Origin of the sequence: Nodosilinea nodulosa PCC 7104 (assembly GCF_000309385.1) — a bacterium.
GTDB classification, from domain to species: Bacteria; Cyanobacteriota; Cyanobacteriia; order Phormidesmidales; family Phormidesmidaceae; genus Nodosilinea; species Nodosilinea nodulosa.
Window position 1 is genome coordinate 853843 of sequence record NZ_JH976537.1, and the last position, 55709, is coordinate 909551.

Annotated in this window: 54 protein-coding genes and 2 pseudogenes (1 of these 56 running past the window's edge); 27 read left to right on the top strand and 29 right to left on the bottom strand. The window is 61.2% G+C overall.

Annotated features, from left to right (window positions below):
* Positions 1–445: the 5' portion of a sensor histidine kinase gene (locus LEPTO7104_RS0103685; RefSeq protein WP_017297195.1), read on the bottom strand. 1133 nt of this gene lie to the left of the window's left edge; the window shows 445 of its 1578 coding nt (coding positions 1–445); its start codon is at positions 443–445; the stop codon falls past the left edge of the window.
* Positions 446–688: 243 nt separating this feature from the next.
* On the opposite strand from LEPTO7104_RS0103685, the gene LEPTO7104_RS32605 reads away from it, so the two are divergent.
* A complete protein-coding gene (locus LEPTO7104_RS32605; RefSeq protein ID WP_017297196.1) occupies positions 689–1015 on the top strand; it encodes a DUF3155 domain-containing protein in 327 nt (108 codons plus the stop codon).
* 136 nt (positions 1016–1151) lie between these two features.
* Here the strand turns inward: LEPTO7104_RS32605 and LEPTO7104_RS0103695 are convergent, their stop codons facing one another.
* From LEPTO7104_RS0103695 to ntcA, 4 genes are all read right to left on the bottom strand, one after another.
* A complete protein-coding gene (locus LEPTO7104_RS0103695; RefSeq protein WP_017297197.1) occupies positions 1152–1685 on the bottom strand; it encodes a cofactor assembly of complex C subunit B in 534 nt (177 codons plus the stop codon).
* Positions 1686–1770: 85 nt separating this feature from the next.
* Positions 1771–2160: a PadR family transcriptional regulator gene (locus LEPTO7104_RS0103700; protein WP_017297198.1), complete on the bottom strand. Its 390-nt coding sequence runs from the start codon at positions 2158–2160 to the stop codon at positions 1771–1773.
* Between the two features lie 207 nt (positions 2161–2367).
* Positions 2368–3780 (bottom strand): DUF3084 domain-containing protein, encoded by a 1413-nt coding sequence (locus LEPTO7104_RS0103705; protein ID WP_071527177.1) that lies wholly within the window; start codon positions 3778–3780, stop codon positions 2368–2370.
* 279 nt (positions 3781–4059) lie between these two features.
* On the bottom strand, positions 4060–4731 hold the full coding sequence (gene ntcA / locus LEPTO7104_RS0103710) for a global nitrogen regulator NtcA (RefSeq protein WP_017297200.1): 672 nt from the start codon (positions 4729–4731) through the stop codon (positions 4060–4062).
* Between the two features lie 619 nt (positions 4732–5350).
* Between ntcA and thrC the strand changes: the two genes are divergently transcribed.
* From thrC to cofH, 3 genes are all read left to right on the top strand, one after another.
* The gene (gene thrC, locus LEPTO7104_RS0103715) at positions 5351–6655 is read left to right on the top strand and encodes a threonine synthase (RefSeq protein WP_017297201.1); all 1305 of its coding nucleotides are present in this window, start codon (positions 5351–5353) and stop codon (positions 6653–6655) included.
* 138 nt (positions 6656–6793) lie between these two features.
* Positions 6794–7069, top strand: coding sequence for a MoaD/ThiS family protein (locus LEPTO7104_RS0103720; protein ID WP_017297202.1), 276 nt, complete (start codon positions 6794–6796; stop codon positions 7067–7069).
* A gap of 161 nt (positions 7070–7230) precedes the next feature.
* Positions 7231–8457 (top strand): 7,8-didemethyl-8-hydroxy-5-deazariboflavin synthase subunit CofH, encoded by a 1227-nt coding sequence (gene cofH, locus LEPTO7104_RS0103725; protein ID WP_155523848.1) that lies wholly within the window; start codon positions 7231–7233, stop codon positions 8455–8457.
* Here cofH and LEPTO7104_RS39280 read toward each other — a convergent pair.
* The 4 genes from LEPTO7104_RS39280 to efp all read right to left on the bottom strand — a co-directional run bounded on the left by LEPTO7104_RS39280 (position 8340) and on the right by efp (position 10867).
* Positions 8340–9008: a hypothetical protein gene (locus LEPTO7104_RS39280; RefSeq protein ID WP_196358085.1), complete on the bottom strand. Its 669-nt coding sequence runs from the start codon at positions 9006–9008 to the stop codon at positions 8340–8342. The two genes, cofH and LEPTO7104_RS39280, sit on opposite strands and share 118 nt — an antisense overlap.
* On the bottom strand, positions 8984–9709 hold the full coding sequence (gene pyrF, locus LEPTO7104_RS0103735; RefSeq protein WP_017297205.1) for an orotidine-5'-phosphate decarboxylase: 726 nt from the start codon (positions 9707–9709) through the stop codon (positions 8984–8986). Before pyrF ends, LEPTO7104_RS39280 begins: the two co-directional genes overlap by 25 nt.
* A gap of 20 nt (positions 9710–9729) precedes the next feature.
* Complete coding sequence (gene accB, locus LEPTO7104_RS0103740) at positions 9730–10212, bottom strand: acetyl-CoA carboxylase biotin carboxyl carrier protein (protein WP_017297206.1); 483 nt, start codon at positions 10210–10212, stop codon at positions 9730–9732.
* Positions 10213–10309: 97 nt separating this feature from the next.
* On the bottom strand, positions 10310–10867 hold the full coding sequence (gene efp / locus LEPTO7104_RS0103745; protein ID WP_017297207.1) for an elongation factor P: 558 nt from the start codon (positions 10865–10867) through the stop codon (positions 10310–10312).
* Positions 10868–11151: 284 nt separating this feature from the next.
* On the opposite strand from efp, the gene LEPTO7104_RS0103750 reads away from it, so the two are divergent.
* The 7 genes from LEPTO7104_RS0103750 to LEPTO7104_RS36650 all read left to right on the top strand — a co-directional run bounded on the left by LEPTO7104_RS0103750 (position 11152) and on the right by LEPTO7104_RS36650 (position 17386).
* A complete protein-coding gene (locus LEPTO7104_RS0103750; protein WP_040695988.1) occupies positions 11152–12273 on the top strand; it encodes a peptidylprolyl isomerase in 1122 nt (373 codons plus the stop codon).
* Between the two features lie 31 nt (positions 12274–12304).
* Positions 12305–13342, top strand: coding sequence for a thiamine-phosphate kinase (gene thiL / locus LEPTO7104_RS0103755; protein ID WP_017297209.1), 1038 nt, complete (start codon positions 12305–12307; stop codon positions 13340–13342).
* A gap of 108 nt (positions 13343–13450) precedes the next feature.
* Positions 13451–14725, top strand: coding sequence for a sensor histidine kinase (locus LEPTO7104_RS36645; RefSeq protein WP_017297210.1), 1275 nt, complete (start codon positions 13451–13453; stop codon positions 14723–14725).
* A gap of 130 nt (positions 14726–14855) precedes the next feature.
* Entirely contained in the window at positions 14856–15173 is a 318-nt protein-coding gene (clpS, locus tag LEPTO7104_RS0103765; RefSeq protein ID WP_017297211.1) for an ATP-dependent Clp protease adapter ClpS, read from the top strand.
* A gap of 38 nt (positions 15174–15211) precedes the next feature.
* A complete protein-coding gene (locus tag LEPTO7104_RS0103770) occupies positions 15212–15511 on the top strand; it encodes a DUF2103 domain-containing protein (RefSeq protein WP_026072345.1) in 300 nt (99 codons plus the stop codon).
* Positions 15508–16629, top strand: coding sequence for a hypothetical protein (locus tag LEPTO7104_RS0103775; RefSeq protein WP_017297213.1), 1122 nt, complete (start codon positions 15508–15510; stop codon positions 16627–16629). Before LEPTO7104_RS0103770 ends, LEPTO7104_RS0103775 begins: the two co-directional genes overlap by 4 nt.
* 142 nt (positions 16630–16771) lie before the next feature.
* A complete protein-coding gene (locus tag LEPTO7104_RS36650) occupies positions 16772–17386 on the top strand; it encodes a hypothetical protein (protein ID WP_017297214.1) in 615 nt (204 codons plus the stop codon).
* Positions 17387–17433: 47 nt separating this feature from the next.
* Here LEPTO7104_RS36650 and LEPTO7104_RS0103785 read toward each other — a convergent pair whose 3' ends face one another.
* Positions 17434–18426, bottom strand: coding sequence for a ligase-associated DNA damage response exonuclease (locus tag LEPTO7104_RS0103785; protein WP_017297215.1), 993 nt, complete (start codon positions 18424–18426; stop codon positions 17434–17436).
* A 12-nt stretch (positions 18427–18438) separates the two neighbouring features.
* Positions 18439–18723: a DUF3493 domain-containing protein gene (locus LEPTO7104_RS0103790; protein WP_017297216.1), complete on the bottom strand. Its 285-nt coding sequence runs from the start codon at positions 18721–18723 to the stop codon at positions 18439–18441.
* A gap of 338 nt (positions 18724–19061) precedes the next feature.
* Here LEPTO7104_RS0103790 and LEPTO7104_RS0103795 point away from each other — a divergent pair, with 338 nt between their 5' ends.
* A complete protein-coding gene (locus LEPTO7104_RS0103795) occupies positions 19062–19472 on the top strand; it encodes a cupin domain-containing protein (RefSeq protein WP_017297217.1) in 411 nt (136 codons plus the stop codon).
* Positions 19473–19497: 25 nt separating this feature from the next.
* Here LEPTO7104_RS0103795 and LEPTO7104_RS36655 read toward each other — a convergent pair whose 3' ends face one another.
* The gene (locus LEPTO7104_RS36655; protein ID WP_017297218.1) at positions 19498–21588 is read right to left on the bottom strand and encodes a glycoside hydrolase family 10-like protein; all 2091 of its coding nucleotides are present in this window, start codon (positions 21586–21588) and stop codon (positions 19498–19500) included.
* Complete coding sequence (locus LEPTO7104_RS0103805) at positions 21588–21956, bottom strand: translation initiation factor (RefSeq protein WP_017297219.1); 369 nt, start codon at positions 21954–21956, stop codon at positions 21588–21590. Before LEPTO7104_RS0103805 ends, LEPTO7104_RS36655 begins: the two co-directional genes overlap by 1 nt.
* Positions 21957–22189: 233 nt before the next feature.
* Here LEPTO7104_RS0103805 and LEPTO7104_RS0103810 point away from each other — a divergent pair, with 233 nt between their 5' ends.
* Entirely contained in the window at positions 22190–22933 is a 744-nt protein-coding gene (locus tag LEPTO7104_RS0103810; protein ID WP_017297220.1) for a succinate dehydrogenase/fumarate reductase iron-sulfur subunit, read from the top strand.
* 184 nt (positions 22934–23117) lie between these two features.
* On the opposite strand, the gene LEPTO7104_RS32630 is transcribed toward LEPTO7104_RS0103810, so the two are convergent.
* Complete coding sequence (locus LEPTO7104_RS32630; protein WP_083886994.1) at positions 23118–24161, bottom strand: WD40 repeat domain-containing protein; 1044 nt, start codon at positions 24159–24161, stop codon at positions 23118–23120.
* Positions 24162–24361: 200 nt separating this feature from the next.
* Positions 24362–25579 (bottom strand): DNA double-strand break repair nuclease NurA, encoded by a 1218-nt coding sequence (locus LEPTO7104_RS0103825; RefSeq protein WP_026072347.1) that lies wholly within the window; start codon positions 25577–25579, stop codon positions 24362–24364.
* A 145-nt stretch (positions 25580–25724) separates the two neighbouring features.
* Here LEPTO7104_RS0103825 and LEPTO7104_RS0103830 point away from each other — a divergent pair, with 145 nt between their 5' ends.
* The 3 genes from LEPTO7104_RS0103830 to ftsH3 all read left to right on the top strand — a co-directional run bounded on the left by LEPTO7104_RS0103830 (position 25725) and on the right by ftsH3 (position 30075).
* Entirely contained in the window at positions 25725–27260 is a 1536-nt protein-coding gene (locus LEPTO7104_RS0103830) for an N-acetylmuramoyl-L-alanine amidase (protein WP_017297224.1), read from the top strand.
* A gap of 6 nt (positions 27261–27266) precedes the next feature.
* Positions 27267–28067, top strand: coding sequence for an aminotransferase class IV (locus tag LEPTO7104_RS0103835; protein ID WP_017297225.1), 801 nt, complete (start codon positions 27267–27269; stop codon positions 28065–28067).
* Positions 28068–28233: 166 nt separating this feature from the next.
* Positions 28234–30075 (top strand): ATP-dependent zinc metalloprotease FtsH3, encoded by a 1842-nt coding sequence (gene ftsH3 / locus LEPTO7104_RS0103840; protein ID WP_017297226.1) that lies wholly within the window; start codon positions 28234–28236, stop codon positions 30073–30075.
* A gap of 204 nt (positions 30076–30279) precedes the next feature.
* On the opposite strand, the gene LEPTO7104_RS0103845 is transcribed toward ftsH3, so the two are convergent.
* Complete coding sequence (locus LEPTO7104_RS0103845) at positions 30280–31659, bottom strand: aspartate aminotransferase family protein (RefSeq protein WP_017297227.1); 1380 nt, start codon at positions 31657–31659, stop codon at positions 30280–30282.
* A gap of 146 nt (positions 31660–31805) precedes the next feature.
* On the opposite strand from LEPTO7104_RS0103845, the gene LEPTO7104_RS0103850 reads away from it, so the two are divergent.
* Entirely contained in the window at positions 31806–32009 is a 204-nt protein-coding gene (locus LEPTO7104_RS0103850) for a tellurite resistance TerB family protein (RefSeq protein WP_017297228.1), read from the top strand.
* Between the two features lie 96 nt (positions 32010–32105).
* Here the strand turns inward: LEPTO7104_RS0103850 and thiO are convergent, their stop codons facing one another.
* From thiO to LEPTO7104_RS0103865, 3 genes are all read right to left on the bottom strand, one after another.
* Positions 32106–34094: a glycine oxidase ThiO gene (gene thiO / locus LEPTO7104_RS42760; protein ID WP_017297229.1), complete on the bottom strand. Its 1989-nt coding sequence runs from the start codon at positions 34092–34094 to the stop codon at positions 32106–32108.
* Positions 34095–34185: 91 nt separating this feature from the next.
* Positions 34186–34674 (bottom strand): hypothetical protein, encoded by a 489-nt coding sequence (locus LEPTO7104_RS0103860; protein WP_017297230.1) that lies wholly within the window; start codon positions 34672–34674, stop codon positions 34186–34188.
* A gap of 136 nt (positions 34675–34810) precedes the next feature.
* Positions 34811–37153, bottom strand: a complete 2343-nt coding sequence (locus LEPTO7104_RS0103865) for an NACHT domain-containing protein (RefSeq protein WP_017297231.1) — start codon at positions 37151–37153, stop codon at positions 34811–34813.
* Positions 37154–37498: 345 nt separating this feature from the next.
* Between LEPTO7104_RS0103865 and LEPTO7104_RS0103870 the strand changes: the two genes are divergently transcribed.
* The 3 genes from LEPTO7104_RS0103870 (at position 37499) to LEPTO7104_RS0103880 (ending at position 39261) form a co-directional block, all read left to right on the top strand.
* Positions 37499–38335, top strand: coding sequence for a hypothetical protein (locus tag LEPTO7104_RS0103870; RefSeq protein ID WP_017297232.1), 837 nt, complete (start codon positions 37499–37501; stop codon positions 38333–38335).
* A gap of 192 nt (positions 38336–38527) precedes the next feature.
* Positions 38528–38791: an NfeD family protein gene (locus LEPTO7104_RS0103875; RefSeq protein WP_155523506.1), complete on the top strand. Its 264-nt coding sequence runs from the start codon at positions 38528–38530 to the stop codon at positions 38789–38791.
* Positions 38792–38886: 95 nt separating this feature from the next.
* Entirely contained in the window at positions 38887–39261 is a 375-nt protein-coding gene (locus LEPTO7104_RS0103880; protein WP_155523507.1) for a hypothetical protein, read from the top strand.
* A 128-nt stretch (positions 39262–39389) separates the two neighbouring features.
* Here LEPTO7104_RS0103880 and LEPTO7104_RS0103885 read toward each other — a convergent pair whose 3' ends face one another.
* Entirely contained in the window at positions 39390–39992 is a 603-nt protein-coding gene (locus LEPTO7104_RS0103885; RefSeq protein WP_155523508.1) for a hypothetical protein, read from the bottom strand.
* Positions 39993–40247: 255 nt separating this feature from the next.
* Between LEPTO7104_RS0103885 and LEPTO7104_RS0103890 the strand changes: the two genes are divergently transcribed.
* Together LEPTO7104_RS0103890 and LEPTO7104_RS0103895 are read left to right on the top strand one after the other, a co-directional pair.
* Entirely contained in the window at positions 40248–40766 is a 519-nt protein-coding gene (locus tag LEPTO7104_RS0103890) for a hypothetical protein (protein ID WP_155523509.1), read from the top strand.
* Positions 40763–41284, top strand: coding sequence for a hypothetical protein (locus LEPTO7104_RS0103895; protein WP_017297237.1), 522 nt, complete (start codon positions 40763–40765; stop codon positions 41282–41284). Before LEPTO7104_RS0103890 ends, LEPTO7104_RS0103895 begins: the two co-directional genes overlap by 4 nt.
* A 50-nt stretch (positions 41285–41334) precedes the next feature.
* Here the strand turns inward: LEPTO7104_RS0103895 and LEPTO7104_RS32635 are convergent.
* From LEPTO7104_RS32635 to LEPTO7104_RS0103925, 6 genes and pseudogenes are all read right to left on the bottom strand, one after another.
* Positions 41335–41718, bottom strand: a pseudogene (locus tag LEPTO7104_RS32635) (CatB-related O-acetyltransferase); the annotation flags it as partial.
* Positions 41719–41797: 79 nt separating this feature from the next.
* Complete coding sequence (locus LEPTO7104_RS0103905) at positions 41798–42394, bottom strand: 5-formyltetrahydrofolate cyclo-ligase (RefSeq protein WP_017297239.1); 597 nt, start codon at positions 42392–42394, stop codon at positions 41798–41800.
* A gap of 38 nt (positions 42395–42432) precedes the next feature.
* Positions 42433–44586, bottom strand: a complete 2154-nt coding sequence (locus tag LEPTO7104_RS0103910) for a pentapeptide repeat-containing protein (protein WP_017297240.1) — start codon at positions 44584–44586, stop codon at positions 42433–42435.
* A gap of 6 nt (positions 44587–44592) precedes the next feature.
* A complete protein-coding gene (locus LEPTO7104_RS0103915; RefSeq protein ID WP_017297241.1) occupies positions 44593–45186 on the bottom strand; it encodes a M23 family metallopeptidase in 594 nt (197 codons plus the stop codon).
* 420 nt (positions 45187–45606) lie between these two features.
* Positions 45607–45969 (bottom strand): hypothetical protein, encoded by a 363-nt coding sequence (locus LEPTO7104_RS0103920; RefSeq protein ID WP_017297242.1) that lies wholly within the window; start codon positions 45967–45969, stop codon positions 45607–45609.
* A 91-nt stretch (positions 45970–46060) separates the two neighbouring features.
* Positions 46061–46570, bottom strand: a complete 510-nt coding sequence (locus LEPTO7104_RS0103925) for an Hsp20/alpha crystallin family protein (RefSeq protein WP_083886995.1) — start codon at positions 46568–46570, stop codon at positions 46061–46063.
* Positions 46571–46746: 176 nt separating this feature from the next.
* Here LEPTO7104_RS0103925 and dinB point away from each other — a divergent pair, with 176 nt between their 5' ends.
* Entirely contained in the window at positions 46747–47814 is a 1068-nt protein-coding gene (dinB, locus tag LEPTO7104_RS0103930) for a DNA polymerase IV (protein WP_017297244.1), read from the top strand.
* Between the two features lie 133 nt (positions 47815–47947).
* Here the strand turns inward: dinB and LEPTO7104_RS41135 are convergent, their stop codons facing one another.
* Together LEPTO7104_RS41135 and LEPTO7104_RS0103940 are read right to left on the bottom strand one after the other, a co-directional pair.
* Positions 47948–48121, bottom strand: coding sequence for a hypothetical protein (locus tag LEPTO7104_RS41135; RefSeq protein WP_017297245.1), 174 nt, complete (start codon positions 48119–48121; stop codon positions 47948–47950).
* Between the two features lie 231 nt (positions 48122–48352).
* On the bottom strand, positions 48353–48556 hold the full coding sequence (locus tag LEPTO7104_RS0103940; protein ID WP_017297246.1) for a hypothetical protein: 204 nt from the start codon (positions 48554–48556) through the stop codon (positions 48353–48355).
* A 474-nt stretch (positions 48557–49030) separates the two neighbouring features.
* Between LEPTO7104_RS0103940 and LEPTO7104_RS43490 the strand changes: the two are divergent.
* The 4 genes and pseudogenes from LEPTO7104_RS43490 (at position 49031) to LEPTO7104_RS37920 (ending at position 53795) form a co-directional block, all read left to right on the top strand.
* A pseudogene (locus tag LEPTO7104_RS43490) lies at positions 49031–50522 on the top strand (NarK family nitrate/nitrite MFS transporter).
* Positions 50523–50679: 157 nt separating this feature from the next.
* Positions 50680–52359, top strand: a complete 1680-nt coding sequence (locus tag LEPTO7104_RS32645) for an alpha/beta hydrolase (RefSeq protein ID WP_017297247.1) — start codon at positions 50680–50682, stop codon at positions 52357–52359.
* 28 nt (positions 52360–52387) lie between these two features.
* On the top strand, positions 52388–53410 hold the full coding sequence (locus LEPTO7104_RS0103955) for an aldo/keto reductase (RefSeq protein WP_017297248.1): 1023 nt from the start codon (positions 52388–52390) through the stop codon (positions 53408–53410).
* A gap of 220 nt (positions 53411–53630) precedes the next feature.
* Positions 53631–53795, top strand: a complete 165-nt coding sequence (locus LEPTO7104_RS37920; RefSeq protein WP_017297249.1) for a DUF1328 domain-containing protein — start codon at positions 53631–53633, stop codon at positions 53793–53795.
* A 331-nt stretch (positions 53796–54126) separates the two neighbouring features.
* Here the strand turns inward: LEPTO7104_RS37920 and LEPTO7104_RS36660 are convergent, their stop codons facing one another.
* Positions 54127–55623: a glycosyltransferase family 2 protein gene (locus LEPTO7104_RS36660; RefSeq protein WP_017297250.1), complete on the bottom strand. Its 1497-nt coding sequence runs from the start codon at positions 55621–55623 to the stop codon at positions 54127–54129.
* Positions 55624–55709: the final 86 nt, after the last annotated feature.

Genomic DNA, 55709 nt, shown 5'->3' on the forward strand with positions numbered 1-55709 from the left:
AGGCCGCCGTTTCGGTTTCCAGCTCCTGGGCGATCGCAGCGGGCGTCATATCCGTCGGCCGCGGGGCCGACATCGGCTGCGATCGTCCCGACAGGGGAGCACCTTGCGGGTCATCGCCAAGGGTGAAATAGGCTGGCAGCTCTGGCTCTAGGTTCCCAGAGCGAAGGGGCCAATCCTCCAGCTGAGCCGCTGCATAGGGTGGCTTTTGCCTGCTATCTCGACCCCCGTCTTCCATTTCGACTACCGCCGTCAGCCCTTTGCGCAGGTCACTCCACAGGTCGGCGGTCTCTGGATAGGCCACCAAAGGCACCAGCGTTGGGTTCATGGAGTCTGCCGTAGTTTCGGCCAGATAGACCACGGTGGAGATAGCCCCCAAAGCCTGGGTCAGCAGGAGAACCTGAGATTGACACAGGGCAATAAATTCGGAGCTGGGGGAGCCAATCATGGCAAAGCAATTTAAGAGTGTGGCGGAAGAAAAATTAAAGTTTTGTCAATTTTTTAACAATTCTGTTCAGTCCCAGTTTTGCCAGACACCCGTGTAACCTATACAAGCCCTGGTTTTTGGCACCTCATGGCCAATTTTTAAGAGAAGTTGAAATTCTTATTTTGAGCCTATATACTTGGCCTGGTTAACAAATTTTGTAACCGAAACTACATCCAAATATTCACTGAGAGGGAGGTAGGCAACTTGGCAAGGAGACGCAAGCGTAAGAGTCGTCGTCGCTTAGAAGGCCGTCGCATCTTAGAGGCTGTTCCTCAGTATAGTATTGAGAGCGGCAACGAAAAACCCGTAACCGCAGCCCGGAATTTTATCCATTCCGAGGGCATCGCCCCCCCAGCCCTACTGCTGGTTAAACGGAACGAGCATACCACCGACCGATACTTTTGGGCCGAAAAGGGTTTGTTTGGGGCCCAGTACGTCGAGGAGAATCACTTTCTCTTCCCCAGTTTACGGGTACTGCTTGGCGAAGACGAAGACGAGAACGCTTCAGTTCTAGAAACGCTGACCCACTGAGCTCGATAAACCGCTAGCGAGCCAAGGCTTGCTAGCGGAGCGAACGGAGTCACTGTCTTTGTACTGAAATCTTCGTACTAAAGCAGTCCTAGTAACGAAAAGCTAGCCAATTGGCTAGCTTTTTTTTAGGCTTTTTTCAGGTTTGACGCCGTAGATCCTGCTCCAGGGCCAGCAGTTCATCGCGATGGGCCGTGACGGCAATGCTGGCCGATGGGCTGAGCGGATCGGCTGAAGATTCCTCTGGGCGAACCTGCAGGATGATGTCTTCGTCGCGGGCCGCCCCTCGCCAGTAGAACCAGCCCGCCGCCGGGGCAACTCCGACCAAAATCAAGAACTTAGCTCCGTAGGCGGGCCATAGGTTGGCCAAAACTAGCGCAAAACACAGCCCACCAATAGCGGCCAGCAGGGTTAAAAAAATCGCCAACAGAAGGCTGGGCCGCACGCGACCCCGCAGCACAACCCGCTGCGTTTCGGCTTCGGCCGCCGTCACCGCATAGGCCCGGTTTTCAAAATGGGTGGTTAGGGTTTGCAGCAGGGCCAGCGGCGCCACCGGGCGGGCCAGCGTTAGGGTTTCGATGCGGTCTTTGGTCGATGCGCGAATAAAAAAGACTAACCCCACCACCATTAGCAGGGTTAGAAATAGGGTTGAGTAGGTTATGGTGTCGGTCACGGGGTGGCCATTGGGGGTACCTCTCTAGGGTACGAAATGATGGATCATTCAGGTAGGCCTAGCCCCTCAAATTCAGCGCTATGGGTCATCCTCGCGGGGCGGAGTAGGCAGGGCTTTGGGCGGTGGTAGGACGCACCGGATCGCCCATGTAGGTTTTCCAAAATTCAGCCAGCTCCTCGGCCTGTAGCCGCCAGTCAGGGTTAAGGCGATACATGCGGCGGGGGCGGCCCCGACCTTCTACCTTCTTCCAGTAGCCATCTATGGCATTTTCATCTTCTAAAAATTTAAGGGCACCATAGAGCACCGTGTCCGACAGGCGATAGTGGGGGTACTGGTGAGTCAATCGCTGAATTAACTCGGTACCGTAGGAATCTTGCTGGAGCAACACCGACAACACATAACAGACGGCAAGCTCTTTGTTGAGGTAGATTGGCGGTGGATCCTCGAAGAACTGATAAATATCCTCAAATTTCATGGGATCGCTCCAGATATATTAAAGTTTGCCCCCCTTGGGACAGGCCAGAGTTAAAAGCAATCTGTTAGTAGCCGACAGATAGGCTAATTCTAAACACAGGTGATCCCCACAGTATCGAAGTGGGGCCAGATGGTAACTATCTGCAAATTTTTTTAGACATTATTAAATATTCGCCGCCAAAGATAATTTTCTTTGGATCCTTAAGCTTCAGCGAAGGTCAATGCTGCGGCGATCGCCGTCGTTGCCGAGAGAATTGTTCGCCCCACCGGTTTGAAACAAAACGCGCCCGTCATGGACAGCGACCAGATCAATCTGAATCGGCCCCGCCGTGAAGATATCGGTTGCCGCAATAGCCTGAAAATCCACCGCCTGATTTGACTGCTGCACCTGGTCGAGGAAGTTCAAAATGGTTTCCGGGCGGTTGTCGGCCACCTGTAGCGTGTCGCTCACAACGCCGTCCTGGCGGGCGCGAAACTGAGCCGCCGCCAGCAGCAGATTGAGGCGCTCGACCAGCTGGCGATCGCCAAAGGGCGGGGGATCGAGGGTCACCGTAGCCAGCCGCTCGCCCTTGGCATAGATTTGCTGGTTGGGGGTAGCGTCGATAAACACCTGAATACAGGGTTCGCCCCGCTGGAGGACGCAGGGTTCGCCAGTGACGTAGTTGGCCGCCGAAAGCAGGCGCACCACGTAGTCTTCGCCGGTGGCGAGGCGGTCAATCAGATCCTCCACTTCGCGGTTGCCAATCAGCAAAATTTGTTGGTCGATCGAGGCGCCGGGCGCAATGGCGCGGGACACCAGCCGATTGGCCTCCTGCAAAAATTTGGTCACAAAGTCTTCGGCCTGGGCGCGGTTTTCGGCCCGCCCCTGCCCCACCAGAATCTCCTGGTTGCGGTTGAGGGCAATGTTGCCGCGAAAAAGCCCCTGGTACTGGGTTTGTAGGGCGGTTACCTGCTGCTCTAAAAAGTCCTGTTCGGCCTCCAGATTAGTCAACAGCTGCTCGCGCTGGGCAATTTCTCGATCGCGTTGGGCAATCTTTTGGTCTAACTCGGCAATGGCGCGATCGCGTTGGGCAATCTGGCTGCCAATGGTGGCCTGCTGCTGAAGCAGGCGATCGCGCTCAACCCGCAGCGTGGCCGTCGACTGGCGCAGGGTTTCAGCTTGCTGGGACACCTTGTCGAGCTGCCCCTGGGTTTGGCTGAGCTTTCCCTGGGTCGCCTCCTGCTGCGCCACGGCCTGACTGAGCGACTTATTCACCTCCTGGAGTCGCCCCAAAGCCCGCTGGCGCTCGGCGGTGGCCGATTTCAGGTCCGTTTCAACGTTCTCCTGGGTCGCTTTGGCCTTGGCCAGATCGGCTTCGGCACTGGCCAAATTGTCCTGAATTCGGCCCAGTTCAAACACTCCGGTGCGCAGCTGACTGCTGACCCCAAACAGCAGCGCCAGCGTTGAGGCCGAAATGATGCTCCCGGTGGCAATGCTCACCACCGTTGCGGTTTGCCGGGGGCGCAGGTTAAACAGACTCAAGCGAGCTTTCCCGACCCGCATGCCAATGCGATCGCCCAGGGTAGCAATCACTCCCCCCAACATCAAGACCGCCAAAATCAGTACGTACCCAGAAACCATGCACCAGCCACAGGGGAGTTTGCATTTACTCTACTGCATGGGTCAGGCTCCTGTACGCTCAAAACGAGCCAGCAGCAAGCCGCCAACCCCAGTTCCGCTCCAGTAGACCAGACCAGCTGGGTGGCGTTCCCCAGCTCAACCCCTAGCCCAGGCTTTGCGGCTACAGAACCCATCAGAGCCGACCGGGTCGACGGGCCAGGTGCGCATGCCTACGCTAGGGCGCTTCTCTCGTGGGCAAAGGCCTGCGCCCCCTGCCTACGCAACGCGCTCAAGGCCAAGCTAGGTAAACTGCTGGCTCAGGTTGACCGGGTCGTGAACCGTGATCTTCTTTTTATAGATGGAGATCATGCCCTCCTGGCGCAGATCGCCAAGCAGGCGGGTCACCGTCACCCGAGTCGACCCGATGGCCTCAGCGATCGCCTGGTGAGACAGCTTGAGGTCGATGGTGATCCCATCCTGGCTGGGCACGCCAAAGTCGCGGCAGAGAATTAGCAAAAAGCTGACCAGCCGCGATCCCATGTCGCGGTGGGCCAGGGTCTCAATCATCATCTCGGTCTGCAAAATGCGCGATGACAGGCCCCGCAGCATCAGCAGCGCCAGCTCAGGATTTTCTTCTAGAGATTGCTCGACCTGCTCGATGGGCACCGACAGCAGCTCGACCGGCGTAAACGCCACAGAGTGATAGAAGCGATCGGAGCGGTTGCCCGTGATCAGCGATAGCACCCCAAACACGCTATTCTCTCGCAGTAGGGCGACGGTAATCTCTTCCCCAGCCTCGTACACCCGCGACAGCTTGACGGCCCCTTTCAGCAGAAAGTAGACCCGCTCGGCGGGATCTCCAGGAAAGAATATAGTCTTGCCCCGGTCGTAGGACTCGACTACCGGAGGGAATGCTCCCCCCGACAGCTGGCGGAAGACATTGGCAAGCGGCTTATCTTGGGTCACTACCATAAATGTTCTGCTAAGAGCATCACAGAAAGCGTCTGCACCGAACGTGCTGCTCTATGCCGCCAAATCACGGCTAGGCCCCCAGCACAGACCACCTTGGGGACCAAGCATAGAGCAGTTTTAGCGAGATGGCGCATAGGGTAATGCAAACGTTCCATGACTTTAAATCACTTAACCTCAACTGCACTGGGGGCGTTTGTATAGCACGCTACTTAGTCGCCTCCAGCCACAGATTTTCTGCCCGCTGGAGGTTAGCCCTGTCTCTATCAAGGGGCAGTTGACCAGACAAATGCCTTGTATTCCCTGAGCGATCGCAGCAACTCCCCTCCCCAGGGCTGCAATCGGCGGCTCAGGGCCTCAAGCCAGGGCCTCAAGCCAGGGCCTCAAGCCAGGGCATTAACCGACAAGCCCCCTAAACAATTCAGCCCATTTTTGCTTTGGGTCAGCCGAAGGAGGGCCACGGGCCGAGGCGATCCAGGGGTAGCCCTGGGAAATCAAGGCCTGCGCTATACCCGACTAAAAGAATCGGGTATGTTTGACCGGGTATTGTCAACGGTGCTACTTTTTGATCAATTGATTAATGCGCTAGCCGCTTGCCCAAAGAAACCCCAGAGAAACCGCCATGACGCAGTCCATCGAACGCTCTACCGCCACCACACCCACCTTTTCGGCTCTCAAGTGTCGCGAGTGCGGCGAAACCTACGATCTAGGGGCCAAGCACGTGTGTGAGGACGTCTGCTTTGGGCCGCTTGAGGTGGCCTACGACTACGACGCCATTCGCCAGCGCGTAACACGCAGCACGATTCAGGCTGGGCCGCTGTCGATTTGGCGCTACAAAGACTTTTTACCCGTCAGCACCGACACCCCCATCGATGTGGGCACCGGCATGACTCCCCTGGTGCGCTCTAAGCGCCTGGCCCGGCAGCTGGGGCTGAAGGAACTCTATATAAAGAACGACGCGGTCAACATGCCCACCCTTAGCTTTAAGGACAGGGTGGTGTCGGTGGCCCTGACGCGGGCGCAGGAGCTGGGGTTTACCACCGTGTCCTGCGCCAGCACGGGCAATTTGGCCAACTCTACGGCGGCGATCGCGGCCCATGCCGGGCTAGACTGCTGCGTCTTTATTCCCTCTGACCTGGAGGCCGGTAAGGTGCTGGGCACCTTGATCTACAACCCCACCGTGATGGCGGTGCAGGGCAACTACGACCAGGTCAACCGCCTCTGTTCCGAAGTGGCCAATACCCACGGCTGGGGCTTCGTCAATATCAACCTGCGCCCCTACTACTCCGAAGGCTCCAAGACCCTGGGCTACGAGGTGGCTGAGCAGCTGGGCTGGCGACTGCCTGACCACATCGTGGCTCCCCTGGCCTCCGGCTCGCTGTTCACCAAGATTTATAAGGGCTTCCAGGAGTTCGTCAAGGTGGGTCTGGTGGACGACAAGCCGGTGCGCTTCAGCGGTGCCCAGGCCGAGGGCTGCTCCCCCATCGCCCAAGCCTTCAGGGAAGGTCGGGATTTTGTCACGCCGGTGAAGCCCAACACGATCGCCAAATCCATCGCCATTGGCAACCCCGCCGACGGTATCTACGCCCTCGACATTGCCCGCAAGACCAGCGGCAATATTGAGTCGGTGACCGATGCGGAAGTCATAGAAGGTATGAAGCTGCTGGCCGAAACCGAGGGCATTTTCACCGAAACCGCTGGGGGCACCACCATTGCTGTGCTCAAGAAGCTAGTGGAAGCCGGTAAGATTGACCCCGATGAGTCTACGGTGGTCTACATCACCGGCAACGGGCTCAAAACCCAGGAGGCGGTCCAGGGCTATATCGGTGAACCCTTCACCATTGAGCCCAAGCTCGACAGCTTTGAGCGGGCGCTGGAGCGCTCTCGCACCCTCGATCGCCTGGAGTGGCAGCAGGTGCCCGTATAGGGCCGCCCAGGCTCAACCGTGCCGGGCTTTACTCGCTCGGCCCGCAGGGTTTCCCGGCGATCGCTGCGGGATGATTTTTTGACTGCGCTTTGACTGCGCCTAGGCCTTTAGATTTAACTCTCAACCGTAGACACCACCATGGCTGTAAAAGTACTGATTCCGACCCCCCTGCAAAAGTTCACCAACAACCAGGCGGCCCTCGACTGTAGCGGCGGCACCATTGTAGAACTGCTGAACGATCTAGAAGCCAGCTGCCCCGGCATCAAAGCCCGCCTCTGCGACGATGCCGGCGAACTGCGCCGCTTCGTCAACTTCTACGTCAACAGCGAAGATATTCGTTTCCTCGACGGCAAGGAGACAGCCCTCAGCGATGGCGATGAGGTCAGCATTGTGCCCGCCGTAGCCGGGGGCTGAAGATAGATCCAGGCATGTATTGATCCCCAGCTTTGGGCTTTACTGACTAGCCATAGCCTCAGCCATACAGCTGGGGCTTAATTATTGCTGGCTGAGCGGTCATGGTAGAGAGGCGTCACAATGGAGAGGTGGCGTTATGGGCGGTGGCCCACCCCAATTTTATGGATATCGAATCAATTCTTGCTGAAGCTCTGGCGGGGGCGGATATTTCTGCGGCTGACGGGGTGGTGCTCTTGCAGCAGCGCGACCCGGAGGTGCGGTTGGCCATTCGCCGCACCGCCGACCAGCTGCGCCAGCGTCAGGTGGGGGAGACCGTGACCTACGTGGTCAACCGCAACATCAACTTCACCAACATCTGCGAGCAGCACTGTAATTTTTGCGCCTTTCGCCGCGATGCCCAGACTGAAGGCGCCTACTGGCTTGACTTTGCCCCCATCCTCGAAAAAACCGCTGAGGCGGTTGCGGTGGGCGCTACCGAGATCTGCATGCAGGGAGGGTTGAACCCCGAGGCCAAGCTGGACGGCAGCTCCCTACGGTATTACCTGAAGCTGGTAGCGACGGTCAAAGATGCTTACCCGACCCTGCATCTCCACGCCTTTTCGCCCCAGGAGGTGGAGTTTATCGCCCGCCAGGACAATCTGAACTACCGCGACGTGCTAATTGCCCTGAAGGATGGGGGAGTTGGCTCGCTGCCAGGGACGGCGGCGGAGGTGCTGGACGACAGCGTGCGCCGGGTGCTGTGTCCCGAGAAAATTAGCGCGGCTACCTGGCTGGAGATCATCGGCCTGGCCCACGAGATTGGCCTGCCCACCACCAGCACCCTGCTGTCGGGCCACATCGAAACCCCGGCTCAGCAAATCCTCCACCTGGAAAAGCTGCGCCAGCTGCAGCGCCAGTCTATGGAACGGGGGCGATCGGCGGCGATTACCGAATTTATTGTGCTGCCCTTCGTGGGGCAGGAGGCCCCCAGGCCCCTGCGCCGCCGGGTGGGGCGCGACCAGCCGGTGCTGGCCGATGCCCTCGTATTGATGGCGGTGGCCCGCATTTACCTGGGCAACTGGATTGTCAACCACCAGCCCAGCTGGGTGAAGCTGGGCCTGGCCGGGGCCACCGAGGCCCTGACCTGGGGCTGCAACGACATCGGCGGCACGCTGATGGAAGAGCACATTACCACCATGGCCGGAGCCCAGGGGGGCACCTGCATGACCGTGGCAGAATTGCGGGGGGCGATCGCCAGCCTCGATCGCCCTGCCCGGCAGCGCGACACCCTCTACGGCTGGGTTGATTCTGAAGGTGATTCTGAATCGGGCGGCACGGCGTATTCCTCCGCATCTGCCGGGAATATTGCCCCGGCTCGGCAGTCGCGCAGCCAGAGCCTGACTGCCTGACCCACAATGCCGTTGCTGCTTTCCTGGGGGGGCGTGGGGGCTCGATGGTCCATGGGGTATTGCCCCAGGCTGGAGTACAGCAGGGCCATATGCCAGCCGTCATCGCTCTGCACCAGAAACAGCCAGTGGAAATTTTGCAGTGAAACGATCTGGTTGTGCCAGTACTGGCGCTCCAGGGTAGTAAAAAATATCTGCCGAAGCGGCGCCCGATCGCCTGGCTCCGCCGGGGAGGGGGCAGGGGCCAGGTCAAGGGGGGTAAAGTCGGGCTGGCCCGCCACAATCACGGTGTTGGGAGGCAGCGTGCTGAGCTGCTCCACCGATTGACTGCGGCTGGCGACCCGGTTGGCGTAGCTGGGCAGATCAGCTAAAAGCCGCGCGGTCAGCTGAGTGAGATCGCTGGGGCAAAGCGCCGGAGGCCGCAGGTAGGAGGAAGCCGGAGCAGCCGAGCTTTCCTGGGCCGCAAGGCCGCCCTCAAAGGGCATGAGAGCCGCTGCTCCCAGCCCTAGAATCAGCAGAAATCGGTGCACTAGGGGGCGATCGCGGCGGAACATTCTTCGCAGATGCGCTCAAAGGCGGCGGCGGGGTTGGCAGCGGCAGTAATGGGGCGACCAATGACCAGATAGGTGGCTCCGGCCTGGAGCGCCTGGAGCGGGGTGAGGGTGCGGCGCTGGTCCTGGCTGCTGGTCCAGGCGGGGCGCACCCCCGGACACACCAGCACAAAGTCGGCGGGCAAAAAGCGCCGCAGCTGGCCAGCCTCCTGGGGCGAGCAGACCGCGCCGCTGAGGCCGCTATCCTGGGCCAGTCGGGCCATTTGCAGAACGTAGTTGGTCGAGCCGAGGGGAATTTTCAGCTCCTCAGCCAGCACGTTGGAGGCAATGCTGGTCAACAGCGTCACCCCCAGGACCGTGGGAGGATCGACGCCCGCTGCCGCCGCTCCGGCGATCGCAGCGGCCTGGGCCGCCGCCATGGCCTCTTTGCCCGCCGCCGTGTGAACGGTCATCAGGTCGATGCCGTAGCGCCCAGCGGCAGCGCAAGCCCCCGCCATGGTGTTGGGAATATCGTGAAACTTGAGGTCGAGAAACACCCGTTTTTGGCGCGCCCTGAGCGCTTCAATCAGAGCTGGCCCGGCGCTGACAAACAGCTCCAGCCCCATCTTCCAGAAGCTCACCTGGGGCAGCGCCTCGACTAAGGCCAAAGCCGCCGAGGCGGAGGGCACGTCGAGGGGCACGATTATGCGCTGATCAACGGACATGGACACACCGGGGGCAAGGGTCAGACGGGGCGCACCAGCATCAGAGTTTGGCCGAACTCCACGGGCTGGGAGTTTTCGACTAAAATCTCCACAATCTCGCCGCTGACCTCGGCCTCCAGCTCGTTCATCAGCTTCATCGCTTCGATAATGCACACCGTCTGTCCGGCGCTAATGCGATCGCCCACCCCCACAAAGGGAGGCTCTTCGGGGGCCGGGGAGCGGTAGAAGGTGCCCACCATGGGAGACGTGATCGAGATGACATCGCTGCCCTTGCCCGGCGGCGCTACCGGTGGGACGGCGGGGGCGGTCGGCGGGGCCGGCTCCACGGCGGCGGGCGGGGCGCTGACGACCACCTCCTGCGCTGGTCCAGGCGCTGCCGCCACCACGGCGCCTGGTTTACGCAGGGTCAGCTCAAAGTCTGAGCTCTTTAGGGTCAGCTCGACGATATCGCTCTGGCTCAGGGCAGCGACTAACTCTCTCAGCTCGGTGACGCTTAGTTCCACGGCGTAGGTCTCATACGGTCTGTATAGGATTTGATTTGGGGGGCAGCGGTCCAACCAGCTGGGCTTACCGCTGGGTGCTAAGCAGCGCAGGCCAGGCCTACTCGCGGCCCAGGTAGGTATCGGTGCGGGTATCCACTTTGATTTTTTCGCCAATGGAGATAAATAGCGGCACCATAACCTGGGCGCCGGTTTCGAGGATAGCGGGCTTGGTGCCGCCCGTGGCGGTGTCGCCCTTGACGCCGGGGTCGGTTTGAGTGACTTCTAAAACGATGGAGTTGGGCAGTTCAACCTCCAAAATTTGACCGTTCCAGCTCACGACGCTGACGGCCATCTCTTCCTTTAGATACTTGACCTGGGGACCAATTTCATCGCTGGTGAGGCGAACTTCCTCGTAGGTTTCCATATCCATAAAGACCAGGTCTTCACCGTCGCGATAGGTGTGCTGCATGTCTTTCTTTTCGATTACCGCCTGGGGAACGGTTTCCCCAGCCCGAAAGGTTTTTTCAACGGTGTTGCCAGTTTTGACATTCTTGAGTTTGGTGCGCACAAAGGCGGAACCTTTGCCCGGTTTAACGTGGAGAAATTCGACCACGCGCCAGACGGAGCCGTCTAGCTCGATAGAGGTGCCGGTGCGAAAGTCGTTGCTAGAAATCATGGCGCTGGCTACGGTGGACAGTCTAAGTTTGGCATCTCATTTTACCCCCCTGCGGCCATTTCCCACAGAATTTGCCCCTAACTGAACCTTTAGCCACGCCCTTAACTATGGCTTAGGCTGGGCGCCCTGAACCGCGATTGTTATCGCAATAAGTTAACCGCCTGAGTCGAGGCGGAACTGGCCAGGGAGGTTCCAGAGTATGACAAGATTGAAGGGCGCAGTGCGCTGCAGAACAAGAGCCGCCAGGGGCGGAAAATGGAGTTATGGCCAAGGAAATGCGGGTAATGAATAGACGGCTGGGTTTGGGCTGGAGCACTCTGGTGAAGCTGGGGTGGGGGTTGATGGTGGTGGTCAGCCTATGGTTTGGCCCTGCGGCCTCGGCCTCAGCTCTACCGATGGAGCCTCTCGTGGCCTACCTGCCCCCCGGCAATGCCATTACCGATGGTCGCGCCCTGCTGCGCTACTCGCTGCCCATCGACAACGCCGATATTCGTACGATTCAGTCGACCCTAGAGGGCATGTCGGACTGGCTACGCAGCAAGCGCTGGGGCCCCATCGGCAAAGATTTGACCAAGGTGGAGCGCATTTTGATGCGGAGCCGGGAGACCATGCTGGCCGCCGTGCCGGACGGCAAGCGGGCGGCGGCGATTTCCTACCTCGACGACATGGAGTCCCAGCTGCTGCCCCTGCGCGAGGCGATTGACCTGCGCGATCGCGAGATTGTCTACCTCAAGCGAGAGGCCCTGCTGGAGGATGTCAGCCGGATCGAAGAGCTGATGGTGCAGGGCTTTCCCTACGAAGTGCCGGCGGAGTACGACGCACTGCCCCAGCTCAAAGGCCGCGCCACTGTGGAGGTAAAGACGAGCAAGGGCACCATGCGGGCGGTGATCGACGGCTACAGCGCTCCGGTGACCGGCGGCAACTTTATCGACCTGGTGCAGCGGGGCTTTTACGACAACATGGAGTTTAACCGGGCCGAGGACAACTACGTGCTGCAAACCGGCGACCCCGCTGGCCCCGCCGACGGCTTCATTGACCCCAAAACCAAGGCCTACCGCGCCATTCCCCTGGAGGTTTTGGTAGAGGGCGATGACGCTCCGGTCTACGGCAATACCCTAGAGTCGATCGGCCGCTTTTTAGATGCCCCGGTGCTGCCTTTTTCGGCCTTTGGCACCCTGGGGATGGCCCGCCCCAACACCGATCCCAACGGCGGCTCGTCGCAGTTTTTCTTCTTTTTGTTTGAGCCGGAAATGACCCCGGCGGGGCTAAATCTGCTGGACGGACGCTACGCGGTGTTTGGCTATGTAGTTGAGAACAAAGAGGTGCTAGATCAGCTCACCCAGGGCGATCGCATCGAGTCGATTCGGGTGATTGCCGGGGCCGAAAATCTGGTGCAGCCCTCCTGAGCCCGTCGTCATCCCTTTGCCTGGAGCGGCCGTGAGCAACCCACAAACCATCGCCGAACTGGGGGAGCTGGGGCTGCTAGAGCGGCTGTTCCGGTTTTGCCCTGGGGACGTGGTGGGCGACGACGGCGCCGTGGTCAATCTGCCCCCCGGCCAGCGCCTGGTGGTGACCACCGATGTGCTGGTGGATGGGGTGCACTTTAGCGATCGCACCACCGACCCCGCTGACGCGGGCTGGCGAGCGGTGGCCGCCAACCTCTCTGACCTGGCCGCCATGGGGGCCACCCCCACAGGTATTACCGTGGGCCTGAGCCTGCCAGGGCACACCTCCCTGGCCTGGGTGGAAGGGCTGTACCAGGGCATGGCCGCCTGCCTCAGCCGCTGGGGCGGCGTGGTGCTGGGGGGCGACCTCTGCCGGGCCGATACCCGCAGCGTGGCCATTACCGCCCTGGGCAGCGTCCTGCCCCAGCGCGCCCTGTATCGCCATCGCGCCCAGCCTGGTCAGGCAATTGTGGTGACGGGCTACCACGGCCTGTCGCGGGCGGGGCTGGAGCTGCTGCTGCACCCCGATCGCGGCCTTCACATAGCCCCCGCCGATCGCGATCGGTGGGTGGCTGCCCACCAGCGCCCCCGACCCCGCCTCGATGCGATCGCGGCCCTCTGGCAGGAGCTGGGAGCGGCGGCAGAGGCGGGGGCGATTGCCGCCATGGACTCCAGCGACGGCCTGGCCAACGCGGTGCTGCACCTGTGCCAGGCCAGCGGGGTGGGGGCGATCTTAACCGAGGCCGCGCTGCCCATCGATCCGGCCCTGGCGGATTGGGTGGGCAGGCCGCAGGCGATCGACTGGTGCCTTTACGGCGGCGAAGACTTTGAGCTGGTGCTGTGCCTGCCCTGGGCCCAGGCCGAAAGGCTCCAGGGACAGGGGTGGGCGATCGTCGGCCAAACCACTGCGTCCAGCGCGGTCGAGCTGCGCTCTGAAGAATTGGCGGCCTCCACCCTGCTCAGCTTTAGCCAGGGATTTCAGCACTTCGCCGCCCGCTCCGGAACGCAGGCCCAACGCAGTCAGCCCTAAACAATAGTTTCAGAATGGGGCGGCCCCAGGGGCTTAGGGTTTAATGAAGGTGAACCCGACCCGAGGTCGGCCCCCAGATTCCCCATCAGCCCGATTGCTCGCCTTACCATGACTGCTAACGATCTGGACGATCTCCGGCCCTTTTGTCGAGACGAGGCCGCCTTTAGGCAGCTCCAGCAGGTGTTAGCCGAGCGCGAGGCCCGCCGCGAGCGGAGCCTGCTGGACGGAACCCGGCAGGCCCAGCGCACCCAAATTTTGGAGGCCCAGCGCCGGGCGGCTGAGGCCTCCAGCCAGGCCAAAAGCCGCTTCCTGGCCATGATCAGCCACGAGCTGCGCACCCCACTCAACGCTGTTCTGGGGCTGTCGGCGCTGCTGTCGCGCCAGGTGGTCGGCCCTCTCAATGAAAAACAGGCGGAGTACCTGAACTACATCCACGGCAGCGGCGAGCATCTGCTGGCGATCATCAGCGACATTCTCGATCTGTCGAAGGTGGAGGCGGGCCAGGAGCATCTGGGGCTGGCGGAGGTGTCTCTGCCCGAGCTGTGTCAGTCGTGCCTGGCCATGATCCGGCCCCGTGCCATTGAAAAAGGGCTGACGCTGACCTACCGGGAAGACGGCAGCGCCCTCAGCTGTTTGGCCGATGAGCGTCGCCTGCGCCAAATGCTGCTGAATCTGCTGTCGAACGCGGTCAAATTTACCGCCCGCGGGCAGGTCATGCTGGCGGTGCAGCGCCGCGATGCCCAGATCGAGTTTCGCGTTGAAGACACGGGCATTGGCATACCGGCAGATCAGCTAGAGCAGATTTTTCAGCCCTTTACCCAGCTCGATCGCGGCCTCAACCGTCAGTACGAGGGCACCGGCCTGGGGCTGGCTCTGACCCGCCAGCTGGCGCAGCTCCACGGGGGGCACCTGCGGGTGGACTCGGTGGTGGGGCAGGGCAGCCGGTTCTTTCTGCGGCTGCCGGTGCAGGGGCCGGGGGGGAATGCGGCGGCGGCAGATCCACTGGTCGGCTCCCCCCTGCAAGCCGAGGAGCAGCGCCTGGTGATGATCGACACCGACCTCGACCACCACCGGGCGCTGGTGGCCTACGTGCGGGAGCGGGGCTGGCAGGTCAACGGCTGCCGCAGTTGGGCAGAGGTGCAACAGTACCTGACGGCAAACGCGCCCCAGCTGCTGATTGTGGGCGATCGCGAGGCCTGCAACCCCGCCCTGGGCGAGCATTTGCAGCAGCTCAAATCGGCCCAGCGGCAGCCCATCAAGATAGCTATTCTGCGCACCGAAAATGCCGCTGCCGACCCAGCGGCAGGCGCGCTGGCCCTGGCCGATGCCTGTATCGATCTGCCCCTAACCATTGCCAAGCTAGAGCGGGTGCTGACGCTGTAGCCCGGGCCGGGAGCCAGCCACCGGAAGCTTAGAATCGGCTGGGGAAGCCCCCTGGAATTCGATACACTGGTAGGGGTCAAGCCCTGATTTAGCGAGTACTTGCCCGATATCACCTTCAGGATCAGCCCCCATGACTTCGGTTTTGCCCTCAGCGGTTTCCTCAGCCCCTGCCATTGCCCCTGAAAAAACCCGCCAAACGACCCGCAAGCCGTATCCCAACTACAAGATCATCGTGCTCAACGACGATGTCAACACCTTTGAGCATGTGGCGGAATGCCTGATGAAGTACATTCCGGGCATGGGCAGCGATCGCGCCTGGGAACTGACCAACCAGGTGCACCACGATGGTCAGGCGATTGTCTGGGTTGGTCCGCTGGAGCAGGCCGAGCTGTACCACACGCAACTTACCCGCGCCGGTTTAACGATGGCGCCCCTTGAGAAAGCATAATCAAGTAATCTCGTATTAAATCTTTCTTAAATCCCCCTATGACACAAGCTTCGGACGGTCGCCTAGTCTGGAACCATTCCACCCATTTGCCTGGGCTAATTCCCATCCTCGAACGCCTCTTAGAGCAGCCCAGCATTGGCACCGTGACCCCTGGGGTGATTGCAAATGTCAGAGCCCACTCCCCCGAGTTTCGGGTCAAGGTATCGGTGCCCATTCGCGGCGGCTTTAAGCTGCTTGCCCGCAAGGGCAAGACGGTGCAGGAAGTCTTTGTGCTCACCGAGCTAGATAAGCCAGCCCTGGAGGGGGCGATCGCCAAAGCTATTGAGGCCGCCGGGTGACCGCTGGGTCACCCGGCGGTTTAGTCCAGGAAGGTAAGGCTACCTTTGCGGTGGGCGATGCCTTCTACCGGCCCCAGAGCGCGATCGCCCGCGACCTGGCGGTGCTGGCCGCCGCCGTCTACCGTCAGCGCCACGGCCATCTGCGGGTGCTCGATGCCATGACCGGCTGTGGCGTGCGGCCCCTGCGCTACGGGCTAGAGGCCGGGGCCGACTGGATCTGGGCCAATGAGGGCAATCCAGACCTAGCTGGCCTTCTAAGGCAAAATCTGGCGGTTCTGCCCGCCAGCACCCGCCAGATCACCCACCGGGATGCCAACCAGGTGTTCTTTGACTGCTACCAGCAGCGCGACTTCTACGACCTGGTGGATATCGACAACTTTGGCGGCCCTACCCCCTACACCAGCACCGGGCTGTGGGCGACGCGCCTGGGCGGCCTGCTGTACCTGACCAGCACCGACGGACGCGCCACCAGCGGCCACGACCCAGGGCGGAGTTTGAAAACCTACGGGGCCTGGGCGCGATCGCACCCCGCCGTCCATGAGCAGGGGCTGCGGCTGATGCTTGGCCACGCCGCCCAAACCGCTGCGGCGCGGGGACTGGGCGTAAAGCCTGTGTTCTCGCTGTTTACGGGCCAGGTGCATCGGGTGATGGTGCAGCTGGTCAGCAAGCCGACGCTGAGCGATCGGACCTACGGGTTTTTGGGCTACTGCCACCGCTGCGGCCACTTTCAGACGGTGGATTGGCGGCATTTGGGGCGACTCCCCTGCCCCTGCGGCAGCGACGATGGGCCTGTCGCCAGCGGCCCCATGTGGCTGGGTGCCCTGCACGATGGGCCAACCCTGGCCGCCATGCAGGAGCTGGCGGCCCGCTGGCACTGGCCTGGGCAGGCCAGGCTTCTGGCGATTATGGCCGAGGAAAACACCCTGCCCCCCTACTACTACTCCCTGGGCGAAATTGGGCGGCGGGGGCAGATGGATATTCCCAATCGGGAGCGGCTGATGGCGAGCTTGCAGGCCCAGGGTTACCGGGCAGCGGTGCCCTCTATGGACTGGCAGGGGGTGAAGACCGACGCTGGGTTTGGGGACTGTGTGGCTCTGGCCAGGGCGATTCAGCCTTGACGCCTATTGAATTGGGTACGAGCCTAAATCTTTGGCAGGTAGGCCGCTCAGGGAATAGGCCCAGGGGCTGAGCACAAAGGCTCGATCTGGCGGTATGCTTAACCCGTTTGAGTCTAAGACTCCGGCTGGTGGTGCATGTGCCATGACGTTTTCTCCTAAACTGGCGGCGGCGCTGTTTATGCCTGCGGCGATCGGTCTGCTGTATCAGGCGGTGCAGCCTTACCCCTGGCCCCATCGCCTGCTGGCCCTGGCGCTGCTGCTGGCGATCTTTGAGCAGGCCTACATGGCCCGAGTCGACCTGCGGAATATCGAGGTGGTGGGTCTGCGGCTGGGCGATCCGCGCCTCAAACCGTTTAGGCGAGTGGTGATTTGGACTGTTGCGGGCCAGCTGGTGGGGTTTTATGCGGCGGCGGCGGGGTATCTGGGCTGGGGCATGGCCACCATTCTGCTGAGCGTGATTGGCTTTAACCTGGCGGCTACCCTGCGCCTGGACCCCGCTGGCCCCCAGCCGATTCAGGCGGCGGGCTGGCGATCGCGCCTCGCCGTGCTGAGCTTAGATGCGATCGCCCTCACCCTCGCCCTGCTGTGGATAGCCCAGCGCTACCAGGGCGGAGTGGCGGCAGGCATGTTTACGATTACGGTGCTCTACGCAGCCGGTAAGCTGGTCACCTACACCAAAACGCTGTGGCGACCAGCCTCAGCGGTCCATGTCGCCCACGCCGCTCAAGAGCATCCACAGGCCCCCCAGCAAAATTAGCAGGGCCAGTCCACCCATTGCGCCATCCAGCCACGGGGTTGCTTCCACTAAATATCTCCCTCTCCTTCAAACAGCGTCTCCAGAGGCATGGCCTCCAGGTGTAATGATTCTTGCAGATAGCGCGACACCACGTCCGACTGGCCGTGGGTCACGTATACGGTTTTGGCCCCGCTGTCCCGCACGGTTTGAATCAGCCCCGGCCAGTCGGCGTGGTCGGAGAGCACAAAGCCGCGCTCGTAGCCCCGCCGCCGCCGCGCCCCTCGCACGGCCATCCACCCCGAGGCAAAGGCGGTTTGGGGATGCTTAAAGCGCTTCATCCAGCTGGAGCGGTGGCCGGAGGGGGGCGCCAGCACCAGATCGCCCCTGTAGCTGTGACCTTTGGGCATCTCTGAGGTGCAGACCGTCGGCACCATGGCCACCCCCTGGTCGCGGTAGATTTCGGTCAGCACGTGAATGGCGCCGTGGACGTAGACGGTCTGATCGGTAAACTGGACCAGCTCGCTCAGCACCCGCTGGGCCTTGCCAAAGGCATAGCAGAACAAGATGGAGGGGCGCTCGGGGTCATTCTGCCACCAGTCGTAGATGCGGCCCACCGTCTCGGCGCCGCTGTCCCAGCGGTAGATGGGCAGGCCAAAGGTAGCCTCGGTAATAAACGTGTCGCAAGGCACGACCTCAAAGGGGGTGCAGGAGGGGTCGGCGCAGCGCTTGTAGTCACCGGAGACCACCCACACCTCGTCGTTATGCTCAACCCGAATTTGGGCTGACCCCAGCACGTGGCCCGCCGGATGAAACGACACCCAGGCATGGCCCAGCTTCATCGGTTCTCCGTAGGCCACCCCCTGCAGGTGAATCTCCTGGCCCAGCCGCCGCCGCAATATGCCCTCCGACTGGGTGGTGGCCACATACTGGGCCGAACCCGCCCGAGCGTGGTCGCTGTGGGCATGGGTAATCAGCGCGGTCTGCACCGATCGCCACGGATCGATGTAGAAGTCGCCCTGCTCGCAGTACAGCCCCTCAGGGCGGACGGTAATTAGCGCCATTGAGATACCTCGCTAGCCCTTCTTTTCGAGGCGAAACAGCAAAATGACAACGGCAATTACCCCCAGCTGCACCCCCAGGTTGGGCAGCGCGCTGCTGACATCGCGCCCGGCGAGCAGCTGAGTAAAAAAGACAAACGCCCCGATCGCCCCCGAGGCTCCCACCGCTGCGTAGATAAACTTGCGCAGACCCCGGTAGGGGGCCTGGGCCTCGGCCCGCAGGTGGGCATACTTTTCTGGGTCCATGCCCTCGGGGGGCTGGTCGGGCAGCTGGTCAGGACGGCTATATTTGGGGGGCATAGGGGGGAGAACACTTAACAAATGGCCTATTCTCATCCTACAGGCGATTTTTCAGGACGTTTGCCGGGGCGATCGCGTGGCACCCAACGAGAAACCCAAACTATAGCCATAGTCAGATTGGTTAGGACATCCAGAAACCCCATGAACGTTCAAACGTTTGAACGTTCATAGGAGATCTGGCTTAACTAGACTGGCCACAGCTATAGAAGGGCCAGCGCCAGCCCCACCCCAGCTCTGGCATTAATTTTTTTGCCCCGACCCGCCCGCTCGACGGCCCGTTAGGCAAACTTGGGATAAATCCCTAACCACTCTGAATCCAACCCGCAGAGGACCTTGCCATGGCCGATTTAGCCTCTCCTACCCCAGCCGATGCCGAAATCATTACCGTGCGCCCCCAGCACGACACCGCAACGGTGCAAAAGCTGCCCTACTTCGTCGGTATTTCTGGCGTCTCGGCGGGCACCCAGGGCCTGTCGATGAATTTGGTGATCATTCCACCGGGGGCCTCTGCCGAGCCCCACTATCACCGGGACTACGAAACCGCTATTTACATTCTCAAAGGCCGGGTCAAAACCGCCTACGGCGAGGGACTCAAAAAAACCATCGTGAATGAGGCGGGCGATTTTCTTTTCATTCCGCCGGGGGTGCCCCACCAGCCCACCAACCTGAGCGACACCGAGCCAGCCCAGGCGATCGTGGCCCGCAACGACCCCAACGAGCAGGAAAACGTGGTGCTGTACCCGGTGTAGTTTAGCGGTAGTTTAGCGGCGCAGGTTAGCTACTGGGCCTCAAGGCCGGAGTGGCAAAGGCCTGCTGGAGCTGGTCCACGCGCTGGGCGGCGGTCTCCGGCGGCGGCGAAATCCACAGCGACTCGTAAAAGAAGAACGCCATGCCCGCGTAGGCGCGATCGCGCGCCGCCGCCACCTGGTCCGTGATAAAGTCCATCTTTACCGGGGCCGCCCGCAGCCCGCTGAGAATGCCAGTGCTGACCGGAATTTTGCGCCGCGCCGCCTGAATCGAGGGCTTGTTCATCTCCCAGATGAAGCGGTTTTGGTCGCTGCGATAGACCTGGACCACCAGCTCATCGACAATGCCCCGGTTTACCCAGTCGGGCCAGGCTTGCAGGTAGTGGTCGTAGGCAAAGGGGTAGGGGTTGGGCGAAACCGACACCGCTGTACCGGGGCGGCGATTTTTTACCAGCTTGTGCACCTCGCCCAAAAAATCAGAGATTTTGGCGGCCCGCCAGGCTTTCCACTCCGGGTCTTGGGGGTTGGGGGAGGGAACCCGACCGCCGTGCTCAGCCCGGTACAGGTTGATGGTAAAGGGGTCGTAGCCAAACTCCACCGGCAGGCCCAGATGGTCGTCAAACTGAATGCCGTCCACCTCGTAGTTCGTCACCAGCTCGTCGACCAGCTCCAGCATAAATTTCTGCACCTGGGGATGAAACGGGTTCATCCAGCGGCGCGGAATAACGCCCCCCTCGATCCAAATGCCGGGGTCTGGGGTCTGGGAATCTGGGGACTGGGGATCTGGGGGGGGGAAATCGGGGCTGGCCTGGGCCAACCACTGCTCGGCCCGCTGCTTCTCCCGCGCGCCGATCTGGGGCTGCTCCAGAGGCGATGGTTTGGCCGCCGCCGAGGGTTTCCCCCCTTTCTTGACCAGAGGAGCAGCGGCTTCAGGCTGCTTTTGGGTAAACCAGTCGGGGTGGCGGCGGTAGAGCTCGTAGCTGGCCGGAGCCATAAAGCCAAACTCAAACCAGGGCACTACCGCCAGCCCGCGGGCGTGGCCGAAGTCAATCGCCTCGCGCAGCATGTCGCGTTCGCTCTCGCTGGCGGGGCCGGGGGCGCGCAGGTCGCCGTAGAGGTGCTGGCTGACCCCCAGTTCGCGCTGGGCGACAGCGCTGGGGTAGAGGGTGTGGCCATAGTTCCACACCACCGGGTAGAGGGTGTTGAAGTTGAGGTCGGCCAGGCGGTTCACCGCCCCTTGCAGCGCCTGGGTGGAAAACAACACCTGGCTGTCGACGTTGGTCAGCCAGACGCCCCGCGTTTCGCGAACCGGGATAGGAACCTCGGGGGTTTGGGCCTGGGCCACCCAGGCGGGGTTGATCGAGCGGCGCAGGACGGGGTTGGAGGCCGCGCGGCAGAGCAGGGCAGCCGCTTCGCCCCGCGTGAGGCGCTGGGTGGAGTTGAGGCGATTGCTCTGGGGATAGTTTACCACCACGCCCTGGGTGAGGGCGGTGGCCACCCCTTCGCGGGCGTACTCGGGCACCTGGCGGCTATCTTCGAGGCTGGCGCTGAGGATCGTGTTGGCGGCAATCTGGTAGCTGCCGCCCAGTTTGGTGGCCAGGGCCATTATCGCTTCGGCCCGCACCAGGGGGCGATCGGGCTGAAAGTACTGATCGGGATAGTGGGACGCCACCGTCGGCGCGGTGGCCGCGCCCAGGGCTCGCTCCAGGGGGTTGGCCCAGCTCTGGGCCGGGCCGGGGGGACTGATCTGGTTGAGCAGCGCCACGTAGTCGCCCCAGAGAATGGCGTCATCAGGGTAAAACCGTCCGCTGGCATCGGGGCTCACCAGCCGCAGCTGCGCCAGGGTGGTAATGCAGTCCTTGGCCCAGTGGCTGGCAATGTCGATGGGAATAGTCGGCGGCGGCGGCAGGGCGGGCGCAGCGTCATCTCCATTGTTGGGCAGGTTGTCATCCGGCAGGGGAAGCTGCTTGGTCGCAGCAGTGGGCAGGCCGGGAGCCCCTGACCCCGCCAATTTCGCCGCCAGTGGCAGTACCCCCGGCCCAGCGATCGCCAGGACCAGCGCGGCCCCGAAACACACCAGCGATCGCAGCCACCCTTTCCCCATCGGTCCCATGCCCATCAGCCTCCGCTCCGTTTAGCCTGGTAGCCCTTGGCCACCAGGAGTTCTACCAGCTTTTGGGCGTGGTCGCCCTGAATTTCAATCACATTGTCCTTCGCGGTGCCGCCCGTGCCGCACTGGGCCTTGAGCTGCTTGGCCAGGGCGGTGAGGGTTGCGGGCTGGTGCTCGAACCCGGTGATCACCGTGACGGTTTTGCCGCCGCGCCCCTTGCGGCTCACCTGCACCCGCACCGTCTGCTGATTTGGGGGGCGATCGGGCACCCCCCGCACCATCGGGTCGGCGGGGCCAAACTCGCGGTAGGCATGGCGATCGGTCGCCCCTATATCGCGTCCGGGACCGTTCCCAGATTTAGATTTTCCCTTAGCCATAGCCGCTCTACGAAAACTGCCTGATTTATACCACTTGAGGGGAGCTAGGCGTTAGGTACCAGACTCTCAAAGGCCGCTCAGCCTAAAGCCTGAGGGGCTGACGTTTGTACCCGCTGCCGCGATCGCGCCATTGCCTGGGAGGCACCAAAGACAGTCCTACAGGTGAATATCCTGGCTCCGGCACTCGCTACACTGGGTAGAGGACTAAATGCAGGCCCGCTTACCCATTGTCTATGCGACTCCACCTTAAGGTCTGGCGCCAGGCCGATGCCGACACCCCCGGCCAGTTTCAGAACCATACCGTAGCCGACGCCCATCCCGATATGTCGTTCCTAGAGCTGCTCGACGTGCTCAACGAGCAGCTCATCCACAGCGGGGCCGAGCCGGTGGAGTTTGACCACGACTGCCGCGAGGGCATCTGCGGCTCCTGCGGCGTGATGATCAACGGCAAGGCCCACGGCGGGCAGCCCCAGACCGCCATCTGCCAGCTCTACCTGCGCCACTTCAGCGACGGCGACGAAATTACCATCGAACCCTGGCGGGCCAGGGGCTTCCCGGTGATTAAGGATCTGGTGGTGGACCGGGCGGCGCTCGATCGCATCGTCATGGCGGGGGGCTACATCTCGGTCAAAACCGGGTCGGCGCCCGAGGCCAACGCCATTCCCATTGCCAAGGCCAACGCCGACGCCGCCTTTGACTACGCCGCCTGCATCGGCTGTGGGGCCTGCATTGCCGCCTGTCCCAACGCCTCAGCCTCTTTATTCACCGCCGCCAAGGTGGCCCACCTGGCCCTGCTGCCCCAGGGCCACCCCGAGCGATCGCAGCGGGTGCTGGCCATGGGCGAGCAGATGACCGCCGAAGGCTTTGGCGACTGCTCCAACCACGGCGAATGTCAGGCGGTGTGCCCCAAGGGCATTTCGATCGATGCGATCGCCACCATGCGCCGCGAGTACGTACGAGCTGTAACAGGCCTATAGTCACGCAGGTCAAGAGACATCCAGAAACGCCCCAACGCCCGAACGCCCCAACGCCCCAACGCTCAAACGCCCCAACGCTCAAACGCTTTGATGAGAAATGCCTTAACCAGACTGATCAACCAGACCGACGGCATCAACAGTCTAGACAAACCATCGATCTCTGAACTTAGCCAATCCAAAATCATCATCCCTGCTCTCGCCAAACCCGCACCGTGCCGTCCCACCCGGCGCTGACCAGGGTTTTCCCGTCGGGGGCAAAGTCTACCCCCCACACCCAGCCATCGTGGCCCTGCAAGATCGAGACCAGACGCCCCTGCGCCATGTCCCACAGGCGAATGGTGCCGTCGTTGCTAGCGGTGGCCAGCAGGGTGCCGTCGGGGTTAAAGGCCAGGCTGTTGACCGGGGCCGAATGGGCCTTGAAGCAGGTGGTTTCGCGGCCGCTGTTGAGCTTCCAAAAGCGCACGGTGCAGTCGGCGCTGGCGCTGGCCAGCAGCCAGTTGTTGGGGCTGGCCGCCACCGAGAGTACCTCCCCGGTGTGGCCTGTGAGCAGGTGGTTGCGGCCCTTGCCCTTGATCCGATACAGGCGCAGGGTTTTGTCCTGGCTGCCGCTGATCAGGGTAGTGCCGTCGTGGCTGACGGCGATCGCGCGCACCCAGTGGGTATGGCCATTGAACTGGTGGATCAGGGCGCGATCGCTGAGTCGCCAGACGCAAATTTTGTGGTCCTGGCCACCGCTAAACAGATACTTGCCGCTGGGGCTAAAGGCCACGGCCCGCACCCAGCTGCTGTGGCCCTCCAGCTGGCCCAGGGCCAGGCCGGTGGTAAAGTCCCACAGCTGAACGGTGTTGTCGTTGCTGACGCTGGCAAAGCAGGTGCGATCGGGATTTACGGCCACGGCCCGCACCCAGGCTTGGTGGCTGTCGATAACGTGCATGGTGTTGCCGGTGGCCAGGTTCCACACCCGCACGGTTTTGTCGCCGCTGCCGCTAATAATAAAGTTGCCGTCGGCACTCACCGCCACCGATCGCACCCAGCTGCTGTGGCCCGTCAGCACGCGGGTGCAGACCCACCGGGGGCCGCGGGCAGGGGAATGGGAGGTGGCACTGGCATCTCGGTCTAGGGCCGTGGCCATATCCACCAGCTCAAAGGCGGACGGATCGCTGTCCTGGTCGCCCTGGGCAAAAGATTCTGGGGGCTGAGAGGGCATGACAAGGGTACGGATCGACATGGGGCTGATCGGTCAGTAACAGCAGTAGACCTGGGCGCAGGCTGTTACCAGCCCGCCAAACCCACCGTCCACTACACCCTGCCAGCATCCTATTCCGAATTTTAGGGTGTTGGCCAGACTACACCGGGCCAAGGCGGGCAAAATCCTCGGCTGAATCTCCAAATATCTGCTACGTGCCTCAGCTATCTGGTCTGGGTCGCTCAGGCAATGCTGCCGCGCTTGCGGGCTTCTTTGTAGGAGGTGCCCACGTTCTTGAGCCCGGCCCGAATCATTTCCTGCTCCAGTAGGGCAAAAAAGCGCGTGCGATCGCCCCCCCGCACCACCGCCTGGTTATGGGCCTCGGCCAGGGCCACCGGATACCCGTAGCCCTTCTGCACCTGGGTCAGCACCATGCGCAGAGCGCTTTCACACAGCGCGGCGTCGGCCATCACCCACTGGGGCACCTCCACCCGCGCCACCTCAGACCCCACGTTGAGGTAGCAGAAGTAGACCCGATGCTCGTCGTAGAGGTCGAGAATGCTGGCGGTGCTGCGCCAGAAGGGGCTGCGATCGCCCACCGCCAGCTCCGTGGCCCAAAATGTTGCATCCCGCAGGGGCAAAAAGCTGCCGCAGGGGGCGCGCTCACTCAAGTTGCCGTCGGTGCCGCCGCAGTGGCTCTGGCAGTCGGGCGTAGCGAAGGGGCAGGCCGCTAGCCGCAGGAAGTTCATCGCCTCGCCGCTGCGGCTGGCGCTGAGGTAGCCCACCAGGGGAATGCCCACCTGCCGCAGCCGCTCCCACGCGTCGAGGATGGGGGGCAGGATGCGATCGCGGGCCTCAGCGGGCAGCGCCTCCAAAAACCAGTAGATCAGCGACCCATCCACCAGGGCCAGGGCTGGTACTCTATCCGTTTCGAGATTTCCTTCGCCTAAATTATCGTGGATAGCTTCGCCCAGCTCGGCCAGCACCACCGCCTCGGCCACGGTGCGGCGGTGGCCCATCCACTCTTCGGTGCTAATGCCCCACTGGCGCGATAGGTAGAGGTCTTCGGCCCGGTACACCACCTCCGGCAGGCTATCCAGCAATGGGAAGCGGCCCTGGCCGTAGTGCAGCACCACCCGGCCCACGTTGATCAAATAGCAGTAGGCGATCTCGTGGTGGCTGGGGGAAATTTGCGACCCGTCGGTGGCCAGCACCGTATGGGCCTCTGGGGCGGCGGTGACCGGGGTGCGCAGGGCGAGGGGTTCGGTGGGCTGGGCGGCGGTAAAGGGGGCGCGATCGCCCCAGGTCTCGGCCTCGGCCACCAGCTCGGCCTGGCGGGTGGCGGCGATCGCCATCAGCCTGCGGGCCGCCGCTACCCGCTCCTGGGCGGCAGCGGCCTCCTGGCTCAGGTGCTGACTAATGCCCTGCATTTGCTGGGCCAGCTTCATCAGGTCAAGCATAATTCGAGGAATTTGGTACGCCCATACTATCATTTCTGGCATTTCCGGGATTTTTCGTTAGAATCTGCCGCCTACGGATGCCACTTTGGCCTGCGTCGGTATACTGTCGTGTGGCTTGTATTTTGGTCGTGTTCTGGTCGTGCTTATGGAGTCAAAATGGCTCACCCTAGGGTTTACGTCAGCAGCTCTGGCAACCGTGGGTGCCCTGGTCATCGCTGCCCCTGCTCGGGCGGCAACCTTACAGCACTGGTGGTTTGATGCCCAAACCAACCAGCTGGTGTTCACCACCGACAGTGAGGTGCAGCCCCGGGCACAGCTGCTGGCCAACCCCACCCGCATCGTCATTGACCTGCCCAACACACAGCTGGGCAATACGACGACTAACCAGGCCGTGGGCGGTGCCATTCGCGAGGTGCGGGTAGGCCAGTTCGATCGCCAAACCGCCCGCCTGGTCATTGAAATCGCCCCCGGCTACAGCCTCAACCCCCAGGATGTGCGGGTGCAGGGCGTTCGCCCCAACCAGTGGGCGGTGCAGCTGCCCGCCCCCAGACCCGGCTCAGCCCCCGCCGCCGGATCTATTCCTGCCCCCAGCGCCAGCGCTAACCGGGTAGAGGGCAACACCGGCACCGGGGCCGCCGCTATTCTCAGCGGCGTGGTTGCCACCGGCGACGGCTTTTTAATTCGGCTCAGCGGCACGGCACCCACCCCCTCGGTACAGTTCACCCGCGACGACGCCGACAATCGCTACGCCGTTATCGACCTGCCCAACACGGCGGTGGCGGGCAACCTCCGCCCCGACGATCTGCCCAACTATCGCTACAGCGTCGTCACCTGGGATGTAGCCCAGCAGGCCACCACGCCCCCCTCCACCCGCATTACCCTCAAGCTTGGCCCCACCAGTCCCGACTGGCGCGCCCTGCGCAACAGCAGCGGGGTAATTGTGCTGCCCCCCAGCGGCGTGCCCATCAGCAGCGTGTCCGATGAACCACCGCCGCTCGCCACCGCCCCCAGTTCGCCACCCACCACCACCGCCCAGGCCCCACCCCCGGCTCGGCCAGCCCAGCCCGCCACACCTCCTCCCACCCGGTCGGTGGAGCCCCCAGCCACTCCTCCCGAACTGCCCACGGTGCCCAACGGGCGGGTGGTTGTGGTCATTGATCCTGGCCACGGCGGTCGCGACCCCGGTGCCGTCGGGATCAACAGCCTGCAAGAAATCCAGGTGATTTTTCCGATTTCGCTGCGGGTGAGAGACCTCCTCGAAGCCCAGGGGGTGACGGTGGTGATGACCCGGCAGGAAAATGTCACTGTTGACTTGCAGGCCCGCACCGCTCTTGCCAACCGCGCCCAGGCCAATTTGTTTGTCAGCATCCACGCCAACTCAATTAGCCTCAGCCGCCCCGATGTCAACGGGATTGAGTCGTACCACGCCTCCGATACCGGCCAGCGATTGGCGGCCACGCTCCAGGCCAGCATGCTGGCGGCAACCGGAATGCGCGATCGCGGCGTCAAGCAGGCCCGCTTCTACGTGCTGCGGCACACCGATATGCCCGCCGCCCTGGTCGAGGTGGGGTTCGTCACCGGCGCGCAGGACTATCCCCGATTGAACGACCCGGCCTGGCGCGAAATCATGGCCCAGGCGATCGCCCGCGGCATTCTGCAATACATTCAGCAGGGATTGTAGATTCCAGTGGCCTACTGGTTTAGAGGCAGCCTTTGCCAGGGCAGCGATATTGCCCTGGCCGTCGATGAGCCTGCCTTTCTCTACGGCGCCACGGCGTTTACCACCCTGCGGGTCTATGGCCACAGCCTCGACCACCCCCTCACGGCCTGGTCGGCCCACCAGGCGCGGCTCACCGAGACGCTGCAAACCTTTGGCTGGGCGACCCCAAATTGGTCCCAGGTGCGCCAGGGGGCCGCGTTGCTGCTGCGTGAATATGCCCTTCTACGCATTACCTGCTTCCCCAATGGCCGGGAACTGGTGAGCGGGCGACACCTGCCCGCCGATTTAGACCAGATACAGGCCCAGGGAATTGCGGCCTGGGTGGCCCACGGAGAGCTATACCAGCGACCTGTGCCCGGCCACAAAACCGGCAACTACCTGGGCGCGTGGCTGGCCAGCCAGGCCGCCCAGGGCCAGGGGGCCAGGGAAGCCATTTTGCTAGATGCCCAGGGGCATTGGCTCGAAACCAGCACCGGCAACCTCTGGGGCTGGGCCAACGGTCGGTGGCATACCCCTGGCCTGGGGGCGGGCCTGCTGCCGGGGATCGTCCGCACCTACCTGATTGACTATTTGAGGCAGCGGGGAGAGCGAGTCGAGCAATCTCCCTGGCCACCGGGGGTAATTCCGCGCTTTGAGGTGCTGGCCTACAGCAACTCAGGGGTGCAGATAGTCCCCATTCACACAGTTTTGGGCGATCGCAGTAGACTGGAGGTTAACCCCAAGCACCCGGCCCTAGAGGCTTTGCGGGCTGCATTTAGGGAAAATTAACCCCTATTCCAATTATCGATTAGCTCATTCCGACAGATGACGTTAACATAAGTTAATATCTCTCTAATCATGGCGGCCTACTCAAACATTGGCCCCGAACGGGTTTCATTGGAAACGGTTTCTTAGAAACAGTTCATCTCAAGAAGTAAGTGGAGGCATTAGCCCGGTGAACAAACGGTGGAGAAATGCAGGTCTGTATGCCCTGCTGGTCGTTGTAGTGATTGCGCTGGCGACCGCTATTTTTGATGGTTCTGGCCCCGAAACCAAAACCTGGCGCTACAGCCAGTTTCTAGATGCGGTGCAAAATAACCAGATCGAGCGCGTCAGCATCAGCGCCGATCGCACCCGCGCCCGCTTTACCGACCCCGAAGGCAACGGCCAGGTCATCGTCAACCTGCCCAACGACCAGGAGCTGATCAGCACCCTGGAAGACAACAACGTCGATATCGTTGTCATGCCCCAGAGCGACGACAGCGTATGGGTGCGGGCCTTTAGCACCCTGCTGATTCCGGTGCTGCTGCTGGGGGTGCTGTTCTTTGTGCTGCGGCGGGCCCAAAGCGGTCCCGGCAACCAGGCGATGAACTTCGGCAAGTCGAAGGCGCGGGTGCAAATGGAGCCCCAAACCCAGGTCACCTTTGGCGATGTGGCCGGCATTGAGCAGGCCAAGCTAGAGCTAACCGAAGTCGTCGACTTCCTCAAAAATGCCGATCGCTTTACCGCTGTCGGCGCCAAAATTCCCAAGGGCGTGCTGCTGGTTGGCCCTCCCGGTACCGGTAAAACCCTGCTGGCCAAGGCCGTAGCGGGCGAAGCGGGGGTGCCCTTCTTCTCCATCTCTGGTTCCGAGTTTGTCGAAATGTTTGTGGGCGTCGGTGCCTCCCGCGTCCGCGACCTGTTTGAGCAGGCCAAGGCCAACGCCCCCTGTATCGTCTTTATCGACGAGATTGACGCCGTGGGTCGCCAGCGGGGCGCAGGCCTCGGCGGCGGCAACGACGAGCGCGAGCAAACCCTCAACCAGCTGCTCACCGAGATGGACGGCTTTGAGGGCAACACCGGCATCATCATCATCGCGGCCACCAACCGCCCCGACGTGCTGGATGCGGCCCTGCTGCGCCCCGGTCGTTTTGACCGCCAGGTGGTGGTCGATCGCCCCGACTACGCCGGTCGGCTCGAAATCCTCAACGTCCACGCCCGCGGCAAGACCTTCTCCAAGGATGTGGATCTGCAAAAGATCGCCCGCCGCACCCCTGGGTTCACCGGGGCCGATCTGTCGAACCTGCTGAACGAGGCCGCGATCCTGGCCGCCCGCCGCAACCTCACCGAAATCTCCATGGATGAGGTCAACGATGCGATCGATCGCGTCCTGGCCGGCCCTGAGAAGAAAGACCGCGTGATGAGCGAAAAGCGCAAGGAGCTGGTCGCCTACCACGAGGCGGGTCACGCCCTGGTCGGTGCCCTGATGCCCGACTACGACCCGGTGCAGAAGATCAGCATTATCCCCCGCGGTCGGGCCGGTGGCTTGACCTGGTTTACCCCCAGCGAAGATCGTCTAGAGTCGGGCCTGTACTCCCGCTCCTACCTGCAAAACCAGATGGCCGTGGCCCTCGGGGGCCGCATCGCCGAAGAGATTATCTTCGGCGAAGAAGAAGTCACCACCGGGGCCTCCAACGACCTCCAGCAGGTGGCCCGCGTGGCTCGTCAGATGGTGACTCGCTTCGGCATGAGCGACAAGCTTGGCCCGGTAGCCCTGGGTCGTCAGCAGGGCAACATGTTCCTGGGTCGCGACATCGCCGCCGAGCGCGACTTCTCTGAAGAAACCGCCGCCACGATTGACTCTGAGGTGCGCGGTCTGGTGGATCAGGCCTACACCCGCGCCAAGCAGGTGCTCACCAACAACCGCCACGTGCTCGATCAGCTGGCCAACATGCTGGTCGACAAAGAAACCGTCGATTCGGAAGAGCTACAGCAGCTGCTCGCCACCAACGATGTGAGCATGGCTTCGATCGTGTAAACCACGCTAAAGCCTTCAAGATTCGATAGATTAGGGGATGTCTAAGGGCATCCCCTTTTTTGTGTAGGAGATGAAGCAACCAAGGCGATCGGGAATTTCCCGCAGGGCTGCTATGGCAGCTCAGCCCTCTGGGGCATTTCCTGTCACCCCAGCTCACCGTGCGGCTAGATGATGTTGTGCCGCGATCGCCTGATCTCTCCCCGCCTAAATACAGTCCTGAATCGCCTGCTCTAGAATAGCCAGCCCTTCGTCCAGTTCGGCCTCGGTTACGGTCAGCGGCGGGGCAATGCGCCACACGCTGCCCATGCCGGGTAGGGCGGTGATATTCATGCTCAGCCCCAGCTCCAGGCAGCGGCTGGTGATTGCGGCCCCGGTTTCGGGATCGGGCTGGCGGCGATCGCGATCTTTCACCAGCTCCACCCCCAGCAGCAGCCCCCGCCCGCGCACATCGCCGATCATCTCGTAGCGGTCCTTCAGCTCCAGCAGCCCCCGCTTCAGGTAGTCGCCCCGACTGGCGGCCTGCTCACTCAGGTTTTCGCTGGTCAGCACTTGCAGCACCGCCAGCCCCACCGCCGCTGGCATCGGGTCAGAGATGTGGGAGGTGTAGTAGATAAAGCCTTTCCCGTAGCAATCGGCTTCGACGGTTTCGCTGGTGACGGTGGCCGCCAGGGGTAGCCCGCCCCCCAGGGTTTTGGAGAGGGTCAAAATATCGGGCACAATGCCCAGCTGCTCAAAGGCAAAGAAGCTGCCCAGGCGACCAAAGGCGGTTTGCGCCTCGTCTAAAATCAGCAGCATCCCTCTGTCGTGGCAGTGGCGCTGGAGCTGCTGAAAGTAGCCCTCCGGCGGTTCCACAATCCCCCCAGCGCTGAGGATAGGTTCTACAATCACAGCGGCATAGGCCCCCACCGACTGGCTGTCGACCAGGTCAAACCCCACCGCCAGGCAGGTCATATCGCACTGGTCCTGGCAGTGGCGGATGGGGCAGCGGTAGCAGTTCGGCGTGGGCAGGGCCAGGTTGCCCGGAATGGTCGGCCCATACCCCTTCCGGGCCGACACGAAGGTGCTGGCCCCGGCTCCGGCGGTCATGCCGTGCCAGGAGGCGCTGAGGCCCACCACCTCAAAGCCGCCGGTGTGCAGCTTGGCCATGCGCAGGGCGGCTTCGTTGGCCTCGCTGCCGGTGTTGAGAAACAGAGCCTTTTGCAGGGGGGGCGGCAGCCGCTGGCACAGCGCCTCGGCCAGTTCTACCACGGCGGGCGACAGCATGCTGCTGAACAGGTGCAGCACCTCTGCGCAGGCGCTGTGGATAGCCTGCACCACGGCGGGGTGGTTGTGGCCTAGGGTGGCGCACATTTGCCCCGAGGTAAAGTCGAGAATTTTGCGGCCCTGGCGATCGTACAGGTAGCTGCCCCGCGCCCGCTGAATCATCCGGGGGGCAAAGTCGCCGCCGTAGCGCACCAGATGGTGCTCAACGATGTCCCACAGCTCCTCATCCGAGGGCGGGCTGGGGCCAGTGCTCCCATTTGAACCCGTTGGCGAGCTGAGGGGAGCGGCAGTAGAGGGCAGGTCGCGGCTAGAGTCTGGCATGGCTGGAGCTCAGAAAATACCCATTCAGGGTAGCGGTAATTTCACCCTTCGGTTGTTGGGTGCGGCATCTAAAGCATTCGCCGTTGGGCACCCAGCTACAGCAGCGGTTAAAACAGGTACATAGTAGTCCTAAATAGCGCCGCCCTATGTCGTCACCTCCGTCTCAGCCCGACTGCCCGATTACCGACTTAGTCAGCCAGTGCATCCAGGCTCGCACCATTACCCAGACCCAGTACCAGGAGCTAACGGCCCTGGTGCTGGCCGACGGCACCGTCGATGAGAGCGAGCGCAAGCAGGTCAACCGCCTCTTCGATGCCATTCAGGGCGGGCGAGTCAAAATTGTGGACTAGGGGAAAGGGGATGAGGAAGGTGATGGGATGAGGGAGATGGGGAAGGCCGAACCTTAGAACTGCCACATTCCTCTATTCGCCTATCTTCCCCAGTTTTCACTCTGTAACTCTGCCCGTCAGGGGTGAACTGGCGATCGCCCTTCCCTGCACCGGAATTCGCCCGGCTCTGTAGGCCAGCCGCCCGGCCAGGGTGGCCAGTCCCATGGCGCGCCCCATGGCAACGGGGTCGGCGGCCTTTGCGATCGCCGTGTTGATCAGCAGCGCGTCGGCGCCCATCTCCATGGCCTCAGCCGCTTCGCTGGGGGTGCCAATGCCCGCATCCACCACCACGGGAACGGCGGCATTTTCGATGATGATCTGAATGTTGGCGGCGTTGCGAATGCCCTGGCCCGAGCCAATCGGTGAGCCCAGGGGCATAACGGTGGCGCAGCCTGCCTCTTCGAGGCGCTTGGCCAGCAGGGGGTCGGCGTTGATGTAGGGCAGCACCGCAAAGCCTTCTTTGACCAGCTGCTCGGCGGCCTCCAGGGTGCCAATTGGGTCGGGCAGCAGATATTTCGCGTCGGGAATCACCTCCAGCTTGACAAAGTTGTTGTCTTCCTGGCCCAGGAGCTTGGCCATTTCGCGGCCCAGGCGGGCGACGCGAATGGCGTCCTCGGCGGTTTTGCAGCCCGCCGTATTGGGCAGCATCCAAAGGTTTGACCAGTCGAGGGCCTCGGCCAGCCCCTGGTGACCGGGGGCGTTGGTCTGCACCCGCCGCACCGCTACGGTGACAATTTCGCAGCCGCTGGCGGCAATGCTCTGGCGCATGGTGGCAAAGTCGTCGTACTTGCCGCTGCCGGTCATCAGTCGGGAGGAAAAGGTGCGCCCGGCAATGATCAGCGGGGAATCGCCAGGGGCGGGAGCCAGATCGGTATCTAGCCCGGAGGAAGGAGCAAGGGCAACATCGGTGAAGGTCATAGCCTGGGGGGGTGAAAAAACGGTGGAAGGGGCGGGCAGCGATCGCGAAACGCTATGAAAGCGGCGCCAGGAAAAAGGCTCCAGGCGAGCGTCCACCTGGCCCATCACCGCCTGGGCAACCAGCTGGGCGGTGATGGGGGCGAGCAAAATGCCGTTGCGGTAGTGGCCGGTGGCCAGGGTGAGGTTGGCGGCGGGGCCGGGGCCAAGGATGGGCCACTCGTCGGGGGTCGCGGGCCGGTAGCCCCACCAGGTTTCTTCGAGGCTAAAGTGAGCCAGCTGGGGCAGCAGCGCGATCGCATTGTGCAGCAGCTGGTTCACTCCCCCGGCGGTGTTGTGGGGGGCAAAGCCCACGTCTTCACTGGTGGCCCCCAGCACAATGCGGCCATCCCGGCGGGGCACGATGTAGATATCTTCGCCAAACAGCACCCGCTGCAGCGGCTGGGGCGTACCGTAACCGGCGGGCACCCGCAGGCTGGCCATTTCGCCTTTTTTGGGAAATACCGGCAGGGGCAGCAGCTCGCTGGCCCAGGCCCCGGTGGCCAGCACCACATGGCCTGAGCTAAAGTCGCCCGCCTGGGCGGTGCACACCCGCTCAACGCGGCCCTGGCGCTGCTGGAGGGCGATCGCCCCGGTGCCCTCGTGGAGGGTAACGCCCAGATCGATCACCGCCGATCGCAGGGCCTGCACCAGCAGCCGATTGTCCACCTGGCCCTCGTCGGGGTACCAGCGCGCGCCTCGCACGGCCTCGCCCAGGCCCGGCTGGTAGTAGCGCAGGGTTTCTGCCGCTAGCCAGCCTTCTGACACATCGGACTGGGATTCAGGCGCACTGTAGCGCGGGGCCAAAATGCCGCAGGGCCAGTAGCCCACCGACTGCCCGGTGAGGGCCTCCAGCTTGCCGACCCAGGTGGGGTAGAGGGCCAGACTGTCCAGACACAGCGATCGCAGGGGGCCAGGGGGCAATCCCTCTGCCTGGGGGGCCAGCATGCCCGCAGCGGCGTGGCTGGCGGCCTGGGCAAAATCGCGGCTGAGCACGGTGACCGAAACGCCCTGCTGCCGCAGCTCCAGCGCGATCGCAAGCCCAATGATGCCGCCCCCCACCACCAGGGCGTCGCTTACCTGATTTGCCATGCCGATTAACCCAAGTGCTCAATCATATTTTAGGGGATATTTAAGGGCACCTGGGGCCATAACCGCCGCCGCCTGGGCGGTGGGCAGCGCCTCACCACAGGGCGGGAATAGAGTCTACGTCAGGATCGGCGGGGCGCTGCTGCTCGACCCCGGGCCGCACCAGGCCGGGCTGAATCGGAGCGATATCGCCCGGATTGGCCGGAAACGTCGCGGCGGCCCCCGTGCGCGGAATCACGTTGCCGCTCTGGGGAGCCACCGTGCCCGCCCCGCCCGTGGTGGTGGGGGAAATCGTGGCTCGCCCTCCCGGCGGCATGCCTGTCCCCGACGGATTGTTGGTGTTGAAGACCGTATCGGAGCTGGCCGAAACGCCGTTGCTGCCCACATCGCTCTGGCGCTGCACCAGCTGCCCGGCCTTATCTAAAGGCAGTGTGCCCAGATCGCTGTTGTCCCCCTGAGCCGCCGCATTGCGCTGGCTAAGCACCTGGGATCCCTGGGAGCGATCGGACAGCAGCTTGTTTAAGCCGCCGGTCAGCATCACCACGATAGCCGCCAAAATACCGCCAATAACGAAGCGATTCATAGCTTTCCTCACCCGTGCTTAGCTTTCTATCGTGGCGCAGATTTGAAGATCTGACGCATCGGCCAGCCAAATTTAGCCAAAATTTTTGGCAGACCCGCAAAATATCCACCTGCCGGTGGACTGTCTTGCTCTGCTCCTAGGCAAAATCGGGCAGGTCGGGGCGGGGGCTGGGGGGCAAACTGGTGAGCCTGAGCATAGAGTCTGCTATTTCAGCAAATCTGTCGTCCGGCAGGTTTGAGCAGTTGATGCAGGTCGACAGCAGCCGAGTGATGCGGTAGTAGGTGCGCAACCGCTTCACCTGTTCGCTGTTCAAACCATAGATGTAGGGCAGACCCAGGGTGTTTAACAGGTTGGCAATTTTTTCCTGCCATCGGTATCGTTTGGCCTCCCACCAGTCGGCCTGATTGTCGTATCTAATCCGCTGTTCCTCAATCAGGTGAAGCCAGCCAGCGATGATGTCCTGGCGCTGGCCATCGTCTCGAAAAAAGTCCTGTAGTTTCTGAAAGCAGCGCTTTAGTTTCAGGGGTTGGTCTGGCTCAGAGCAGCAGTGGTAGGCCCGATACAGCTCTCTATGGCCGCGCAAAATAGCCGCATCTACCATGCTGGTGGCGAAGTGCAGATCGGGCAGATCAAACCGGCGGCTGTGGGTGTTAAAGCTGGTAATGCCCTCAATATCTTCGAGGGCGAAGGCAAAGTACCAGGCGCGAATTAAGACCTGCACGTGACTGCGATCGCTATGGTCTGTGTAGGCAACAAACGTGGCCGCCCGATCGAGCTTGCTGAGGAAGGCAACCAGCCGCATATCGCCGTTGACGTAGTTGTCTACGCTGACTTTAAATCCTACGAAAAAATCCCAGGCCACCTGCCTGGGCACCAGTTCAGAGACTAGCTCAATCACAAAGCTCCAGCGGCGATCGGCCAGGTAGCGATAGACATCGGTATAGGCATCAGTTCTGACCAGGTGCTCGGCGGTGAAGTACTCCTGGTAGGTGAGGTGGGAAAAAGAGCAGTACATTTCGCCCCACCTCACCAGCAGCCCGTTAAACTGCTCAATGCCTCGAATAATCACGTGGCTATCGACCTTATCGGGGTTGATGCTGTGCACTTCTTTGCAGTAGTCCTGAATGATGCGCTCGATGTCTCTCACATCGAACAGAATCTGCTCATTTAGGTGAACAAAAAAGTAGCTGGCAATGCGAGCCAAAATGTTTTTAATATCTTGCTCGCGAAAGTAGGGGGCACTGACAATAGTCGAACCCTCATCGGGCTGTAGGCGCCGGGCCAGGGCAGATAAACCGCTGGCAAACACCCCTATTCTCTGATCGGGAAAATCTCCGTTGTGATCGTAGGTTAGGCAGAGCAAATTCAGCAGAACTGGCCTGCGGGCGATCTCGCGAATGCCTTTATAGCGGGGAGAGTACAGCTTCTCTAGCATCGAATTTGAGGACGATGGTTCGGTGCCGTAGTAGTCAAACCATCGGGTAATGAATTCAGGAATTTGCTTTTTGGAGTAAAAGGGAGAAATAACAACTTTTTGCACTCCCCGCAGATGAAAAACGGCACCCAGGCGGGAGGTGCAGATAAACTTGCAGTCTACGTAGTCAGAAAGAATTTCCTGAATCATAAACTGAATGCTTGAGCGCTGGGCCTCGGGGGCTTCGTCTAAACCGTCGAAGAGAAACAGCGCCCGACCGGCGCTCAAAATATCCTCAGCCTGTAGGGCATTGGCTCCCCATGCCGCCAAAATTTCGTCGATAAAGGTGCGAATGGTCGCCACCCCGACAGAGGCTGAATAATGGCGAATTTCAATAAATATGGGCACGTAGCTGGACAGGGCTTCCCCGGCCCGGCACCTCAAGGCAATCGACTGAAGATAGCTGCTTTTACCCGACCCAGGCTCTCCATAGACGGATACCCTTTGGTGTTTTTCTAGCAGCGCTGTACCCGTGGTTCGGTTGCCTCGCAGCAGTCTTAGCCCGATGCGGTCAAACTCATCTTCAAAGTCTTGCTGAGAATTTTGGAGAACTTCTCTGTTTAGGGCCGGATATTCGGAGGGCAGTTTCTCGACCTCCACCATATCGAGTTCTACAAAGTTGTCTCGCACCCACGAACTTTGATCGCGATCGCTGGCGGGATTGATATTTTCAAACGAAAATCTGACCTGCTTCCGCACCGAGTCAACCAGCTGATCGATATCGCTAGACTCAGCCGATAGCTGCCCTTCATAGGATTCACAGGCGTCTAGCAAAAGTTTGTCGTAGTAGTCGCAGATAGCCTCAACTTTGGCGTGCTCCCCACGATTGCCCGACAGTATACGCGCCAGCGTAGCTTTGCTTATAGATACTTGGCAGCTGCGCTTGATGGCATTGCTGAGCCCGGCGTAGTGCCCCTCCGGAAATTCTTTTTTAGCCGCCTCTAAAAATTCATTGCAATAATTAGCCTTTAATTTGAGATATCTGGGGTTTTCGTTAGATGCCATGTGCCCTGATTAACTGAATTGTGCTCGCGTGCTTGAAGCAATTCTATACCGTTACATATAGCCTGCCAAATCCCTGTTTTAGTTATTTAATATTTGCCGTGCTGCCCAGCGATAATTTTCGTTTTCCTGGCCTTTTTTTAATATTCCCACAGGGCATTCTTTGAAGTTGCTACATATTCCTGGTGAGGCAGAAACAAACTATTGCTGCTTTATGTCCTAGGGGATAGGATGCTATGGCAGCTGCACGCTATCGTAACCATGGATGGACTGACTGGCATAGGGCTAGCATGGAAATGAAGAGGGCTTTGCAGTAAGTGAGTTCCTTGTCACAGCTAGGTTGTACCGATGATGATTGACTGGCCCGAAGTGCGTCAGCTTATGCTGACATCAAATGAAGCATTTCCTCCTTCCCTGTGGGGAAAAGATGTGAGCAGGCTCGATGCGGCCATTGCCCCAGATCAGCTAGATGTGGCTGAGCGCTGCTTGAAGGCTTTATATCAAGGACTTCAGTGGGCTAGCAAGTATGAAATTAAGCTTAAGAAACCCAGATTTTCTAAGGCCGCTCGCCACTTTTTAATTGAAGATGAGCATGTCATTGGCATTTTTAGAGACTGCTTTGGGTGCCGGGGCGATCGCCCGTCTGATTTCGTCCTCCCCAGTAGCCTAAGAGAATATATCGAGCTACAGACAGAAGGCAAGCAGTTCATCGTTGCAGATTTAATTCTGGAGAAGGAGAACCTCAGGCTCGTCAATCGCTGGGGCCGGGGTAAACAGTCTAAATTTATGCGAGATTTGGTGTTTCCTGGCTTTATGGGTATATTAGCCCACTATTCTGGCCCGCTGGGGCCGCTAGAGCGGCTTGAAGCGCAGGATGTCTATCTCGAAGGGGCGGGCCAACCGGCCGCAGCAGGCGAACTGCTGGCGCGATCGTTTGCCGTAGAAGAATTTGGCGGCATGCTGACTCGCCAGCTGCTCCACAACGTGGTTTACAATGCCGAAGAGTCCGACCTGTTTTTGGCCAGCCATCCGCCCCTGAGGCTGTTCTACGACGCCAACTCCCCCTTTAACCTGGAGCTGGCGTGGGTTAACGCCATGCTTAAGGCCAGCTTTGACAGAGACTCGGGACTCTTTCCAGCGCTGGCGACCGGCGGCTTCTCCCCCAATGGATATCCCGATTATTAAAGTCTTCTGTAAAGTTTTGTAACATTATCGACTGCACGCGATCACGCGCCCCTGCACGACTGTGTGGGGGCGCTATTTGTAGTTTCAACAACCCGCCACAAGTCCCAAGGCGTCCTAGCCTCGGGTGATAAAGGCGATCGGGTGCTGGTGTGTCGGGCTGCTTTCTGCCGTTGTTTTGCAAGGAAGATCATTATGAATATGAATGCTCAACCCCGCAGTATCGAACAGGCCTGGGGCTGGTTAAAGCGGTCTAATCAACCCGACGCCGCCGTTAGCACAGACGATCTTGCCATCGTTGACACCGAGATTTCGCCCCTGCGGCCAGGCCGAATCAAATATCAGGCCACCTACTGGTTTGGCAAGTGCGAGCAGAACGTGAGGCTGCCAGCTGGCTCCTACGTGCGGGTGTTGCGCCGCGAGGGCAATGCCTGGGTGGTGCAGGCCCTATCGGGCTAGGGAAGTTGCCCAAGGGGAGCGGCAGCCGTCTGCTTCCTTTGGGCATGGGTCGGTTTAGGCTGGTGCAATTTCTATCATTCAGGATGTTTTTCGCTATGACGACTAGCAATTTGGACAATGGGGTCGCTCGCAATCTAGAGCGTGGGTCTGGCCAAATCCATAGAATTCAGCTTCCCTTAGTGATCACAGGGCTTACGCTGGGCGGGGTTGCATGCCTTACCGTGTGGGTAAATATGCGATCGCAGCTGGCTGAGGCAAACGCCGCTCTAGGCGAACTTCAGCGAGATGTGCACATAGTCTGTAACACCATTCGCAGCCAGGGGCCAATCGCGCACTACTCTTCCCCTGGGGCGGCTATGTTGCCCACCTTTAGCGAAATGGTTGCTAAAGACTTTGGCACCGATAAGCTAGAGCAAATGTGCCCAGGGTCGGCGGAAACTGTGCCGCAAACGGTTCCCCCACAAAGTTAATTCAGCTACTGGTCTTGGGTGCGCTCTACACCATAGGGCGCACCCAAGACTGGTGATCTTTGCTTTAAAGCACTCCCCTGCTGCTCCCCGGCGGAAGTAAGCAGGCGTAGGACTACGCAGATGCAGAACTACACTGGCTGAAGAATGACGACCTCAAGCTTGAGGTCGTTAAAGTCGTCGAGGGAGTCCTGGTCTTCGAAGGATACGTCGTAGCGGTTGCCGTTGCTGTAGCGGGTGCGCTTTACCTTAACGCCAAAGGCATCGCGCCAGGGGCTGCTGGCCGACAGCCGATTGTCGCCATCAAAGTAGTAGGTAAACACACCGGTCTCGGGGGCAAAGCGAAACCAGCCGGTGGAATTGTTGTTGGTGATCTCTTGCTTCAGCTCTGACTCGGGGGGCAGCTGATTGATCGGGCGCGGGCCAGCGTTTTCCTGGTAGACTCGCAGCCGCTGCCGAAACAGGGCGTCGCCCCCGTAGATGCGGTACCACACCTGGTGGGGAGTCGTGGGGTTAGCGGTGTAGACCGAGTAGGCGGTAGCAGTGGGCATGGTGACCAGCTCATACTCTCGCACCATACCGCCAAGGGGCGGAGAAGCGCTCGTGCTCTGCTGGGCTGGGGCACGCAGACCCAGGGGCCAGGCCAACAGCACCACCACCGCGATCGCCAAAACAAAACCATAGACTGTGCCGCGCCGTTTCATGCTCTCAGCCACCGGGAGGGATGTGCCCAAAGAATAACGCAGATTTTTCGGTTGAGAACGCCAAAACAGGCTTTTTAACGTTAATGTAAGCGGTTTTAGGTCCCACAGCGCCGTGAAGTCTCAATGAATTGCGGCTTATTTCTAGACCCAATTTGCAAAAACAACCTAAGAAAGTAGGTGAAGCTGCTTTGCGCAGCGGGGGCACCCTACAGAAGGGCCATGCGCCCGTAGGACCGGCAGGAATTAAAACACCCTATGAAAAACCTCAATCGCACTCAGAACGCTGTGTCAGCATCTTTAGCCCATCAGCACAATCTGGCTCAGCGAATGGACGAGCTAGAAAGTCGTCGCAAGCAAGTAGATGAGCTGTGGCAAAAGCTCGAAGCAGCCGATGTTGAACTGGAGGCCCAAAAGCAAGCGGCTGAAAAAGCCTCAGCAAAAGCTATCAAGCGCAAACAAGAGAATGAAAACCTGCTGCAGCGACTGATGAGTGCGATCAAATCGCGCAACTCAATGCGAGGTCGATTGGGCAATATGACAATGCAGCGCAACCGGGCCATTCGCCAAGTAGAAACGCTAACGGCCCAGAACCGGGAAGTCATGGAGCAGCTCAAACTTTCCACCGATAAGCTAGGAGAGGTCTATCAGCAGGTTGGTGTGTTGCAGACTGAGTACGACCAGGATATGACGGAGCTGGCCCAGGCTTACCAAGCTGTCAGCCTAGAGCAGCGAGTTCATTTGCCAGAGCAGCTCCGCACTCTGCTAGAGCAGCTAGAGCGGGAGTACACGGGAGTTGAATCATGAAGCAACGGTCTGAGCGGCAGCAAGAGTTTGAGGCGATTAAGCAGAATCTATTTACCGCTGGGGTAGCGACGGTAAAGGCCGCCCAGGCCCAGGAAAACATGTTTACGACCACCCTGGAAGCCCTGGCGGACGCCTACGAAGGTATGGGACCTAGCCAGCTAGAGGCTGGAGAGACACAGCCCGAGATAGACCTGGCCCCAATCGTAGAGGCGCTGCTGGCTCAGCAGCAGGACGCCCTGGCCAAGCAAGACTATGGCGCCTACGTAGACACCGAGGAAAAACTGCAAAGGCTGGACGAACTGGCCGTAGCCCGCCTAGAGCGCCAGGTGAGGCTGCTAAAAGCGCAGCAGGAACTGGCCCAGGTGGCGGTCAAGCCCCAGCCACCCGTAGATAAAACGGTTTGGACCGAGGCAGCCCTGAAAAAAGAATATAAAACCCTTGGAAATCTGCGAAACGTCCTGAACCTAAAAGCTCGTAGCTGGAAGGACGCCGTTGAGCAGGTCAACGGGCTGCTTTAACCCGTTCGTTCTTTAAGCTATTCGTTCTTGACGGTGGATCAACCCATGCCTCACGGGGTGTTTTGCAGCGCATGCAGGTCAGCCCCGCAAAGGTTGGGTAGGTGCCGGGTAATTTTTTCAATATCCCAGTGCCACCACTGAAGCGCCAGCAACGCCTCAATGGTGGCATCGTCAAAGCGGTAGCGAATGATTTGGGCGGGGTTGCCGCCTACCACGGCGTAGGGGGGCACAGGTTTGGTGACAACAGCCTGGGATGCGACGATCGCCCCATCTCCCACCTGCACCCCAGGCATGAGGGTAGCGCCGTAGCCAATCCAGACGTCGTTGCCGATGACAGTGTCACCTTTGTTTGGCCATTCCTTGGGCATCACCGCCTCCCAACCCTGGCCAAATATGGGAAAGGGATAGTTGGTGAGCCAGTCGGTGCGGTGGTTGCCGGGTGGGGGAGGGAGGGAGGTGGGGAGGTGGGGGAGTGAGGGGGTGATGGGGTGAGGGAGTGAGGGGGTGAGGGGGTTATTTTTCGCCTAAAAATAGGCCGCTTTCGGAGCAGACACCGGCCAGGGGTTTGTCCCACACGTCTTTGGGCAGGCTGGGTAGGCGGGCGTACTCAAAGACAATGCCTACGGTGGGAATGCTTTGCCACGGCTGCTTGCTGAGCAGGCGATCGTAGTAGCCGCCGCCGTAGCCGAGGCGGTAGCCGCGCACGTCGCAGGCGACGGCGGGCACCAGTACCAGATCGACCAGGGACAGGTCGACCTGGGGCGACCTGGGGTGGGGTTCGACAATGCCGTAGGCCCCTTTGCGCAGCGGCCAGCGGTGGTTGGCCGACCAGTAGTGCCAGCTCAGCTGGGTTTTGTCGACGCAGCGGGGCAGCCCCCAGTGCTGGTGATGCTGGGTCAGGGGGCTGAGGTCGGGTTCCTGGCGAAAACTGGTGTAGGCCAAGATCACCCGGCACTGGCGAAAGTAGCTCCAGTTCAGCAGGTGGGCGCAGATGCGATCGCTTTTTTGCCGCCACACCTGGGGTGGAATACTCTGGCGGGCGCTGATGAGGCGGCGGCGCAGATCGGATTTAGCCTGATGGTTGAGGTCTGAGGATGAGGGTTGGATCACGGGGGAAGTAAGCAGTCAATGGATAGCCAACAGCGACGTTAGAAATAAATCAGGAGGTTGAGCCCCGGAATGGTGCGCGAAAGCGTCCACAGGAGCAGCGCTGTGTAGAGCAGACCCAGTCCCCATTGATACCACACGAGCGCGGTAATCAGCCCTGGCACCTGCTGGTCTCGTAATCGAATGTCATTAAAGCCAAACTTGAGCCAGTTGTTGAGGCTGAAGTCTAGATAGTTCAGCCAGTTCCAGCGGCGATCGAGCAGCAGGTAGGTGTAGCGATCGCGAAAAAACGGGAACTTGGGGATTACCGGCAGGCGGGCAATCAGCAGCCGGAGCTGGCGCATACTACCGTCTTCGACAAAGTAGCTCTCCTCCATCAGGTCGTGGTAGCGGCCTTGCTTAATCACCAAACCAATTAGCACCGCCGGTACCGGCACCAGCAGCATAAACAAAAACCCCAGGGTCAACAGCGGGTAGTCGGCGGCCCGCAGCAGGGCGTTTAGCCCCAGCCCCAGCAGCAGGCCGCAACCCCCGGCCAGCCACAGCCCCTCTGCCAGCGGCGGCAGAATGGGGGTGGCGCGGCGGCGGCGGTAGCGATCGACCAGCCAAAACATCAGCGCAAAGGTGGGAATGGCCACCAACCCCAGGCCAAAGGTGAGGCCAAAGCTGGTGCCGTAGCGGCTCAGCACCACCAGCCCCCCCAGCCACAGCCAGCGCAGGGCCAGGGCAACCCGCTGGGTAATCGGGAACCGATCGCGGGCAAAGATGCGATCGCGCACTTTCAAATACGCCGCCAGGTCTACCCCCGGCACGCTCAGCACCCCTTCGGTGCCAAGGAAGGTCTGGGTCTGCCGCTGCTCTACTACCGCCGCCGCCTGGGCCTCGGTAAAGCCCACCCGCACCAGGGCAAGCACCGAGGCGGTGTTGATGTTGGTACCCAGCAGCCGCTGCTGCCAGGCCTTTAGCCGCAGTCGCTCAGCCGTATAGGCGATGTAGTTGGCGTCGCTAATCTGCTCCAGGCGGCGAAAGTTGCGCTCCAGATTGCGCAGCAGGGTTTCGTTGCCCGCCAGCTGCGGCACCGAAAACACGCGGCCAATCTTGCCGGGGGTGCCCAATATCTGGGTTTGGCCCAGGCTAAACTCCAGACCTGTCACGTTCAGGTAGGCCGCCGGGGGAAACAACGCGTCTCCCAAATCGATGTCGCTGCCGACCAGGGCATTGCGCAGGTTGACCGGCTCGCCAAAGCGGGCCTGGCGCAGCACCAGCGGCGCATCGAAGCGGGCCTCGGTAAAAAACAGCCCCCTGGCGAAGTAGCTGCGCACAAAAAAGGCGCTGCCCTGCCACACCGTACGGGCAAAGTCGGTCACCCCCTGCCACTGCACCCGGCTAAAGTTGAGGTCGCCCGCCAGCACCGCCCGGCTAAAGTTGGCGTTGGCCTTAAACTCGGCCCCCTGGAAGTTAGCCCCGCTGCGAAACTGACTCTGATCGAACCGGGCGACATCAAAAAACAGGCTGCCCTTGGCCTGCACCCCCTGGCGAAAGTCGGCCCCCGAAAAATTCACCGCCCGGTTAAACCGCGCTCCGGCCACCGCCAGCCCCTGCTCAAACACCGCTCCGCTGGCCAGCAGCCGCCCCAAAAAAAAGGTGTCGCCCCCCAGCACCTGGCCGCTAAAGCGAGTTTGCACCGCCACCAGCGGCGCTTTGAATAAATAAATTTGCTGGCTGCTGCCCTGCCCCTGAATCAGCAGCGACTGGGAGAGTCGGCTGAGCTGGAGCAGGCGCTGGCGATCGCGCTTGAGCTGTGCCCGCCCTGCCTGGCTGAGCAGGGGCGAGAGCGTATCGCCGTAGAGGGGTTCGCGCTGGCCCAGCCGCTGGAGGTCCAGATCGCCCTGCACAACGGCGTAGCTGAGATCTAGCGCTGGGGCAGTGGCGGGTTTTTGAAGCCCGCCGCTGAGCAGCCGGTAGAAGCTATCGCTGAGAGCGCTGTCGGGGCGCAGGTCGATGGTGTAGTAGCGCAGGTCAATGGCGGGCCTGCCCTCCCGCTGCACCGGGGCCGCCAGCCGCTGGCGCAGCAGATCGACGGTCAAGGGCGGGTGGCTATCGACGGCCCAGACAGGGGAAGGAATCAACAGGCCCGCCAGCACCACTAACAGCCCCAGCCAGGTTTTCCATGACCGCCCTAGCCAGTCGGGCACCGCCGCCTACAGCGCCGCCTGTTGGCCAACGTACATGGCTCGCAGCACCAGGGCCGGGTCGACCCAGTTGTCCTGATACTTGAGGCCCCAGTGCAGGTGCGGCCCGGTGGTGCGACCGGTCATACCCACCCGACCGATGCGGGCCCCAGCCGGAATCGACTGCCCCGGCCGCAGCTGAATGCCGCCGTCGCGATCGACTAAAACCTTGCTTGGGCCACTGCCCTCCACCCGGCCCTGCATGTGGCAGTAGATGTGGGTCCAGTCCCCCGACTTAATGGCGATCGAGGTGCCGCAGGCCCCATCACCCTCGACCCAGAGCACGTTCCCAGCCCACCAGTTGCGAATATAGCTGCCGCTGGGGGCGGCCATGTCCAGTCCGTAGTGAAACCGAGAGCCACCGCCGTAGGGATCGTTGCGGTAGCCAAAGGGAGAGGTGTATGTCTGAAAGTTTTCGACCGGGAAAGAGGCCCGAGTCCAGAGAGCGGCGGTGAGGTCCTGGGCATCGGCGGGGGGCACTGCGCGGGGCATCGCCATTGCCACCGCAAAGGTCGTCGCCAGGCCCAGCCCCAGCAGGGCATTAGGGCGAGGCCATTTCGTCATCATCCCGGTCAGTGTAGAGATTACAGCCCTCACCCAACCGGGTTTGAACTGAGAAAAAAAAGACAGCCGTGGCAGAGTGCGGAGTCGCCCATTCATGGTTCAAATCGCGATCGTAGGAGCAGCGAACGTCGCCAATTAGCTTATCCCAGTTTTAGAAACTGGAGCGATTTTTTTAAAGGCTTTGCGTTTAAACACAAAGCTTCGCTGAACCGACCGCTATCCTGCGGCGCGCGGCGTTTGCCAGCCCGGCGGGGGCTCGCGATCGCCCAAAGCCTCGCGCAGGCCACCGCCTTAGGCAACTTTTCGCTGGCCTGCCTGAGAAACTGGCTCGGGCAAACTGGCTTTGGCAAACTGGCTCGGGCACAATGGCCCCAAAACCCTGATTCGAAGCTCCACATCGGGAATTCCGAATCGGGCCGGTCAGCGACCGATCGCTCCGGCGGCCCCGGCGGTGGCTAAAATTTGGGGTAGGCCGATTTCGCTGCACACTTCGTAGAAGGCGGTCACGGGCGGAGTTTCGAACAGGTGAGCGATTTTGCCCAGGGTCTGCTGGTAGACGGCGTCCTGGTGGCCGTCCATTTTCTCAATGCTGTCCCACAGGATGATGGCGATACCGCGATCGCTGCCGGGCTCTTGCAGCAGGTATGCCCCCTGAAAACCTTCGCTGTAGGTAGATACAGCCTTCTCGTAAAGCTGGCGGGCTTCGCTGAAACAGCCGGGCTTAAACTCACCAATGGCCACGTAGGCGTACTTGTGGCGGAGAAAATCGTCGAAGTCACTCATAAAATGGAATTAATCCTAGGTCTGGTCGTAAAACCAGTGTCGATCAGATGGCGACACCCGACGCTTTTTCTTACCTAGGCTTTAGATTCCGTTACCGATCTTCTAACAGGCGCTGGCCCAGATTCTTGAGCGATCGCCCCAGCCAGTTTCGGGCCCGCTGCCAGCCCTGCCCGAGCCGCTGACTCCAGCCCTGGGGCTTGGGCAATGTCACCACGATCGCGCCCTGGTGGTAGGCCACCTGCATCTGGCGATCGCGCACCCGCTCGGGCAGAGGCACCGTCTGCTGAAAATAGTTAATGCCCAGGCTCTGAACCAGGGGGCTGCGGTAGCCTGACTGCCGCTGGCCCGAAAAGGTCAGCGATTTGCCCGTAGCGCGCACGTTGACAGCCTTAGGATCGACCCCTGGCAGAAAGGCGGTGACGATCAGGGCGGTGGGGGTGTTTTCAATTTCTATCGAGGGCACCTGCACTCGGCCCGAGGGAGCTACGGCCAGGGGCATCAGAGCGGCGGCGATCGCCTCCATTTGGGCCTGGGCGGCGCCTAAGTTCCACATTGACTGCTGAGAAAAGGGCGATGTTTGCGACGACCATCCGGTAACCATACTGCCAACTCCCTTGCTTGCTGCCCGGTCTTTCTATACTTAAGATCATCTCTCCAAACCGCCGATTCCACAGGTGGGAAAAGCCCTCTGCCCCAGGGGGGGTATACCCGCCATGGCTTGCTCCTGCACCGCTCTCTTTCGCCGCTTTCCTTCGCCAGGTGACCTCAGCCTGCCCCATGCGCAAAATTCTCCACATTGACATGGACGCCTTCTACGCCTCCGTGGAGCAGCGAGATTTTCCCCAGTATCGGGGCAAGCCGCTGGTGGTGGGCGGTCGGCCCGAGCAGCGGGGGGCGGTGGCTGCCGCCAGCTACGAGGCGCGCCAGTACGGCATTCACTCCGCCATGCCCGCCCGCATCGCCCAGCAGCGCTGCCCAGAGTTAATCTTTGTCCGGCCCCGCTTCAAGGTCTACAGGGATGTTTCCGGGCAAATTCGCGATGTGTTTCACCGCTACACCGACCTGGTGGAGCCGCTGTCGCTGGATGAAGCCTACCTGGATGTCACCGTCAACGCCCTGGAGGAACCCTCCGCCCTGGCGCTGGCCCGCCGCATCAAGGCCGACATTCGCGCCGCCACCCAGCTCACCGCCTCCGCCGGAGTGTCGATCAATAAGTTCCTGGCCAAAATGGCCAGCGGCCAAAACAAACCCGATGGCCTGACCCTGATTTTGCCTGAGCAGGCCGAAGCCTTTGTGGCCGCCCTGCCAATCGAAAAATTCCACGGCATTGGCCAGGTCACCGCCCGCAAAATGCACGCCCTGGGCATTGCCACCGGGGCCGACCTGCGTCAGTGGTCCGAGGCCGATCTGGTGCAGCACTTTGGCAAGGTGGGGCGATTCTACTACCGGGTCGCCCACGGCCAGGATGATCGCCCCGTCAACCCCAACCGCATTCGCAAATCGATTGGGGCCGAGCGATCGTTCTCCCCCGACCTGACCAGCCTGGCCGCCATGACCGAAGCCCTGGAGCGGATCGCCAACGAGGTCATCGCTCGCCTGCAAGAGCAGCGCCGCCGGGGCCACACTCTCACCCTCAAGGTCAAGTACGCCAACTACCGGCAAATCACCCGCAGCCGCACCTTCGCTGCCGCCATCGGCCCCGACTCTCCCCTTTTGGCCTGGGCCAGCGACCTGCTGCTGACTCACCTCGATCGCAGCCAGCCCGTGCGCCTGCTGGGCCTCACCCTCTCCAACCTGGAACCAGGTGGGGAGCCAGACTACGTGCAGCTTTCCCTTGAGGTTTAGAACCGGATTGCTCCAGCTACTCACCCCAAACGCCCTGCCTCTAGCTGGCCCAGTACCCAGACGCGGAAAAGGCCCAAACCTTGCGATTTGGGCCTCTGGGCTACCAATAGAAGCGAGCGAGCTGAGACGCCAGCTAAGACTGGCGCTGGTCGCGGTTGTACAGAACCAGTTCGCCAATGGTGACAACACCGTCGCCGTTTAGATCGGCGGCAGGGTTTTTGAGATTGGTTTGCCCCGCATTGGCCGCTGCCGCCAGCGACAGGGTAGAGAGCGCAATCGTTAAGCCAGCCATCAAAAAGCGTTTCATAGGATTCTCCTTGCAAAGGGTTTAGCTTTGCTTGCTTTGTGGTCTATGGCTCTACCATGCGGGGTCAGGCTGAGAGGCAAATAAATGTAGCCTAAGATACCATTAACATTGACTGAGAAAGAAATTAAAGTGCTGCTGGGCACCCCAACAGCCTTTGGCCTGCGCCCTTGAGAAAACTTGAAATTTTTCGGGTGTTTTCGCTTCCAGGCCTGCCTTAAGTCAGCTGTCTGGCTAGCGATCTTTCTGGCCCAGGCCCTGCCAGAGCGCGGCTTCGCTGGGTATGACAGAACTTTGGGGAGAGGTTTGGGCCTGCTCGATCGCAACCAGGGTAGTGGCCGCGCCAACAAAGGTGGCGGCCGCAAAGACTGCCGCTACAGTGGACAACAGCTCTAGCCGGTGCAGGACAGTGGCGACGGTGGGGTCTTGGGGTTTCATGGGACTGGACTAAAAAGGGAATGGTCTCCCTCTAGTCTATCTTTTTGTAGTCATGGCTACAGAACTTTTCAAAAACTTCAGAATCTACTATCGCTTAGCCCTGGGCCAGCCGATCGATGTTGCAATAAATGCATTGTTGCAGCGCAGAAAAGTCATTTAGCTCAACCGTTTTGTAGGCGTTGACACAAAGCACATCACTATAGCCCCTTACTGTTTATGCCTAGGGCGAATCGCATTTGCAGGTTGCCCCATATGGTTAAAACTTAGCGTGTTGGGCAAGCTCTGACTTGCGCCAAAGCGGGCTTGAACGGTGGCGAAACCATTTGTGTCTTCCATCGATACTGAATGGTTTTTCGGCGGTTTTCATCTAGTTCAGCTGGGTCAGCGGCTGAGAATATTCATTACTGGCCAAGGTTTTTTGAAGCTGAATTGGTCTGTCTGAGGTCTCTGTTTCTATTTTGGAGTTGAGTGGTTATGGCTGGCATATGGTCGTTTAGCGGCAGGTACAAAATCCTGCACATGACGTGGTTTGCATTCTTTTTAACCTTTGTGGTCTGGTTTAACTTTGCCCCCCTGTCGACGGCCATTAAGGCTGATCTGGGGTTGAGTGACCCCCAAATGCGCACCATCGCCATCTGCAACGTGGCGCTGACGGTGCCCGCCCGCATCATTGTCGGCATGGTGCTCGATCGCTTTGGGCCGCGCATTACCTACTCCTGCCTGCTGATGTACGCGGCAATTCCCTGTCTGGCCTTTGCCCTGGCCCAAAACTTCGAGCAGCTGGTTTACTCTCGCCTGGCCCTGAGCATTGTCGGCTGCGGCTTTGTGATCGGCATTCGCATGGTGGCCGAGTGGTTCGAGGAGCCTGAGATTGGCCTGGCCGAGGGCGTCTACGGGGGCTGGGGCAACTTCGGCTCCGCCGGGGCGGCCTTTACTTTGCCCTCGATCGCGGCGGCGCTGGGCTTTTTGGCGGCGGGCCAGGTAAACTGGCGGCTGGCGATCGCCCTCACCGGCCTTGCGGCGGCCTGCTACGGCGTGGTCTACTTCTTTAGCGTCACCGATACTCCGCCGGGCAAAGTCTACCAGCGCCCCCCCCAGCAGCGCCGGGATGGAAGTGACCAGCCAGCGCGATTTTTGGTTTTTGCTGGCGACCAACATTCCCCTGGTCGGCGTGCTGGGGCTAATTGCCTGGCGCTTGACCAAGGTTAAGTTCATCACCCTGGAAACCCTGGCCATCATTGGGGTGCTTTTGCTCGGCCTCTACCTGTTTCAGGCCTACAACATCTGGCAGGCCAACAAGCCGCTGATGATCGGCGAAAAGCGCTACGCCCCGGAGGATCGCTATCGGTTTTCCCAGGTGTTCAACCTGGAAATGGCCTACGTCGCCTGCTTTGGCTCGGAACTGGCCGTGGTATCCATGCTGCCCACCTACTTCGAGCGCGGCTTTGGCCTCACCGCCGCCGCCGCCGGGGCTGTGGCCGGCATGTACGCTTTTATGAACCTGGTCGCTCGCCCGGGGGGCGGTCTGCTCTCAGACAAGCTGGGCAGCCGCAAGCTCACCCTGGTGTTTACCATGGCGGGCACCGGCATCGGCTATCTGCTGTTCAGCCTGTTTGGTCAGGGCATTCCCATCTTCTTTGTCGTGATCATGACCATGGCGGCATCGTTTTTTGTGATGGCCACCGAGGGGGCAACCTACGCCATTGTGCCGCTGATCAAGCCCCGCATTACCGGGCAGATTGCGGGCAACGTGGGGGCCTACGGCAACGTTGGTGCGGTGGTTTACCTGACGGTGTACAGCCTTTTGCCTGAAGGGGTGGTGGGCGACAAGCTGTTCTTTCAGATGCTGGGCTGTGTGGCCATCGTCGTGGCCTTTCTGATTGCCTTCACCATGAAGGAAGTGGTCGGTTCCCACGCCGAGCACGGGGTTCCGGTGGCCGTGCCGCAGCAGAGCGATCGCATTTAGACCCTAGACCCTCCAAATCGCTCAGATCACAACCGCAAACAGGGTGCGCCACGGCGTGGCGCACCCTGTTTGTATGGCCCCTCTATTTGAGTTCATAGAATTTCCAGAGAGTTCTGGGCGAGAATGCCAGCAGCTATCGCTATCCCAGTACCGCCCTATGATCTTCCGCTCCCGAACCTACAGGTTTTTTGCCGCCCTTGCCCTGGGTCTGGCCACAACATTCTTAGTGGCGCTGCCGCTCCGGGCGGCTGAGCAGGTGGTGCTAGAGTTTGGTCCCTTTAGCCGCGCAATTCCCACTGAGTCGCTGGTGAATTTTGCGGCCACCGGCACGGTCGATCGGCAGCTGGCGCCGTTTTTGCGGCGGCTGAACCCCGCCCAGATCGGGGGCCTGCAAGCGATTTTGTCCCGCAGTCGAGCGGTCCAGGTGGTGCCCATTTCCCAGTGGTTTAACAGCCCCATGGGCGATCGCAGCCTGCAGTTTTTGGGCAAAGTCGCCCAAACCGAGGCCGGACTCAACGGCGGCAAGGCACTGCGGGCGGCGATCGTAGCCGCCGCCACCGAGGACGGCGAGATTTCGCTAATCGATATCGTCCGCCACTTCCCGACCGGCGAGATGCGGCTGAATGTATCCCAGGCCATGGCCCTAGCCCGTCAGGTGCGGGCCGAAGCCGCCGCCACCGGGGCCATTGCCGCCGCCATAGAGCAGCAGTCCCAGGCCGAGGCCGCCCAGCCGCCGCCCCTGGATCTGGCGGCGCTGCCCGACCTCACCCAGCCCGGTCCCTACGGCAGCCGCCAGATCTCCCTCACCCTGGTGGATGCAGAGCGCAACCGCACCTACCCCGCCGATGTCTTTATCCCCCAGAATTTGCCCGGCAGCGGCCCCATCCCGGTCATCGTGATCTCCCACGGGCTGGGCGACAGCCGCACCACCTTCTTTGGTCTGGCCGCCCACGCGGCCTCCCACGGGTTTGCGGTGGCGCTGCCCGACCACATCGGCAGCAACAGCACCCAAAAGCAGGCCATGCTCACCGGGCTGGACAGCGAAACCTTTAAAGCGCGCGACTTTTTAGATCGCCCCCTCGACATCAGCTTTTTGCTCGATGAGCTAGATCGCCTCAACGGCAGCACCTTTGGCGGACGGCTGGATGTGAGCCGGGTGGCGGCGGTGGGCCACTCCTTTGGCGGCTACACGGCGCTGGCCGTAGGTGGGGCCAAAATCGACTTTGAGCGTCTGGCCCAGCGCTGCGACCCCGCCGCCAACCTGCTGATCGACGCCGCCATGGTGCTCGAATGCCGCGCCCTGGAACTGCGCGACGACGAGGCGGTGATGGCGCGCCTGGCCCAGGGCACCCAGGACGATCGCGTCCAGCTGGTGATGGCCTTTGCCCCCGTGTCGAACCTGTTTGGCCCTCGGGGCCTGGCCGACGTGGCCGTGCCCGTGATGCTGCTGGGCGGCGAGGTCGATCTGCTGGCCCCGGTGGTGCCCCAGCAGGTGGCGGCCTTTAGCTGGCTGCGGGGCCGCGATCGCTACCTGTATCTGGGCGAAAACACCTCCCACGGCCCCGACTTTACCAAGCTGTTTGCCCGATTCTTGTACCTCGACGCTGGCCTGGAGCAGGGCATTGACGAGGCGATCGCCACCACGCAGGGAGTCAACAGGTCGCTGGTGGTGGCCTTCGGCCAGGTGTACCTGGCCCAGCGGGAAGACTATCGGCCCTTTTTGCGATCGGCCTACGTAGAAACCGTCAGCGCCGACCCCTTCCGGCTGCACCTGGTGCGCGACCTGCCGCCCGCCGTGGTAGAACGACTAGGCTCCGGGCAGCCCGGCCTGGAATAATAGGGATTGCCCTTTCCCTGGCCGACCTATGACCGCATCTGCCGCCCCCGCCGCCGCGCCGCTGACCCTGCCCGAGATGGGCTGCGGCACCTGGGCCTGGGGCAACCAGCTGCTGTGGGGCTACCACCCCAGCATGGATGGCGACTTGCAGCAGGTCTTTGACCACTGCCTCAGCCGGGGGGTGACGCTGTTCGACAGCGGCGACTCCTACGGCACCGGGCGGCTAAACGGCCGCAGCGAAACCCTGCTGGGGCAGTTTGCAAAGGATTATAGCGGGCCAAACCAGGATTCCCTGTGCCTGGCCACCAAGCTGGCCGCCTACCCCTGGCGGCTGACCCCCGCCTCGGTGGTGCGGGCGGGAGCCGCCTCGGCCCGGCGGCTGGGACGGCCCATCGATCTGGTGCAGATGCACTGGTCCACCGCCAACTATGCCCCCTGGCAGGAAGCTCCCTTTCTCGACGGCCTGATCGATCTCTACGCCCAGGGGCAGGTGCGGGCGGTGGGCCTGTCGAATTTTGGCCCCCGGCGGCTAAGGCTGGCCCACCAGCGGTTTCAGGAGCGGGGCGTGGCGATCGCTACCCTCCAGGTGCAGTACTCGCTGCTGTCCACCTACCCGGTAACCGACCTGGGCCTGAAGGATCTCTGCGACGAGCTGGGCATTCGCCTGATCGCCTACAGCCCCCTGGCGCTGGGGCTGCTGACGGGCAAATACTCGGCCCGGGGGCCATACCCGGCGGGCCTGCGAGGGTGGCTGTTTCGTCAGCTGCTGCCGAATATTCAGCCGCTGCTGGCGACCCTGGGGGCGATCGCCACCCACCGCGCCAAAACCCCGGCCCAGGTGGCGCTCAACTGGTGCCTTTGCAAGGGCACAATCCCCATTCCAGGGGCCAAAACCCTGGCCCAGGCGCAGCAAAACACGGCGGCCCTGGGCTGGCGGCTCGACGCAGGGGAAGTGGAGGAGTTAGATCGGGCGGCGCGGGGCAGCGACGGCTCGGCAGCGGCGCAAAAGGGCTGCCATCAAATGGTTCAGAACATCTTCCAGTCGCGCTAATGGGGCCGATTTCGCCGCCAGTTTTACCGACCTAGAGGGCAACATTTCTGCTGACCAAAAGACATAGATAGTGGCTTTTTTTGGCCTAGAGTTAGACGCTAACCTGCGTCAAAGGACAGATGCGCCAGCGGGTTTAAATCTTGATAATGGCCTCGTCAGCCCGATGACTGACTCCATTCAATCGCCCTTGCCTCTTCCTTTTTTCCTTAGGAGAATGCCCATGTTACGCTACGCGCTGATTTTTCTTGTGGTAGCTATTATTGCCGCCTTTTTTGGCTTTAGTGGTGTAGCTGCCAGTGCCGCAGGCATTGCTCAGATCTTGTTCTACATCTTCCTGGCCATTTTTGTAATTTCCCTAATCTTAAATTTCGTCAAGAGTGTCTAGATCCTGCATTGACTGGCAAAAGCCTTGATGTAGGTTGGTGTTGAGCAAAGCGAAACCCAACGCCAATAATAGTTTTGTTGGGTTACGCTAACGCTAACCCAACCTACGGCTCGAAGGCTGAAATATACCGACTATTCCAGCTCGCTTGGCTCTCTAGCTCCCTCGTGATTGACAATAGTCGTCACACTTTTGCCGCAGTCTACTAGATCATCGCTAAACCTCTTTTTGTAGGGTGTAGCAGCCAAATAGTATTTCACTCAAAATCCCCTTTAAAAAAATCCCTCTTGCTCTGAGCTATTGCTATTGCAAGAGGGATTTTTTTGTATCTGCTTTATTTTGCGCCCCGCAGGGCCACCATCCACCGATTGGGCTTGCTCTTGGTGCGGGCGGTGACGTGCCAAACCCGGCTGCCGGAGAGGTGGTTGACCACGGCGACCATGCCAATCAGCGCCTTGAGCCAGAAATAGATGGGCGACAGCAGGCAGTACAGCACCCCGTGGCGACGGGTATAGGTGGACGCCGCCGGGCGCAGACCCATCGCCACCACTACCTGCAAAACAATGCTGAGGGTGAGTAACCCCATCAGCAGCAGGTTGAGGGTCTCAAACTTGAAGTCGCGATCGCTGTGGCTGAGGCTGATGCTGAGCAGCATCGGCACGATTTGCCACACCAGCGGATAGAAGCCCTGGCTAAAGAGCAGCATCAGCACCCAGTAGGGCTTTTGGGCGCTGTCCAGGTGGGGCGATCGCAGCACCCGCCCCAGGTACAGGCTGGCCACCTCCAGCCAGCCCTGGCTCCAGCGCTGGCGCTGGAGCCAAAGCCCGCGCAGGTTGTCGGGGGCCAGTTCGGTGGTGATAATGGCGGGGTCGTGGACCGGGCGGTAACCCCCCAGCAGCCCCCGCACGGTGATATCGATGTCTTCGGTCAGGCGCGTGTGGTGAAAGCCCAGGTGGCGCAGGGCCGAGGTGCGCCAGTAGCCGTTGGAGCCGCCAAACAAGGCGGTGTCCGCCAGCAGCGATCGCCCGTAGTGGCTGACCCCGTAGATGCACTCAAACTCCACCGCGATCAGCTGGGTGAGCCAGCTGTCCTTGGCGTTGCGGATGATGTTGCGCCCCTGGACGACATCGTAGCGGCCCTGGTAAAGCCAGGCCCAGGCGCGGCTGAGGCAGTCTGCCGCCGGGTGATGGTCGGCGTCGAAGATGCCGGTCATTTCGCCCCTGGCCACCTGTAGGGCGGCATTGAGGTTTTCGGCTTTGGAGTGGCTGTGGGCGACGGGCAGCAGCACCAGGGCCGGGTAGCGGCGGGCGAGGGCCTGAAGCCGGTCTTCCACTGGCAGCCGAACAGGGGTATTGTAGGCCAGGATAATCTCCCACCCCTGGGCGGGCGACGTCACCTGGGTGAGCCAGTGGAGCAGCGTATCTTCAATGATGTCTTGCTCGTTCGGTAGGTAGGCTGCCACAATCACCGAAACGAAGGGCAGCGAGACCTGGGTAGGCAGCAGCCCCGGCGCCAGCGATACGGCAGACGGCAGGCCCATGGGCTGGCGCCGCCGCCACACCCTGCCCCAGCGCTGAAGCAGCCCCCGGCTAAACCAGGGGTTGGGCCGCCGACAGCTGTAGATCACCACGGCGGTTTCGGCGTTGATAACCACCAGACCGACCAGAGAAACCACCAGCAGCGCCTGCTGCAGTAGCCCCAGACTATAGTCGTGGTTAAGGGCAACAACGTACACCGTCAGCGGTATCCACAGTAGCCAGGTGCTCAACCAAAGTAGCCGCCTGGCTATGGCCAGAACAGGCTCAGCAAACAGCGCCAAGCTCGACTTCATAGGCGGGGATTAACTCCTTATTCAGTAGGTCAGAGGGCCAGCCAAGTGACGATATACCTGTGCCGCTAACAATCGTGAAACATTAT

Excerpts from the sequence above, each read along its gene's own strand:
- LEPTO7104_RS0103925 (WP_083886995.1), bottom strand. The coding sequence starts at position 46,570 with ATGGTTACCGGATGGTCGTCGCAAACATCGCCCTTTTCTCAGCAGTCA.
- thiO (WP_017297229.1), bottom strand. The coding sequence starts at position 34,094 with ATGGCAAATCAGGTAAGCGACGCCCTGGTGGTGGGGGGCGGCATCATT.
- LEPTO7104_RS0103955 (WP_017297248.1), top strand. The coding sequence starts at position 52,388 with ATGACCGCATCTGCCGCCCCCGCCGCCGCGCCGCTGACCCTGCCCGAG.
- LEPTO7104_RS0103940 (WP_017297246.1), bottom strand. The coding sequence starts at position 48,556 with ATGAAACCCCAAGACCCCACCGTCGCCACTGTCCTGCACCGGCTAGAG.
- LEPTO7104_RS0103875 (WP_155523506.1), top strand. The coding sequence starts at position 38,528 with ATGAATATGAATGCTCAACCCCGCAGTATCGAACAGGCCTGGGGCTGG.
- LEPTO7104_RS0103720 (WP_017297202.1), top strand. The coding sequence starts at position 6,794 with ATGGCTGTAAAAGTACTGATTCCGACCCCCCTGCAAAAGTTCACCAAC.
- LEPTO7104_RS41135 (WP_017297245.1), bottom strand. The coding sequence starts at position 48,121 with ATGAAACGCTTTTTGATGGCTGGCTTAACGATTGCGCTCTCTACCCTG.
- LEPTO7104_RS0103785 (WP_017297215.1), bottom strand. The coding sequence starts at position 18,426 with ATGGCGCTAATTACCGTCCGCCCTGAGGGGCTGTACTGCGAGCAGGGC.
- LEPTO7104_RS0103770 (WP_026072345.1), top strand. The coding sequence starts at position 15,212 with ATGACACAAGCTTCGGACGGTCGCCTAGTCTGGAACCATTCCACCCAT.
- LEPTO7104_RS0103845 (WP_017297227.1), bottom strand. The coding sequence starts at position 31,659 with ATGCCAGACTCTAGCCGCGACCTGCCCTCTACTGCCGCTCCCCTCAGC.
- LEPTO7104_RS32630 (WP_083886994.1), bottom strand. The coding sequence starts at position 24,161 with ATGTCGATCCGTACCCTTGTCATGCCCTCTCAGCCCCCAGAATCTTTT.
- LEPTO7104_RS0103825 (WP_026072347.1), bottom strand. The coding sequence starts at position 25,579 with ATGCTTGACCTGATGAAGCTGGCCCAGCAAATGCAGGGCATTAGTCAG.
- LEPTO7104_RS0103850 (WP_017297228.1), top strand. The coding sequence starts at position 31,806 with ATGTCGTCACCTCCGTCTCAGCCCGACTGCCCGATTACCGACTTAGTC.
- LEPTO7104_RS36645 (WP_017297210.1), top strand. The coding sequence starts at position 13,451 with ATGACTGCTAACGATCTGGACGATCTCCGGCCCTTTTGTCGAGACGAG.
- LEPTO7104_RS0103795 (WP_017297217.1), top strand. The coding sequence starts at position 19,062 with ATGGCCGATTTAGCCTCTCCTACCCCAGCCGATGCCGAAATCATTACC.
- pyrF (WP_017297205.1), bottom strand. The coding sequence starts at position 9,709 with ATGTCCGTTGATCAGCGCATAATCGTGCCCCTCGACGTGCCCTCCGCC.
- dinB (WP_017297244.1), top strand. The coding sequence starts at position 46,747 with ATGCGCAAAATTCTCCACATTGACATGGACGCCTTCTACGCCTCCGTG.
- LEPTO7104_RS0103880 (WP_155523507.1), top strand. The coding sequence starts at position 38,887 with ATGACGACTAGCAATTTGGACAATGGGGTCGCTCGCAATCTAGAGCGT.
- LEPTO7104_RS0103895 (WP_017297237.1), top strand. The coding sequence starts at position 40,763 with ATGAAGCAACGGTCTGAGCGGCAGCAAGAGTTTGAGGCGATTAAGCAG.
- ntcA (WP_017297200.1), bottom strand. The coding sequence starts at position 4,731 with ATGGTAGTGACCCAAGATAAGCCGCTTGCCAATGTCTTCCGCCAGCTG.
- LEPTO7104_RS0103830 (WP_017297224.1), top strand. The coding sequence starts at position 25,725 with ATGGAGTCAAAATGGCTCACCCTAGGGTTTACGTCAGCAGCTCTGGCA.
- LEPTO7104_RS0103790 (WP_017297216.1), bottom strand. The coding sequence starts at position 18,723 with ATGCCCCCCAAATATAGCCGTCCTGACCAGCTGCCCGACCAGCCCCCC.
- LEPTO7104_RS39280 (WP_196358085.1), bottom strand. The coding sequence starts at position 9,008 with ATGTTCCGCCGCGATCGCCCCCTAGTGCACCGATTTCTGCTGATTCTA.
- LEPTO7104_RS0103700 (WP_017297198.1), bottom strand. The coding sequence starts at position 2,160 with ATGAAATTTGAGGATATTTATCAGTTCTTCGAGGATCCACCGCCAATC.
- efp (WP_017297207.1), bottom strand. The coding sequence starts at position 10,867 with ATGATTTCTAGCAACGACTTTCGCACCGGCACCTCTATCGAGCTAGAC.
- thrC (WP_017297201.1), top strand. The coding sequence starts at position 5,351 with ATGACGCAGTCCATCGAACGCTCTACCGCCACCACACCCACCTTTTCG.
- LEPTO7104_RS0103915 (WP_017297241.1), bottom strand. The coding sequence starts at position 45,186 with ATGACGAAATGGCCTCGCCCTAATGCCCTGCTGGGGCTGGGCCTGGCG.
- LEPTO7104_RS0103920 (WP_017297242.1), bottom strand. The coding sequence starts at position 45,969 with ATGAGTGACTTCGACGATTTTCTCCGCCACAAGTACGCCTACGTGGCC.
- LEPTO7104_RS36660 (WP_017297250.1), bottom strand. The coding sequence starts at position 55,623 with ATGAAGTCGAGCTTGGCGCTGTTTGCTGAGCCTGTTCTGGCCATAGCC.
- LEPTO7104_RS0103750 (WP_040695988.1), top strand. The coding sequence starts at position 11,152 with ATGAATAGACGGCTGGGTTTGGGCTGGAGCACTCTGGTGAAGCTGGGG.
- cofH (WP_155523848.1), top strand. The coding sequence starts at position 7,231 with ATGGATATCGAATCAATTCTTGCTGAAGCTCTGGCGGGGGCGGATATT.
- LEPTO7104_RS36655 (WP_017297218.1), bottom strand. The coding sequence starts at position 21,588 with ATGGGCATGGGACCGATGGGGAAAGGGTGGCTGCGATCGCTGGTGTGT.
- LEPTO7104_RS0103805 (WP_017297219.1), bottom strand. The coding sequence starts at position 21,956 with ATGGCTAAGGGAAAATCTAAATCTGGGAACGGTCCCGGACGCGATATA.
- LEPTO7104_RS32645 (WP_017297247.1), top strand. The coding sequence starts at position 50,680 with ATGATCTTCCGCTCCCGAACCTACAGGTTTTTTGCCGCCCTTGCCCTG.
- LEPTO7104_RS0103810 (WP_017297220.1), top strand. The coding sequence starts at position 22,190 with ATGCGACTCCACCTTAAGGTCTGGCGCCAGGCCGATGCCGACACCCCC.
- LEPTO7104_RS37920 (WP_017297249.1), top strand. The coding sequence starts at position 53,631 with ATGTTACGCTACGCGCTGATTTTTCTTGTGGTAGCTATTATTGCCGCC.
- LEPTO7104_RS36650 (WP_017297214.1), top strand. The coding sequence starts at position 16,772 with ATGACGTTTTCTCCTAAACTGGCGGCGGCGCTGTTTATGCCTGCGGCG.
- clpS (WP_017297211.1), top strand. The coding sequence starts at position 14,856 with ATGACTTCGGTTTTGCCCTCAGCGGTTTCCTCAGCCCCTGCCATTGCC.
- LEPTO7104_RS0103860 (WP_017297230.1), bottom strand. The coding sequence starts at position 34,674 with ATGAATCGCTTCGTTATTGGCGGTATTTTGGCGGCTATCGTGGTGATG.
- LEPTO7104_RS0103705 (WP_071527177.1), bottom strand. The coding sequence starts at position 3,780 with ATGGTTTCTGGGTACGTACTGATTTTGGCGGTCTTGATGTTGGGGGGA.
- LEPTO7104_RS0103865 (WP_017297231.1), bottom strand. The coding sequence starts at position 37,153 with ATGGCATCTAACGAAAACCCCAGATATCTCAAATTAAAGGCTAATTAT.
- LEPTO7104_RS0103870 (WP_017297232.1), top strand. The coding sequence starts at position 37,499 with ATGATGATTGACTGGCCCGAAGTGCGTCAGCTTATGCTGACATCAAAT.